This window comes from Micromonospora sp. NBC_01699 (assembly GCF_036250065.1).
In the GTDB taxonomy this organism is placed as follows: Bacteria; Actinomycetota; Actinomycetes; order Mycobacteriales; family Micromonosporaceae; genus Micromonospora_G.
This window is the reverse complement of record NZ_CP109199.1, coordinates 3,734,263-3,790,515: the sequence shown is the minus strand read 5'-3', so window position 1 is coordinate 3,790,515 and position 56,253 is coordinate 3,734,263. Positions and strand designations below refer to the sequence as shown.

Below are 56,253 nucleotides of genomic sequence, written 5' to 3'. Positions count from 1 at the left end.
GCCGCTGCACACCTATTCCGATCTCCAGCCGGTCTAGGTGCCCCGATGACCCAGACCCTCAACGGCACCCATCTTCGGCTGGACGGGCACTCGCTGCGCATCGCCGACGTCGTCCGGATCGCCCGCTCCACGGTGGACGACTCCACGGTGGAGCTGGACCCGGCCGCCGCGGTGGTCATGGACAGCACCGTCCGACGCAAGGACGACCTGGTCGCCCAGGACCTCCCGGTGTACGGCCTGACCACCGGCTTCGGCGACAGCTGCACCCGCCAGGTCGCCGCCACCCGCGCCGTCGCGCTCCAGCGACACCTCATCCTGTACCACCTCAACGGGGTCGGCCCGCAGACCCCGGCGGACGTGGCCCGGGCCACCGTGCTGATCCGCGCCAACTGCCTGTCCCGCGGTCCCTCCGCCGTACGGCCGGAGCTGGTCCGGGCGCTGCTGCACCTGCTGGACCGGCAGATCACCCCGGTCATCCCGGAGCGCGGCTCGCTCGGTGCCAGCGGGGACCTCGTCCCACTGTCGTACCTGGCCGCCGCACTCCTGGGCGAGGGCGAGGTCGAGCACCGAGGGGTGCGCCGACCGGCCCGCGAGGCGCTGGCCCTGGAGGGGCTCACCCCGGTCGAGCTGGCCGCCAAGGAGGGCCTGGCCCTGATCAACGGCACCTCCTTCGGTGCCGCGTTCGCCACGGTCGCCGCCTCGGACGCCGCCGAGCTGGCCTGGGTCGCCGACCTGGCCACCGCGTTGACCTGTGAGGTGCTGCTCGGCAACACCTCACACTTCGCCGAGTTCATCCACGCCAGCAAGGGCCATCCCGGCCAGTGTCGCAGTGCCGCGACCATCCGGGAGCTGCTGGCCGGTTCGGTACTGACCACCACGTACGCGGAGATCCTGGCCCGCCGCGACCGGCTGGACGGCCGCGACCACCTGATCCTGGAGCAGCGCATCCAGGACAAGTACTCGGTCCGGTGCGCCCCACACGTCAACGGTGTCCTGCGGGACACCCTGGACTGGGTCGGGCCGTGGCTGGAACGCGAGATCAACTCCTCCAACGACAACCCGCTGTTCGACCCGGCCACCGGCGAACTGCACCACGGCGGCAACTTCTACGCCGGGCACGTGGGACAGGCCGCCGACGCACTCAAGGTGGCCGTGGCGAACCTGGCCGACCTGCTGGACCGCCAGCTCGCGCTGGTGGTGGACGAGAAGTTCAACGCCGGGCTGCCGGCCAACCTGGTCGACCCCACGCTGGCCGACCGCGGCGAGGCCAACCTGCACCACGGCTTCAAGGGCATGCAGATCGCCTGCTCGTCGGTGACCGCCGAGGCACTCAAGCTGGCCGCGCCGGCCACCGTCTTCTCCCGCTCCACCGAGGCGCACAACCAGGACAAGGTCAGCATGGCCACCACCGCGGCCCGCGAGGCGCGCACGGTGGTGGAACTGACCCAGCAGGTCGCCGCGATCCACCTGCTGGCCCTGGCCCAGGCGCTCGACCTGCGCGGCGCGCACGACGCCGGCCCGGCGGTGCGCCGCGCGCACGCACTGATCCGCGAACGCGTCCCGTTCCTCGACCGGGACCGCCGCATGGACCACGACATCCATGCGGTGGTCGACCTCATCCGCACCGGCGCGCTGCGCGCCGCCGTGACCGGCCACATCGCACCCCCAGAGATCGGCGTACCGGCTTCATACACGCAGACCCGCGAGGAGTGACCATGCTGCTGTTGCGCGACGAAGAGACGCTCGCCGCCTCACTGAGCCAGGTCCGCGAGCACACCGCGTTCACCCGTGACGTGCTCAGCGGCAAGGCCGACCTGCGCCACGAGCACGGACGCAAGCTCGTCCGCACACTGGAGGCCGCGGCCCGCTCGCCCATGTACGAGGGGCGGCTCGGCGCCGACCTGCGTCGGCGCCTGGCGGCCGGCGAGCTGACCTCCGACCGGGCCCTGGACGAGGAACTGCCGGAACTGCCGCTGCTGTCCAAGCGGAACCTCAGCGACTCCGGCGCGGCGGCCTTCACCCGACCGCTGCACAGCTTCCTGCACTACTACGAGTCCTCCGGCACGACCGGCAACCCGGCACCCGCGCCGAAGGCGATCGACGACCTGGTCACCAACACCATCAACATCGGCGAGATGTGGCGGCGCTTCCTCCAACCGTCCGACGTCGCACTCATCCTGATCAACGCACCGTTCGCGCCGGCCGCGTACCAGTTCGAGAAGGTCCTCGAATACCTGGAGATCATGTCGCTGCGGCCGTGGGTGGACAACATCACCGGCGACTACTCCAGGGTCCTGCGGCTGATCAACGAACTCGGCGCGAACGTCTTCGTCGGGCCACCCTCGCGGCTGCTGGAGATGGTGCAGTTCGCGCACCGCAAGGGGCTGGCGCCGCCCCGCTTCGAACGGCTCCTGCTGATGGCCGAGCAGACCGGGGAGGCGTTCCAGCAACACCTGAGCCGGCTCACCGGCGCCACCCCGTACGTGGCCGCGTACGGCTCGTCGGAGACCGGCACGATAGCGGTCACCTGTGAGCGCCGCCAGCTGCACATCCAGGTGCAGAGCTACGTGCTGGAACTGGCCGACGGCGACCGGGTACGCCGGCTCTCCGGGCAGAACGAGCGCGGCGAGCTGATCGTCACCACCCTCGACGTGCCGTCGCGTCCACTGCTGCGGTACCGGATCGGTGACCTGGTCGAGATCGACTACGCCGGCTGCGCCTGCGGGCTCGCCACACCGGTGCTTCGCACCCTCGGCCGGGCCCAGGACGTGCTCACGTTCAGCGGCAGCGGCGTACGCCAGGACGAGTTGGAGGCCGTCCTCTGGGCGGCCGACCTGCCCGCACCGGTGGTCTTCAACTACATGCTCGTGGTCCGTGAACGAGCCGTCGTGTGCCTGGTCACGACCGACGGCGACCCGGACCCGGCGTGGTCGGCCGAGTTGGGTGCCCGGCTCGGCCGGCTCTTCGGCGGGTTCTCCGTGGCGGTGCGTCCGGTGGCGGTGCTGCCGCCGCTCGCCTCGCTCGGGCAGTACCTCGGCTGGAAGCTGTCCCGCGTACTCGACCTCAACGACGCGGCGAACTGGGACCGGCTGCCGGAGCCGATCGGCGGCATTGTCCGCGCCACGCTCGCCACCCTCGACGACTGAGAGGAACCCAGCATGTGCGGCATCGCTGGATGGCTGGACTGGCACCGGGACGTGGCCGCCGAGGCGGCGACGGTGCGGGCCATGACCGAGACGATGGCCTGTCGCGGCCCGGACGGCGACGGGTTGTGGCTCTCGCCCCGGCTCGCGTTCGGGCATCGGCGCCTCGCGGTCATCGACATCGAGGGCGGCGCGCAACCGATGGCCGCCGAGCGGGACGGCGCCGAAGCGGTGCTCACCTTCAGCGGCGAGATCTACAACTTCCGCGAGCTGCGCACCGAGCTGACCGGGTACGGGCACGCGTTCCGTACCCGGTCGGACACCGAGGTGCTGCTGCGGGCGTACCTCCAGTGGGGCGAGGACGTCGTGTCCCGGCTCAACGGCATGTTCGCGTTCGCCATCTGGGACCGGCGTACCGAGACGCTGTTGCTGGCCCGGGACCGGCTCGGCATCAAACCGCTCTACTACCACGAGTACGAGGGCGGGCTGCTCTTCGGCTCCGAACCCAAGGCACTGCTGGCCAACGACCTCTTCGTGCCGGAGGTCGACCCGGACGGGCTGGTCGACGTCTTTTCCGTGGCGGCGAAGCGCCCCGGTGACGCCGTCTTCCGGGGGCTGCGCGAGGTCCGCCCGGGTTGGACGGTCCGGTTGGACCGGTCCGGCACCCACCACCGGCGGTACTGGGCGCTGGAGAGCCGTCCGCACACCGACAGCCCGGAGCAGACGATCGCCACGATCCGGGGACTGCTGGAGGACACGGTCGCCCGCCAGCTCGTCTCCGACGTACCGCTGGGTGCCCTGCTCTCCGGTGGTCTCGACTCCAGCGTGCTCTGTGCCCTGGCCGCCGAGCAGCTCGCCGGCCAGGGCGGCAAGCTCAACACGTACTCGGTCGACTTCGCCGGCGCGGACACCGACTTCAAGGCCGACGCCCTGCACGTGAGCCGGGACGCGCCGTACGTCGCCGCGGTCGTCGACCACCTCGCCACCGATCACACCGACGTGATCCTCGACGCGCCGAGCCTGCTCGGCGAGCTGGCGACCACCGTCGCCGCTCGGGACATCCCCGGCGTCGGCGACCTCGACGTCTCGCTGTACCTGCTCTTCCGTGAGGTCCGCCGGCACACCACCGTGGCACTGTCCGGGGAGGGCGCGGACGACATCTTCGGCGGCTACCCCTGGTTCGCCGCCGAGGCGGCCCGGGACAGCGGCAACTTCCCCTGGTCGGCCGGGATCACCAACCGGGGCGCCATGCTCTCCGCCGACCTGCGTGCCCACCTGGACCTGGACGCGGCCATGGCCGACCGGTACGCCGAGGCGGTGGCCGAGGTGCCCCGGCTGCCCGGCGAGCAGGGCGTCGACCGGCGGATGCGGGAGGTGTTCCACCTACAGATCACCCGCTTCCTGCCGTTCCTGCTGGACCGCAAGGACCGGATGAGCATGCGGCTCGGGCTGGAGGTCAGGGTGCCGTTCTGCGACCACCGCCTGGTCGAGTACCTGTGGAACGTGCCCTGGTCGATCAAGCGCCTCGGCGGCCAGGAGAAGGGTGTGCTCCGCGAGGCGACCGCCGACCTGCTGCCCGAGCAGGTGGTACGGCGACCCAAGAGCGGCTTCCCGTTCGGGCAGAGCCCGGAGTACCTGACGGCGATCCGGGACGCGGTACGCGACCTGCTCGGCGACCCGTCCTCGCCGGCCCGGCCGCTGCTGAACGCGGACGCGCTGCGGCCGCTGCTGGACGGCGACGTGTGGTCCACCGGTACGTACAGCCCGCCGCCGTGGCTGCCCAGGGCGCTGCTGCTCGACGCGTGGCTGCGCCGGTACCGGGTGCGGGTGCGGTGGTGAGCGTGGGCTTCGATGGTTCGAAGGTCGGTAAATGTTGTAATCTTTACGCGGCACACCGGCAACTCACCCGGCGAGGTCGCGATGCGGGATCTGCAACACCCCCTGCTGGACGATGTCTGCCTCAGCGCGGTCTTCAACGCGCTCAGCGACCCGATTCGGCTGAGCGTGGTGCAGCGGTTGTCGGTCGACGGCGAGCTGTGCTGCAACGAGCTCGAAATGCCGGTGAGCAAGTCGAGCATGTCGCACCACTTCCGGGTGCTCCGCGAGGCCGGACTGACCCGCACCCGGATCGTCGGCACCCGGCACTACCTGACGCTGCGCCACGACGAGGTGGGCCGGCGCTTCCCCGGCCTGCTCGACACCGTGCTGTCGCTGGTCGGGGAGCCGGTGCCGGCGTAACAGCCGCCCGAAGGGACACGTCGTGCGTTACGGCGTGACCCTGCCCCTGCCGGGCGTGCCACCGTACGCGCACCGGCGGATCGTCGAGGAACTGCCTGACCTGGGCTACACCGACGTGTGGACCGGCGAGGCGGCCGGCGCGGACGGTTTCGTTCCCCTGGCGTTGGCCGCCGCGTGGGCTCCGGAGCTGCACCTCGGCACCGCGGTCGTACCGGTGCAGACCCGTGGCCCCGCGCTGCTGGCGATGACCGCGGCAACGCTGGCCGGCGCGGCTCCGGGCGGGTTCACCCTCGGCATCGGCTCGTCCGGGCCACCGTTCGTGACCGCCACCAACGGCATCCCGTTCGAGCGCCCGTACCAGCGGGTGCGCGACACGCTCCGGTTCCTGCGCGCCGCGTTCGCCGGGGAGTACGTCGCCGGCGACTTCGGCAGCTTCCGCATCGAGGGGTTCCAACTCGCCGCCCTGCCCCATCCGCCACCGAGGCTGATCGTCGGCGCGCTCCGGCCGGGAATGCTCGGGCTGGCCGGGCGGGAGGCGGACGGCGCGGCCACCAACTTCCTCGCGGTCGAGGACGTGCCCGCGGTGGTGGCCGCGCTGGGCGGGGGAGAGCTGATGGCGCGTCTGTTCGTCTGCCCGACCCGCGACGTGACGTACGCCCGCGCGGTCGGGCGTCGCCTGCTCGCGCCGATCCTGAACGCCCGCACCTACAGCGCGTTCCACGACTGGCTGGGCCGCGGCGAGCGGCTGGCCCCGGTGCGGGCGGCCTGGGCGGTGGGCGACCGGGCCGGGGCGCAGGCCGCTATCCCGGACGACATCGTGGACGCGCTGCTCGTGCACGGCTCACCGCAGGAGTGTGCGGCACACGTGGCCCGGTACGTGGCCGCCGGGATCGACGTACCGGCGCTGGCGCTGGTGCCGGCGCCGGAGTTCGGCGGCGGTCCCGAGGCGGCCCGGGAGATGGTGCGCCGGCTTTCCCCCGCCCGGGTCGGTGTGTCGTGAGGCGGTCACCAACGGTTCAGGTGCAGCACCTCACCCACGTCGACGCGCGGCCCGACCCGGAAGTCGGTGCCGATCGTGTACGCGAGCGGGCTGAGCGCCACCTGCATCACGGTCGCGTACGGGATGCCGAGCAGTTCCGCGGCCTCCCGCTCGTAGTGCAGGTGGGGGGTGGTCCAGGCGGTGCCGAGTCCGTGTGCGCGGGCGGCCAGCATGAAGCTCCACACCGCCGGCAGGATCGAGCCCCAGGTGTTCGCCTGGTGCACGATGGACGGTTCGCGCACGCGCACGACCCGCACCGTCGGTACGACCAGCGCCGGCACCTCGTGCAGGTGCTCGAACAGGTGCTGGGCGCTGCGCGACATCCGCTGCTGCGCGGCCGGGTCGCCGGCCGAACGGTCGACCCCGTCGTAGGGCACCGGCTGGGTCGGCGCCCGAAGGCCGAGGCGGTAGAGGTCGGCGAGGGCGCGGCGGCGACCGGGGTCGGTGACGACCACGAAGTCCCAGCGCTGCCGGTTGCGCCCGGTCGGCGCCTGGCAGGCCAGTTCGACGCAGCGCTTGATCACCTCCGGCTCGACCGGGCGGGTGAGGTCCAGGCGCAGCCGTACCGCGCGGGTGGTGGAGAGCAGATCCTCCGCGGACAGCGACAACGAAGCGGTCATGGGTCCGATATTAGATTATTCGTCGATCTTCGAACAAGAATTCGAGTTTCCAACGAAAGGGTGTGGCGATGACAGTGCGGGAGCGAAGCGATCTGGCCGGCGCGGTGCGCGCGGGCCTCGACGGTGCCCGGCTCGCCCGGCTCGACCGCTACCTGTCCTCCCTGGTGGACGCCGGCCGGCTGCCCGGCTGGTCGTTCGCGGTCAGTCGGCGGGGCGAGCTGGCGTACGAGTCGTTCGGCGGCCAGCGCGACCGGGAGGCGGGACTGCCGGTCGAACGGGACACCATCTACCGGCTGTGGTCGATGACCAAGCCGATCACGTCGATCGCGGCACTCGCGCTGGTCGAGGAGGGAGCCCTGTCGCTACAGGATCCGATCGAACGGTACATTCCCGAGTTCGCCAACGCCCGGGTGTACCGCCAGGGACCGCCGTCCCGGCCGGTCACCGACCCGCTCAGTGAGCCGATCCGGGTCTGGCACCTGCTCTCGCACACCTCCGGCCTCACCTACGGCTTCCACCGCGCCCACCCGGTGGACGAGATCTACACCGCCGCCGGGTACGAGTGGAGCACGCCGCCGGGCCTGAGCCTGGCCGAGTGCTGCGCCGCCTGGGCCGAGTTCCCGCTGCTGTTCCAGCCCGGTACCGGATGGAACTACGGTGTCTCCAGCGACGTGCTCGGCCGGGTGATCGAGGTCGCGTCCGGGCAGCCGCTGGACAAGTTCTTCGCCGACCGGATTCTCGGCCCGCTGGGCATGCGGGACACCGGCTTCGTGGCGGACGCCGGCCAGCGGGACCGGTTGGCCGCCTTCTACACCGTCGGCCCCAACGGTGGGATCGTGCGCAACGACGGGCTGGGCACGCTCGGCACCGTCGAGCCGGCCTGCCTGTCCGGCAGCGCCGGTCTCGTGTCCACCCTGGATGACTACCTGCGCCTCGGTCGGCTGCTGCTCGGCGGTGGCGAGGTGGACGGCGTCCGTGTCCTCGGCCCGCGCACGGTGTCGTACATGACCCGCAACCACCTGCCCGGGGGCGCCGACCTCCGGACGGTGGGACGGCCGGTCTTCTCGGACATGCCGATGGCCGGCGTCGGTTTCGGGCTCGGCTTCGCGGTGGTGCTGGACAGCGCCGCCACCAAGGTCCCCGGAAGCGACGGCGAGTACGGCTGGCACAGCGCGGCGAGCACGATCTTCTGGGTGGACCCGGCCGAGGAGCTGACCGCCGTCTTCCTCACCCAGCTGATGCCGTCCAGCGCGCTGCCGCTGCACTCGCGGCTGCGTCAGTTCGTCCATCAGGCGATCGTCGAATGAGTGACATCGACCGGGCGTTGGCCGCGCTCGACGACTTCCTCGGTGCGCTCAACAGCCACGACGTGGGCGCGTGGGCGGACACCCTGCACTACCCGCACATTCGCGTCCAGGAGGGTGTCGTCACGGTCTGGCCCGACCGTGACGACTACGTCAAGCGGTCCGAGCCGGAGTTGGCCCTGCTGCTCGCGACGGGCTGGCGGCGCAGCGTCTGGGAGTCGGTCGAGGCGTTGCCCTCGACCCCCGACCAGGTGCACGTGCGGACCCGGTTCGCCCGGCTGGACGAGCGGGGCGGGCGGCTGGCGGCGTTCGAGTCCATCTACGTGCTGACCCGGCAGGTCGACCGCTGGGGCACGGTGGCTCGGCTCGGCTTCGAACTCCCGGCGGCCTGATCGGCGGGGCCCCTGGGTGCCAACCCGGCGGGCCCCGCCACCTCCCGCGCGGCGACAGGCCCACCACCAGCCACGGCCGTGCGGCGGCGCGTCCGTGGGATCGATTTCGTCGGATGAGGGCCTTTGCCGGTAGGTTCTTCGCGTGGAGGAAGTCGACCGTGCCATCATCGCCGCGCTGACCGCCGACGGCCGCTTGTCGTACACCGATCTGGCCGAGAAGGTGGGGCTGTCGGTGTCCGCGGTGCACCAGCGGGTACGCCGGCTGGAACAGCGCGGTGTCATCACCGGTTACACCGCCCGGGTGTCGTTCGACGCGCTGGAGTTGCCGCTGACGGCCTTCGTGGCGGTCCGGCCGTTCGACCCGTCGCAGCCGGACGACGCGCCGGAGCGGCTGGCCCACCTGCCGGAGATCGAGTCCTGCTACTCGGTGGCGGGGGAGGACAATTACCTGCTGCTGGTCCGGGTCGCGAGTCCGGCGGACCTGGAGCGGGTGTTGCAGGAGATCCGTACCTCGGCGAGCGTGACGACCCGGACCACCGTGGTCCTGTCCACCCCCTACGAGAGTCGGCCGCCGCGGATCAGCCGCCCGGCGCGGTGAGGCTGGCCGCGCCGCCGGTGTTCCAGCGTTGGATCACCCGGCGTCCGTGCTCGTGACCGAGGGCGGAGATGGTGGCGGTGTCCAGCCGGAGGAGGCCGCCGCCGCTGGCGGGTAGCCCGATCCAGCGGGCGCCGGCCACCCGGAGGCTGTGCCCGTGGGCGACCAGGGCGACATCCCCGTCGGCGAGCAGGTCGGCGGCCCGGTCCAGGATCCGGTCGAGTCGGGCGCCGACCTGGTCGGGGGACTCGCCCTCCGGGCAGCCGTCGGTCCACAGGTTCCAGTCGGGGCGTTCCCGCTGGATCTGGGCGGTGGTGCGGCCCTCGTAGCTGCCGTAGTTCCACTCGGCGAGGTTGTCGTCGACCGAGGTGACGGTCAGGCCGGCGAGTTCGGCGGTGCGCAGCGCCCGGGTCCGGGGGCTGGCCAGGACGGCGGTGAAGGCCCGGCCGGCGAGCTGGTCGCGGACCGCGCGGGCCTCCCGCTCGCCGTCGGGGCTAAGGCCCAGATCGGTGTACGAGGTGTGCCGGTGCGCGGCACTCCACTCGGTTTCGCCGTGCCGGATGAGAACGATCTCAGTCACCCGGTTAGTTAAGCACGTTCGATGCACCTAGCTTCCTAGGACGAACTACGGGGTGTGCGCCACCCATCCACAGGTTTTCACCGATGCCGGACCGGGGACTCATCGGGTGGCCGAACACCGGACTAGTCACGAGGAGTCGAGATGAGCCTCACCGATAAGGCCAAGCAGAAGGCCGACCAGATGACGGGCGCCGCCAAGGAGAAGTTTGGCGACAAGACCGACAACGAGCAGATGCGCGCCGAGGGCTCTCGTCAGCAGGCCGGCGCCAAGGCCAAGCAGGCCGGCGAGAACGTCAAGGACGCCGGCAAGAACATGAAGGAATCATTCAACAAGTAGGCGCATAGACGACAGTGGGGCCACCGGTATGTACCGGTGGCCCCACTGGTGTTCGTACGAAGATCAGGTCGGGTCGTGCGTGGTCCACCAGGCCCTACCCGATTCGGGCAGGGTGTCGATCGGGTCGTAGTAGGCGTACCGGCGGCCGAGGGCGGTCAGGTCGGCCGACTCGATCGAGGTGCGGTAGTTCTTGGTCCAGTAGGAGATGCCGCGCTCGCGGTCGTACTCGGTGAGCATGTGCACCCAGCGCTTGCCGACGAACGGTACGTCGCAGACGATCCGTGGGGTGGCGTAACCGGGCAGGTAGCCCATCATGTCGTGCTGGAGTTGTTGGGCGTGCCAGACCGGCACCCGCCAGTGTTCGGCGTTCGGGATCATGTCGCACATGTAGAAGTAGTACGGCAGGATTCCGGCCTCGCCCTGGAGTGCGAAGCAGAGGTCGAGCAGGTCGGGTGCGGTGGCGTTCACCCCGCGCATCAGCACGCCCTGGTTGCGTACGTCGCGTACGCCGACCTCAAGTGCGGTCTGGGCGGCGCGGGCGACCAGCGGGGTGAGCGACTGGGCGTGGTTGACGTGGGTGTGGATGGCGAGGTTGACGCCGCGTCGGGCGGCGGTCCGGGCGACCCGTTCCAGGCCCTCGACGACGTCGGGCTGCAACCAGTGCTGGGGGAGTCCCATCAGCGCCTTGGTGGCGAGCCGGATGTCGCGGATGGTTTCGATTTCGAGCAGCCGCATCAGGTAGGACTCAAGGTTGCGCCAGGGGACGTTGGCCACGTCGCCGCCGGAGACGACGATGTCGCGTACGCCGGGGTGGGCGCGCAGGTAGCCGATGTGGGCGTCGTAGCGTTCGACCGGCTTGAGGCTGAGTTTGAGTTTGTCGACGGCCGGGGTGGAGTTGCCGACGAGGTCCATCCGGGTGCAGTGCCCGCAGTACTGGGGGCAGGTGGAGAGCAGTTCGGCGAGGACCTTGGTGGGGTAGCGGTGGGTGAGCCCCTCGGCGACCCACATGTCGTGTTCGTGGAGTGAGTCCCGGGTCGCGTACGGGTGTGATGGCCAGTCGGTGCGGCGGTCGGAGGCGACCGGGATCATGTAGCGCCGGATCGGGTCGGCCAGGAATGCCTCGGTGGTCATCGGGGCGTCCGGCACCATGGTGTTGATCATCTGTGGTGGGACCAGCATCGACATGGTGGCGAGCGCGGCCTGGTCGGCGGCGAGGTCGGTGTAGAAGCTGTCGTCGACGAGGTCGCCGAGTACGGCGCGCAGCTGTTTGGCGTTCTTGACGCAGTTGACGCGTTGCCACTGGGCGGATTCCCACTGTTCGCGGGTGATGTGGCGCCAGCCGGGGAAGCGGGTCCAGTCGGGTTCGACCAGGGGTCGGCGGCGGTATTCGTAGGGCTGGGCGGCCAGTGGTGTCGCGGTGTCGGTCGGTCGGGGCGCTGGGATGGCCTCAACTGGTTGTGTCTGCGTCACGGACCCTCCTCAGGCTGCGCGGTACCGGTGACGATCCGAAGGCTACTGGAAAATATCCTGTAGAGGAATTATTCTGCCGTAAGTTTTCCCGTGCTGCGATCTGTTGGCAGCGTGACTGTGTCTGGAAGGGGCGCTTCGATGACCTCACCCGTGGGGCTGCACCGCGTGCTCGAACCGGCGGGCGTGTTGCCGCAGGCGGCGTGGCGGTTGGATCCGGGTGGTCCGGTGGGCGTGGACGAGGTGCGGATCCGGGTGGAGCGGTTGAACCTGGACGCGGCGAGTTTCCGGCAGTTGTCGGAGAAGCATGGTGGGGACGGGTCGGCGGTCCGGGCCGAGGTGCTGGACATCATCGCCAACCGGGGCAAGATGCACAATCCGGTCACTGGTTCGGGTGGCATGTTGATCGGGGTGGTGGACGAGGTCGGACCGTCCTCGCCGCTGCGGGTGTCCCCCGGTGACCGGGTCGCGACGCTGGTGTCGCTGACGCTGACCCCGCTGGTCGTCACCGACGGGCTGGCCGGCTGGGACGGGCGCGGCGAGCAGGTGCCGTGCACCGGGTACGCGGTGCTGTTCGCCCGGTCGGTGGTCGCGGTGCTGCCGGACGATCTCGATCCGCGGTTGGCGTTGGCCGTACTGGACGTGTGCGGGGCGCCGGCGTTGACCGCGCGGGTGGTGGCGGGTTACCCGTCGCCGTCGGTGGCGGTGCTCGGCGGGGCGGGTAAGAGCGGGGCGTTGGCGCTGGTCGCGGCGCGGCGGGCGGGCGCCGGTCGTACGGTGGGGGTGGTGCCGGTGTCGGCGGAGCGGGACCGGCTGGTCGCGGCCGGGCTGGCGACGGAGGTCGCGTTGGCCGACGCCCGTGATCCGGTGGCGTTGGCGGCGGCGGTGACCGGGGCGCTGGGTGGTCCGGCGGACGTGACGGTGGTGTGCGTGGACGTGCCGGGGTGCGAGCACGGGGCGATCCTGGCGACGGCCGACGGCGGTACGGTGATCTTCTTCTCGATGGCGACGAGTTTCGCGGCGGCGGCGTTGGGCGCGGAGGGGTTGGCCGCCGACGTGACGATGCTGGTCGGGAACGGGTACGTGCCGGGGCACGCCGAGTTGGCGGTGGATCTGGTGCGGTCGGACGCCGGGGTGCGTGGGTTGTTCGAGGCCCGGATCGCGGCAGACTGATCACATGACTTCCCCCTCGACTCTGTACCGCGGCGGCCACCTCTACTGCCCCGGTGACCCTCGGGCGACCGCGTTGTTGATCCGGGACGATCGGATCGCCTGGATCGGTGCCGACGCGGACGCGCCGGTTGCCGACCGGGTGGTGGATCTGGCGGGTGCGTTGGTGACGCCGGCGTTCGTGGACGCGCACGTGCACGCGACGGATACCGGTCTGGCGTTGTCCGGGTTGGATCTGTCGTCGGCGGGGTCGGCGGCGGCGGTGCTGGCGGCGGTGGCCGGGTTCGCGGCGTCGTTGCCGGTGGACGCGGTGGTGTTGGGGCATGGCTGGGACGAGTCGAGTTGGTCGGACCAGTTGCCGCCGTCGGCGGTGGAGTTGGACCGGGCGGCAGGTGGGCGGCCGGTGTATCTGTCGCAGGCGTCGATTCATTCGGCGTTGTGTTCGTCGGCGTTGTTGGCGGCGGCCCCCGAGGTGGTTGCGGCGCCGGGGTACGACGGGTCGGGGTGGTTGCGGCGGGACGCGCACCACGTGGTGCGGGCGCTGGCGTTCGGGTCGGTGACCCGGGCGCAGCGGGCGGCGGCGCAGCGGGTGGCGTTGGCGCGGGCGGCGTCGTTGGGGATCGCGGCGGTGCACGAGTGTGGTGGTCCGGATATTTCCGACGAGGTGGATTTCACCGGGGTGTTGGCGTTGTCCGGGGACGGCTGCCCGGAGGTGTTCGGTTACTGGGGTGAGTTGTCGGGGGCGGCGCGGGCGCGGGAGTTGGGCGCGGTGGGTGCGGGTGGGGATCTGTTCGCCGACGGGGCGTTGGGTTCGCGTACGGCGCATCTGTCGTCGGCGTACTCCGATGGTGACGGCGGTGGGTGCGGGCACGGGTACGTGTCGGCGGAGCAGGTCCGGGACCACCTGTTGGATTGTGCGGCGCATCGGATGCAGGGCGGGTTCCACGCGATCGGGGATGCGGCGATCTCGACGGTGTTGGACGGGTTCGCGTTGGCGGCCCGGTCGTTGGGGGTGGATCGGTTGCGGGCGGCCCGGCACCGGGTGGAGCACGCGGAGATCATGAGTAAGCGGTTGATAGCGGGTTTTGTCGAGTACGGGATCGTGGCGAGCATGCAGCCGGCGTTCGACCGGTTGTGGGGTGGCGAGGATCGGATGTACGCGCAGCGGTTGGGGGTGGCGCGCTCGTTGGAGTCGAATCCGATGGGTGCCATGCACGGGGTGGGTGTGACGTTGGCGTTCGGGTCGGATTCGCCGGTGACGCCGTTGGATCCGTGGGGTTCGGTGCGGGCGGCGATGGCGCATTTCAATCCGGCGCAGCGGATGAGTGGGCGGGCGGCGTTCGCGGCGCACACCCGGGGTGGGTGGCGGGCGGTGTTCCGGGACGACGAGGGGGTGTTGGCGCCGGGTGCGCCGGCGACGTTCGCGGTGTGGTCGGCGCCGGCGGGGGTCGACCGGGGGTTGCCGGTGTTGGTGGCCGAGGAGGCGGAGTTGCGGGGGCCGGCGGATCCGACGCCGTTGCCGGTGTGTCGGCGTACGGTGCTGCGCGGTCAGGTGATCTACGAGGCGCTCGACTGAGCCGCCTCGGCGGGTTTCGAGGAAGGAACGTCGTGACGGACAAGCTCGCGTTGGACGCGGCGGTGGTGGCCCGGGCGCGGGAGTTGGCGCGCCGGGCCGGGCAGCCGGTGGTGGATCTGGCCCGTGGTCATACGACGGTGTCGGTGGAGCGGGCCGTGTTGCGGCTGGCCGGGGTGACGGGGGCGGATCCGGATGGGATTCCGTGGGTGAACCGGTTGGTCGACGCCGTGGTGGCCGAGGTCGGGTTGGGTCACGGGGTGGCGTTGCCGGTGTTCGACGCGTTGGCGCGGGAGGGTCTGGCCGGTGGTGAGGTCGGTGCCGGTCTGACGTTGTTGGCGCAGAAGGCGGCGGCCGGGTCGGTGGGTTTCGTGGTGCCGTCGGGGAAGGCGGCGACGGTGGCCAGGTCGGCGGCGCGGCGGGCGGTGGGTGCGGGGTTGCGGTTGGTCGACCGGCGGCGGGTCGAGCGGGAGCGGCTGGTGCGGCGGTACGGGGATCCGGTGCGGCGGCCGTGGATCTATCTGATCGTGGCGACGGGGGATATCTACGAGGACATTCCGCAGGCGCAGGCGGCGGCGCGGGCGGGTGCGGATGTGATCGCGGTGATCCGGTCGACGGGTCAGTCCCTGTTGGACTACGTGCCGGAGGGGGCGACCCGGGAGGGTTTCGCGGGGACGTACGCGACGCAGGAGAATTTCCGGCTGATGCGGGCGGCGTTGGACGAGTCGTCGCGGGAGTTGGGCCGGTACGTGCGGTTGACGAATTACGCGTCCGGGTTGTGTATGCCGGAGATGGCGGCGTTGGCCGGCCTGGAGCGGCTGGACATGATGTTGAACGATTCGATGTACGGGATTCTGTTCCGGGACATCAACCCGATCCGTACGTTCGTCGACCAGCGGTTTTCCCGGCAGGTCCACGCGCGGGCGGGGATCATCATCAACACCGGTGAGGACAACTACCTGACCACGGCGGACGCGGTGGACGAGGCGCACACGGTGACGGTGTCGCAGTTGCTCAACGAGTTCTTCGCGCATGAGGCGGGGTTGGCGGACTGGCAGTTGGGGTTGGGGCACGCGTTCGAGATCAATCCGGATGTGCCGGAGTCGTTCCGGTTGGAGTTGGCGCACGCGTTGCTGGCCCGGGAGTTGTTCCCGGAGGCGCCGTTGAAGTGGATGCCGCCGACGAAGCACATGACCGGGGACGTGTTCCGGGGGAACCTGTTGGACGGGTTCTTCAACCTGGCGGGGGCGATGACCGGGCAGGGGATCCTGCTGGTCGGGATGATGACCGAGGCGGTGGTGACGCCGTGGTTGTCCGACCGGGACATCGCCCTGCAAAACGTCAGGTACGTGCTGAACGCCGCCGGTGGGTTGCACGAGGATTTCGTGCCGGCGTCGGGTGGGTTCATCCAGCGGCGGGCGGCGCGGGTGTTGGACGATGCGGTGGGGTTGTTGTCCCGGATCGCCGACGACACGTTGTTGAACGCGATCGCCGAGGGCACGTTCGGGATCATGAAGCGGCCGGCGGACCGGGGCAAGGGCCGCAACGGGGTGGCGGTGCACGCGGACGGCTACTACAACCCGGCGACGGAGTTGCTGGAACGGGACCAGGCCGCGGCGGCCGCCCGGGGTGCGGCGGTGGCGGCGTGACCGGGCCGGTGGTGCGGCCGTACGGGGACACGACCGGTGACGGCATGGTGCAGGTGTCGTTCACGTTGCCGATCGCGCACGACAAGCGGGCCGAGGGTGCGGCGTTGCAGTTGGCCGGGAAGATGGGCCTGGAGCCGGCGATGCTGGTGCACGCGAAGCAGATGGGTGACGGGTTCACCTTCTTCGTCGTCTACGGGCGGGTGAATCACCTGGTCGACCTCGATTCCGTACGGGTGGTGGAGCGGGACTTCCCGTTGCTGTCGGCGAAGGAGGTCAACGCGTTGGTGAAGTCCCGGCTGCGGCGCAAGTTGTCGGTGGTGGGGGCGTGTATCGGTTCGGACGCGCACACGGTCGGGATCGACGCGATCCTCAACGTCAAGGGGGTCGCGGGTGAGAAGGGTTTGGAATATTACCGGGAGTTGAAGGTGACGAACCTGGGCGCGCAGGTGAGTGTGCCGGAGCTGGTCGAGGCGGCCCGGGTGGAGAAGGCCGACGCGGTGCTGGTGTCGCAGGTGGTGACGCAGCGCGACGCGCACCTGCACAACACCAGGGAGATGTCGGCGGCGTTCCGGGAGGCGATGCCGGCGGGGCGGCGGCCGTTGCTGATCGTCGGTGGGCCCAGGTTCGACGAGATGATGACCGGTGAGTTGGGGGTGGATCGGATCTTCGGTCGGGGTACGACACCGCGTGAGGTGGCCAGTTACCTGGTGCACGAGTTGGTGGTCAACCGGGAGGTCCGGGTCGGTGCGGTGAAGGGGGCGCGGCGGTGAGCGACGAGCGGGTCGGGTTGACGGTGGTCCACCGGCGGTATGTGTCGTACGGGCACGCGCACTATGCCGGGGCGCTGGTCGACGGGGCGTACGCGTTGGGGTTGTTCGGGGATGTGGCGACGGAGGTGTGTATCCGTACCGACGGGGACGAGGGGTTGTTCGCGTCGTACTCGCAGGTGCAGTTCCGGGCGCCGATGCGGGCCGGTGACGTGCTGGAGGTGGTGGCGACGGTGACCCGGGTCGGCACCCGCAGCCGGGAGATCGACTTCGAGTGTCGGGTGGTGTGTCGGGGGCGGCCGGAGTTGGGGGAGTCGGCGGCGGCGGTGCTGGATCCGCCGGTGGTGGCGGTGACGGCGACCGGGACGGTGGTGGTGCCGGCGCCGCCTCCGGGTGGGGCGCCGGGCGCGGTGGCGCGGTTGCTGTGAGCGGGTACGCGGTCTGCGCCGATGTCGGGTCGACGTTCACGAAGGTCGCGGTGGTGCAGTTGGCCACCGGTGCCCTGGTGGGGGCGGCGGCGCGGCCGACGACGGTCGCCTCGGACGTGCTGCACGGCCTGGACGCGGCGGTGGCGGCGGCGACGGTGGACGTGCCGGCCGCAGCCGGTGCGCCGTGGTACGTGTGTTCGTCGGCCGGTGGCGGGTTGCGTCTGGCGGTCGTCGGTTACGAGGAGTTGGTGACGGCGCGGGCCGGGCAGCAGGTGGGGTTGTCGGCCGGGGCGCGGGTGGTGCACGTCGGCGCGGGCCGGCTGGACCGGGCGGGGCTCGCCGGGTTGCGGGCGGCGCGGCCGGACGTGGTGCTGCTGGTCGGCGGCACCGACGGCGGTGACGGCGAGGTGCTGGTGCACAACGCGACCCGGTTGGCGGCGGCCCGGTGGCGGGTGCCGGTGGTGGTGGCCGGCAACGTGGAGGTCCGGTCGGAGGTCGTCGGGGTGTTGGCCGGTCGGGGGGTGCCGGTGACGGTGGCCGACAACGTGTTGCCGCGGATCGGGGTGTTGGCGCCGTTGTCGGCGCGGGCGGCGATCCGGGACGTGTTCCTGCGGCATGTGATCGGCGGGAAGCGGTTGTCGCGTGGTACGCGGTTCGCCCGGCTGGTCCGGGCGGCGACCCCGGAGGCGGTGCTGACCGGGGTGGAGGTGCTCGCCGACCAGCTTCCCGGTGACCTGGTGGTCGTCGACGTCGGTGGTGCGACCACGGACGTGTATTCGGTGCTGACGCCGGACGAGCGGGCGTCGGGGCCGGCGCGGGCGGCGGCGGGGATGTTGTGGCGGGCCCGGACGGTCGAGGGGGACCTCGGTATGCGGTGGAGCGCCCCGGGGGTGGTGGTGGCGGCGCGGGCGGAGCGGATGCTGGCTCCGGGTGAGCTGGAGGTGTTGACCGTCGCGGCGGCGGAGCGGGCCGCGAATCCGGGGTTTCTGGCCGTTGATCCGGATGCCTGGGTGGTGGATTGGCGGATCGCCGGGTTGGCGGCGACGGTCGCGTTGCGGCGGCACGCGCGGGGCGCGGCGGTCGGCGACGGTGCGGGCCGGGATCTGCGCGACGTCCGGTTGGTGATTGGTTCGGGGGGTGTCCTTCGCCACGCCGGTCCCCGGGAGGCGGTGGCGGTGCTCGATGCGGTGTTGACCGACCACGGCGGTGGTTGGGCGTTGCCGAGGTCGGCGACACCGGTCGTCGATGATCAGTATGTGCTGGCCGCCGCGGGGTTGCTGGCCGCGGAACATCCGGACACGGCGGTCGGGTTGCTGCGGCGGCATTTGCTCGGTGAGCGCTGACCCGGCGACCCGCGGGGTCCGACACGCCGAATTGGTCGGGCTGACTTGGCCGCTGGCAGTTGACACGGCCGGGGGTGCACCACGTACCGTCTTTGAGTCCTACTACGGGAAGCGGCTGTTGTTCGCTTCGTCCCTTCGTCCGCTGGCCGAGTGACTGTTTTCGATGTCGCAGCGGCCAGGTCCAGCGGGCGGGGGTCGGCGGGGCGGCGCGAACCGGCCGCGGTTACCGGTGTAAGGGCAGGATGACGTGCACGGCCAGTAGACAACGGCCTGACGGGGACAGCCAGTCTCCCTCCGGTCGGTCCGAAGGTCGTGACGGGTCATCTCTGCCACACCGGCCGGGAAGGGCCTGGGAGCGTCGGGGCGCGGCCACTGGCCGCGCCCCGATTTTGTCATTCGCGGCGGCCCCGCCGGCCGGTGTCGTCCCGTGGTGTCGGGGGCGGACGTGGTGGCGGGCGCGGGTCGGGCCGGTAGCCTTCGCCGGGGAGATCCACCGCCGTTCGGTTCGGTGGTGGCCGGACGGGCGGTGAGACACAGGTGACGATGGTGGACACGCGGGTCGGTGCGGGTCGGGACCCGGACCCGGTGCGGCCCCGGCCGCTGCCGCTGTGGGTAGCGGTGCTGGCGGCGCTGGCCGGCGGCGGTGCCCTGCTGGCCGCCTTCCCGCCGTACGGGCTGTGGTGGTTGGCGCCGGTCGGGGTGGCGTTGCTCGCGGCCGCGACCCACCGCCGCCGGTTGCGGGCCGGCGCGGGGCTGGGGGCGTTGACCGGCCTGGCCCTGTTCGTGCCGATGCTGAGTTGGACGAACCTGCACACCGGTGACCTGCCGTGGCTGCTGCTGTCCGGTTTGCAGGCCGGCTACCTGGCCCTGCTGGGCCTGGCGACGGCCCTGGTCAGCCCGGTCGTCGACCGGTGGCGCTGGTCGTGGCCGGTGGTGACCGGGCTGCTGTGGGTGGCGCAGGAGGCGCTGCGCGACCGGACCCCGTTCGGCGGGTTCCCGTGGGGGCGGTTGGCGTTCAGCCAGGCCGATGCGCCGCTGGTGCGGTGGGCGGCGGTCGGTGGGGCGCCGCTGGTGACGTTCGGGACGGCGCTCGTCGGCGGGTTCCTGGTCGCGGCCGCCTGGTGGGCGGTCACCGGGCGGCGGCCCACGGGAACGGCCGGGGGCCGGGGCGGCTGGGCGCCGTACGCGGCGCTCGGGGCGGCGGGTGCGGTGGTGCTGGTCGGGTTCCTGGTGCCGCTCGGGGGCGGCTCCGGTGCCGGTAGCGCCACCGTGGCGATCGTGCAGGGCAACGTGCCCCGGCTCGGGTTGGACTTCAACGCCCAGCGGCGGGCGGTGCTGGAGAACCACGCGAACGCCACCATCGACCTGGCCGCCCGGGTCGCCGCCGGGACGGCGCAGCAACCGGACCTGGTGGTGTGGCCGGAGAACGCCAGCGACGTCGACCCGCTGCGGGACAGCACGGCGGCGGCCGAGATCACCGCCGCGGCGGATGCGATCCGGGCACCGATCCTGGTCGGCGCGGTGCTCCTCGGTCCCGGCCCCGGGCAGGTCCGCAACACGGGGCTGCTGTGGCTGCCGGGGACCGGCCCGGATCTGGACCAGATGTACTTCAAGCGGCATCCGGTGCCGTTCGCGGAGTACATCCCGTTGCGCAGCATCGCCCGGAAGGTCAGCTCGCAGGTCGACCGGGTCCGGTCCGACTTCGTCGCCGGCACCCGCCCCGGGGTCGTCACCGCCGGCGGGCTCACCCTCGGCGACGTGATCTGTTTCGAGGTCGCCTACGACGAGGTGGTCCGGGACACCGTCACCGGTGGGGCGCAGCTGCTGGTGGTGCAGACGAACAACGCGACGTTCAACGAGGCCGAGGCCCTCCAGCAGATGGCGATGGTGCGGTTACGGGCGGTCGAGCACGGTCGTGAGGCACTCATGGCCTCCACGGTCGGGGTGTCCGGGTTCGTCGGGGCCGATGGGCGGGTAACCGGTGCAACCGGGTTCAACACCCCAGCGGTGGTGGTCCGGGAAGTGCACCTCGGGGACGCCCGTACGGTCGCCACCCGGGTCGGTTTCTGGCCCGAGGTGGTGCTGGTGGGGTTGGCCGTCGCGGCGCTCGTGGCGGCCGTGGTGGTTCGCCGCCGCCGGGTGGTCCCCGTAGACGGTCCGTCGGTGGCGGGGGGTGAACTCGACCCCGCGGCCGCGGCAGATGCGGAGGATCGGTGAGTGAGCCAACCGGTGCGGTCGAACGCATGCCGGGTTATCCGGGCGTGGGGCGGGTCCTGGTCGTCATTCCCACCTACAACGAGGCGGACAACGTCGTCGTCATCACCGAGCGGCTGCGGCAGTCGGTGCCGACGGTGGAGATCCTGATCGCCGACGACAACAGTCCCGACGGGACCGGGGCGGTCGCCGACCGGCTCGCCGCCGCGGACGAGTTCGTCCACGTGCTGCACCGGTCCGGCAAGCAGGGCCTGGGGGCGGCGTACGTGGCCGGGTTCGGCTGGGCGCGCGAGCACGGGTACGACGCGGTCGCGGAGATGGACGCGGACGGGTCGCACGCCCCGGAGGAACTGCCCCGGTTGCTTGACGCGGCCCGTGACGCCGACGTCGTCATCGGTTCCCGGTGGACCTCCGGCGGTGCGGTGGTCAACTGGCCGTGGCACCGGCAGGTGCTCTCCCGTGGCGGGAACCTGTACACCCGGTTGGCGCTGGGTATGCCGGTTTCCGACGCCACCGGTGGGTTCCGGATCTACCGGGTGCCGGCGTTGGACAAGATGGACTTCGAGTCGGTCGCCTCGCAGGGGTACTCGTTCCAGGTGGAACTGTCCTGGCGGGCGCATCAGGCCGGTTTGCGGACCGTGGAGGTGCCGATCACCTTCGCCGAGCGGAAACACGGGGCCAGCAAGATGAGTCCGCTGATCATCGCCGAGGCGTTGTGGCGGGTGACCCTGTGGTGTCTGCAAGAGCGCCGGGTCGGGTTGGGGCGGCGTCGGGCCCGGTTCGGCGACAGCACGTCGCGGTGGCCGTAGAACCGGCCCGTGTCATGCTTGAGGGGCGGGATTCCGCTGCCGTTCATCATCCGGATGGGGTGACATGCGCCGAGGGCTGAGACTGGTGCCGTTGGCACTTCTGCTCGCCGTGGTCATCGAGATCGTGGTTTTCGTCCTGGTCGGCCACGCGATCGGGTTCGGGTGGACGATCCTGCTCGTGCTCGCCGCGTCGGTCCTGGGTCTGCTGCTGCTGCGCCGCGAGGGCATGCGGGCGTGGCGTGGGTTCCGCAGCGCCGCCGAGGCCGGCGCTCCGCCGGGCAGGCAGGTCGTCGACGGGCTCGTCGGGCTCGGCGCGGGTCTGCTGTTGGCCGTACCGGGGCTGGTCAGCGGGGTCGTCGGCCTGCTGCTCGTGGTTCCGCCGGTGCGCCGGCTCGCCGCCCGTGGGGTGCGGGTGGCGACGGAGCGGCGGGTGTCGGCGATGGTCGCCGGTGACCTGTTCGGGCCGCGCCGGGTCCGGGTGCGCCGCGGGGCGCCGCAACCGCCGACCCCACCCGCCGCCGACAGTCGACCGCCGCCGGCCACCGGGCCGGCGATCGAGGGCGAGATCGTCGACCACCGACCGAACTGACCGTCACCCGTACGCGAAACCGCCCCACGGCCGGTGGCCGTGGGGCGGTTGTGGTTGTCGTTACCGGTGCTCGTTCAGACGCGACCGCGTCGGGTCCGTACCTCTTCGAGTCGTTCGGCGAGGATGTCCTCAAGTTCGGCGATCGAACGGCGCTCCAGCAGCATGTCCCAGTGGGTACGCGGCGGCTTCGCCTTCTTCTGCTCGGGCTCGGTGCCATCCACCAGTCGGGCGACGCTGCCGTCGAACTTGCACTCCCAGGTGATCGGAACCTCGGCGTCGACGGCGAAGGGCACCTCGAACTGGTGACCCTTGGCGCAGAGGTACTCGCGGGTCTGGCGCGGCGCGAGCTCCGTGTTCCGGTCGGACTCGTAGCTGACTGCTCCCAGACGGCTTCCGCGCAGCATGCGCTCGCCCATGTTCGGCATTCCCCTCGGTCGTGGTGCTGGTTCTTATCGGTGTAACGATGGGTACCGGGTCGGCGATTCCCGACACCTTCGGTAAACGTACTTCTGATCAAACATTCCGAGCGTAGCCGGACGGCGCAACCCGAGATCGGGGCCACCACCGTACCCGATGAGGTCTGGGGTTTTTTGGGGTTGTTTCGCCCTTTTTCAGGCGGGTGGGAGTTGACCCGTCGGGGCGGGTGCCGCCGGCAACGCCCGGCTGCTCAGGCTCGCCAGCGCCGCCGCCAGGTCGCTGACCTGCACCGACAGCCGGGCCACCCGGTCGGCCGCAGCGTCCCGGTCGGCCTGCGCGGCCTCCAGCCGGGCGACCAGGTCACCGATCCGGGCCTGCGCCGCCGCCGTCGCCTCCGTCGCGGCCCGCAACTCCCCGGCGACCCGCTCCCGGTCCCGTTGCGCCCGATCCGCCGCCGCCCGCGCCAGCCCCGCCGCCTCGGCGTCGCGTTGCGCCCGCTCGCCGGCGGCGACCGCGTCCCGCGCCGCCGTCGCCGCCTGCGCCTCGGCCCGCTCCGCCCGGCCCTGCGCCTGCTGCGCCACCTCCCGGAACTCCTCCGCCGCCTCGACCGCCCGCGCGGCGGACGCGGTCGCCCGGGACGCGTCGGCGCGGGCGGTGTCCCGTTCCCGGGTCAGGTCGGTCATCGTCCGCCGGTCGGCCTCCGCCTGCGCCCGCAGCGTCCGCAGGTCGTCGCGGGCCACGTCCCGGTCGGCCTCGGCCTGGGTACGCAGCGCCTGCGCGGCGCTCACCGCCCGCCGCGCCTCGTCGCGCTCCGCCAGCGCCTCGACCGCCCGCGTCGACGCCTCGGTGGCCAGCTCCTCGGCCTGCCGGGCCTGCCCGAGCGCGGTGGCCCGGTCGGCGACCGCCCCGGCCGTCGACCGGTGCGCCACCGTCAGCGCCGCCGTGGCCGCCTCGGCCTCCCGGCGGGCCTCGTCCCGTTCGGTCTGCGCGGCGGCGACCTCGGTCGCGGCGTCGGCGCGTGCCTGCGCGAGCTGCCGTTCGACCCCGACCGGCGACAACTCGGCGTGCAGCGCCTCGGTCAGGCTCTCGACCACCTGGTCCAACCGGTCGACCGCCTCCCAGGTCCGGGCCACCTGCCCGGCGAGCCCGGGCGCGTTGCGGTGACGCATCCGAGAGTTGCGGGAGGCCCGCTGGCAGGCGCCGTCGTTGTCCCGGCAGTAGCGGAACGGTCGACCCGCGGCGGTGCGCTGCGGGACCGGCCGGCCACAGTGGGCACAGGGACGGGTGTCGGCCGGGACATCCCCGGCGGTCGCGTTCTCGCTCATCGCCGGGCAGTCTAGGCGGGTCGCCGGCCCCGGAACCCACCCCGGCGGTCGCCGACGAGCCGGAGCCGGGATAGCATCGACGGATGCATCTCCTCCAGCTCTACGGCTGACCCGGCCCGAGGACCTCGTTCGTCCTCGACCCACCCGAGTGCGCGTCCCGCGAACGGTCTCCCCGTCGCGGTGAGACCCGGCGCACCGGCTTTGCCGTGTCCAACTTTGCCGTAGAACTGAAACGAGGAACACCCATGTCACGTCGTCGTGCCCATGTCGCGATGGTCGGCATCCCCGCCATCAGCCACGTCCTGCCCAGCATCGAGGTCATCCGTGAACTGGTCGCCCGCGGCCACCGGGTGACGTACGCCAACGACCCGGCCGTAGCGGACCTGGTCAGCGCCACCGGCGCCGAGTTCGTCCGCTGCGACTCCACCCTCCCGGTCGCCGACCACGACTGGCCCGACGACCCGATCGCCGCGATGGGGGTCTTCCTCGACGACTCCATCCAGGCACTGCCGCAGCTGCGTTCCCGCTACGACGACGACCCGGCCGACCTGTACCTGTACGACATCGGCTCGTTCGCCGCCCGCGCCCTCGCCGAGGCGCATTCGCGCCCCGTCGTGCAGCTCTCCCCGACCTATGTGGCCTGGGACGGCTACGAGGAAGAGGTCGGCGTGCACCTGCGGGCGCTGCCGGGCGCCGACGAGTTCTGGGCGAGGTTCGCCGTCTGGCTCGCTGGCAGCGGCGCCACCACCACCGACGTCGACGCGTTCAGTGGCCGGCCGGACCGGGCGCTGGCCCTGATCCCCCGAGCCATGCAGCCGTACGCCGACCGGGTCGACCCCGACGCGGTCACGTTCGTCGGCCCCTGCTTCGGAAAGCGCACCCACCAGGGCGCCTGGACCCGGCCGGCCGACGCCGGGAAGGTGCTGCTGGTCTCGCTCGGGTCGGCGTACACCCGGCAACCGGAGTTCTACCGGCAGTGCCTGGCCGCGTACGGCGACCTGCCCGGCTGGCACGTCGTACTCCAGGTCGGGAAACACACCGACCCGGCCGAACTCGGCGCCATCCCCGGCAACGTCGAGGTGCACCCGTGGGTATCGCAGCTGGCGATCCTCGAACAGGCCGACGCGTTCGTCACCCACGCCGGTATGGGCGGCAGCAGCGAGGGGCTGTTCACCGGCACCCCGATGATCGCCGTGCCACAGGCCGTCGACCAGTTCACCAACGCCGACCGGCTGGTCGAACTCGGCGTCGCCCGGCGGATCGACACCGCCGACGCCACCGCCGACGCCCTGCGCAGCACCCTGCTCGCCCTCACCGGCGACGAGGACGTCGCCGAGCGCTGCGCCACCCTGCGTGCCGATGCCAGGGCCGAGGGCGGCACCGACCGGGCCGCCGACCTCATCGAGGACCTGCTCGGCTGACCCGCGACGGCGCGACCGGCACCCGTGCCCGGGTCACGGGTGCCGGTCGCGCCACGCCCCACGCAGGGTTCCATTCCGGTACGGGCCCACTTTTCGTCGCCCCGTACCGGTGCTCCGCCGGGCGTCCCGGCCCGCCGTGACAGACTCCGATGATGACTTCGGAGACGACCGGCGCGGCGTCGGCGGGCACCTGGACCCTCGGCGACCGTACGGTCAACCGGCTCGGATTCGGTGCGATGCGGCTGACCTCGAACACCGACGGCACCCCGAGCGATCGGGACCGGGCGATCACCGTTCTGCGGCGGGCGGTCGACCTCGGCGTGAACCACATCGACACCGCGGCGTTCTACTTCTCGCCCCTGCGGTCCGCCAACGAACTGATCAACCGTGCGCTGGCCCCGTACCCGGACGACCTGGTCATCACGACGAAGGTCGGACCCGGCCGGGACCCGTCGGGACAGTGGTCGCCGCAGGCTCGCCCGGAGCAGCTGCGGGGGCAGGTCGAGGAGAACCTGCGTCAGCTCGGCCGGGACCACCTCGACGTGGTCAACCTGCGGGTCAGCGGAACCGAATCGATCGCCGACCGGTTCGGCGCGCTGGCCCTGCTGCGCGACGCCGGCCTGATCCGTCACCTCGGCGTATCCAACGTCGGCCCCGAACAGCTGACGCAGGCCCGGGCCATCGCCCCGGTCGTCTGCGTGCAGAACCGGTACGGGCTCGACGCCCCGCCCGAAGACGACGATCTCCTCCGCTCCTGCGGTGACCAGGGGATCGCGTTCGTACCGTTCTTCGCGATCGCCGGCGCCGGCCGGGAGGCGGGCGCGGGTCACGGCGACCACGACGAGGTGCTGTCCGTCGCGGCCGCCCACGGGGTGTCGGCGGCGCAGGTCCGGCTGGCGTGGACACTGCACCTCGGGCCGCACGTGCTGGCCATCCCCGGAACCGGCGACCCGGACCACCTGGTCGCCAACGTCGCCGCCGGCACGCTGCGCCTGACCCCGGACGAACTCGCCCGCCTCGGCGCCGTACGGCAACACCGGTAGTCGTCGGCCCGCGCCGCAACCGGCCCGGCTCGTGGCCGGATATCGTGCCGGGATGCGGCCGCTGGCACTGTTCGACGCGGTTGCGCGCGGCCGGTGGCGGATCGGGATCGTCACCAACGGCATGACCGACAACCAGCTCGGGAAGATCCGCAACACCGGGCTGGACGGCCTGGTCGACGGATGGTGCATCTCCGACGAGGTCGGCATCCGCAAACCCGATCCCGAGATCTTCCGGCTCGCCGCCCGGCGGTGCGGATCCGGCGACGGTGACGGCGGATGGATGATCGGCGACAGTCTGCACCTCGACGTCGCCGGTGGTCGTGCGGCCGGGCTGCGGACAGTCTGGTTGCGGCCCCGACATCGGCCCGTGTCGTGGTCGTCGGCCGGCCCGGCACCGGACCTCACCGTCGACTCGGTCCCCGAGGCGGTCGAGTCGCTGCTGCGGACATCGGGCCGGTAGGTCCCTGGCACACGTCCCGCTCTTCGAACCGCGACCGCGCGTTCATCCGACAGCGGCACCGAACCACCCGGGTAGCCGGCCGAGCAGATCCTGCTGGTCCTCACCGACCCACGCCACGTGGCCGTCCGGGCGCAGCAGCACCGCCGGCACGTCCACCTCCTCGCTGGTGTCGACGACGTGGTCGACCCGATCTGCCCAACCCGTCACCGAAAGCCGGCCGGTCCGGTCGAGCAGCAGTCCGCGGCCACCGTGCATCAGCCCGTAGAGGCGACCCTGTTTCAGCTGCACGTCCCGCATCCGCCGGCCGAGCAGCTCGTGGCCCTCGCCGAAGTCGTAGCGGATCCCGATCGCGGTGATCATCTCGGTCACGTACCGGTTCACCTCCTCGAAGTCCATCAGCTTCGAGAGCAGCTCCCGCAGCGCGGTCGGACCCGGCTCGGCCCCCAGCAGCGTCACCTGCGCGCGGGTGTTGCTCAGTACACGGGCGCCCACCGGGTGCCGTTCGGTGTGGTAGCTGTCGAGCAGCCCGTCCGGTGCCCAGCCGTTGACCTCGGCGGCCAGTTTCCAGCCGAGGTTGAACGCGTCCTGCACGCCGAGGTTGAGCCCCTGCCCGCCGGTCGGCGGGTGGATGTGTGCCGCGTCGCCGGCCAGCAGCACCCGGCCGACCCGGTAGCGCTCGGCCTGCCGGGTGGCGTCACCGAACCGGGACAGCCAGCGCGGCGAGTGGACGCCGAAGTCGGTGCCCGCGAAGGCCCGCAGCTGCCGCTTGAACTCCTCAAGGGTCGGCCCGGTCGTACGGTCCTCGGCCACACCGTCGGCCGGTACGACGATCCGGTACACCCCCTCGTGCCCGTCCACGTCCGCGATGGCGCCGAACCGCAGTTCGGTCTTGCGGACCTGCGCCACGATCGCGGCGATCGTCGCCGGATCCTGGGTCACCTCCAGGTCACCCAGCAGCGTTTCGACCCTGGCGGGCTCGCCGGGGAAACCGACGCCGAGCAGCTTGCGCACCGCACTGCGGCCACCGTCGCAGCCGACCAGGTAACGCGAGCGCAGCCGCGTGCCGTCGGCCAGTTCGGCGGTCACCCCGTGTTCGTCCTGGCCCAACCCGACCAGTTCGCAGCCGCGCCGGATTTCGGTACCGAGTTCGAGCGCGCGCTCGTCGAGTATCCGCTCGGTGTCCGGCTGCGCGGTGGCGAGCCCGTACGGGTGCGCCGTGTCCAACCGGTCCGGCCACGGCTTGAAGATGCCGCCGAAGAAACCGCCGACCTGGAACTTCTCGCTGACCACGAGGAACCGGTCCAGCAGGCCGCGCTGGTCCATCACCTCGACGCTGCGCGCGTGCAGGCCGCGACCGCGGGACTGCCCGGTCGGCTCGGTCAGCTTCTCCAGCACGACGACACGCACTCCGGCCAGCCGCAACTCGCAAGCCAGCATCAGCCCGGTCGGTCCGCCGCCGACCACGATCACGTCAATCACGAAGACCCCTCACCCACCAAGGTTGCGGTTCGACCGGCTGCTCCGCGCCGTCCGGCGAGACCCGTAGATCGACAGAGGCGCGCGTAGCTGGCGAATCCCCGGTTTCCGCAGGTTCCGGCTTCGATCGGAGATTCTGCGGCACGCCCCGGGTCTTGCCGCAAGACCCACGATGCGATATATCCTGAAGAGGGCAGGAGGTGGAAAACTTCCTTGCCTTTCCTTTTGTCGTCTGCCGTGGACCGACGCCCGCCGCGGTCGCGGTGCCACAGACCGAGTGGCAGGAACAGTCGCGACCTCTTGCCGGTCTACAGCCGCCGGGCGCGCGGCACACAGGTCAGCATCGCCGGGTCAGGCTCGACCGTGCCGACGTCGACACCCGCTGGGCGACAGCGTTCGCCAGGACAGCAGGGCGGCGATGGCCGAGGCCGCGCCGGCCAGGGTGACGACCAGCCCCGGCGCCGCGACTTCGCCCAGCGCGCCTCCGGTCGCGGCGGCCAGGCCCTGTAGCGTCATCGTTCCGGTCAGCAGCAGACCGAACGCCTGACCGCGCTGCGTCTGCGGCACTGCGTCGAGAAACCTGCGGGCGAGTGCGAGCTGGTAGGCGACGCCGAACCCGGACACCGTCATCAGGATGGCGGCGTATCCCGGTCCGGGGTTCAGCGCGAACCCCAGCAGCGGCAATCCGAGCGCCAGCGCGAGGGGCCCGGCCAACCGCTCCCGGCCCGCAGGGCGCACCAGGCGGCCGACGATCAGGTTGCCGGCGAACATCCCGGCGGCGACCGCCGCGAACAGCAGACCGGCCGCGTCGGGCGCGCCCACCTGCGCGGCGTACGGGACCAGCACGCCCTCGGCGCCGACCATCAGCGCCGGTGCCAGCCATTGCGCCAGCAGCAGCGCCCGGACCGTGGGCCGGCCCAGCAGCGCCCGGTTCACCCGCCAGGTCTCACTGATGCCGGCCGAACCGCCGGATCGGCGGGGTGGGTGGTCGGCCAGGCGCAGTTGCAGCAGGCCCGCCGAGGCCAGGCAGGTCGCGGCGGTGATCCAGAGCGCGCCTGGCGCACCGACAGTGGCGATCAGCATGCCGCCGGCGGCGAAGCCGAGCACCTGCGTGCCGCCGGCCGCCATGGAGAACACGGCCCGGCCGAGCACGTAGCGGTCGCCGTCCAGCAGGTCGGGCAGAAGGGCGGCGCGCGAAGCGGAGGCGACGGCGCTGGGTAAACCCGTGACGAACACGAGCGCCAGCATGGCCGGTACCGGCAGTAGACCGGCGGCGAGCACGGCGCTGACCGCGGCGCGCAGCACCTCGTAGCCGACCATGATGGTGCGCGGGGGCCAGCGGTCGGCGAAAGCCAGCAGCAGCGTGCCGCCCAGGGCATAGGGCAGGAAGCCTGCCGCGTACGCCAGCGCCGACATCAGCGGCGACCCGGTTGCCGCGTAGACGGTCACGGACAGTGCGAGCATCCGTACTGTCTCGCCGGTCAGGAAGAGCGTGTAGCTGCCGAACAGCACGCGGAACTGGCCCACAGCGAACACCTGACGGTAGGTGGCCGGGCGTGACACGACGGACGTGGTGGTCATGGCCGACAGCATCACGGCAGCCCGGCCACGGTGACTATGCTTTCGCGTGGAGGCAAAACATGCTGGCCATCGAGGTGGGGCCGGTCGACGTGGCGCGTACCCGTTACGCGATCTCGCCGCTGGGTGAGGCGATGCAGGCGCTGCGCGTCGCAGCCGGGGTGCAGGCCGCCGGCCCGCTCCGGCCGTGGGCCGAGCGCATCGCGCCCCGGTACGAGCGGTTGCGCCGGCAGGTGCCCGCGGTCGGGGCGCTGACGGCGCTGTTCCGCCGTGGTGGCTACAACGCCGACTTCATCCATCCGCCGCCGTCGGGATCCGGTGGCGACTTCGCCGCTGAGCTGGCCGCCGTGCGCGCCACGCCGCTGCGCCGTGCACGCCTGGAACTGGCCCGCAACCTGGCGGGACTGCGGACGCCGCCACGCTACGTGCAGCGCATTCTTGACGCGCCGGACGTGGTCGCCCGGCTCGCCGATGCGCTTGAGGCAAGCTGGCAGGCGCTGGTCGAGCCGGACTGGCCGCGGCTGCGGGCAGTGCTGGAGCGTGACCTGGTCCGCCGCGCCGGTTACCTGGCGATGTACGGCTGGGCGGCAGCCCTGTCCGATCTCGACCCACGGGTGAGCTGGCGGTCCGAGGGGCAGGCCGGGAGCATCGAGGTGCGCACGGGCTCGCGTACCGAGTGGGACCGGCACCGGCTGGCCGGCAAGGGCCTGCTGCTGATGCCGACGGTGTTCGGCACTCTGATCAGCTACGTCGAGCCGCCATGGCCGTACGCCCTGGTCTATCCCGCCCGGGGTATCGCGGACCTGCTCGGCCCCGTGGCGCGTGTACCGGGTGGTGAGGCCCTGGGCCGGCTGGTCGGCCCGCGCCGCGCGGAGGTGTTGCGCGCGCTGGACGTGCCTGCGACGACGACGCAGCTGGTCGCCCAGCTCGGCCTGAGCCTGGGTACCGTCGGCAGCCATCTGGCGGTGCTGCGCGATGCCGGCCTGGTCACCCGCACCCGCGCCGGTCGGGCCGTCCGCTACGAGCACACGCCGCTGGGCGCGGCCCTGACGGACGGCTGAACGCGGACCCGCTTTCCCGTAGCTGCCACGGCCTGCCGGGCGTACGCGAATCCGCCGGCCGTGTTGGGCGGGCCCCGACCCGTTGAGCGGCTAAGCCCCATGCCCCGCTGAAGTCGAGCACAGGCGTGTCACGCAGGCAGTGTTCGCCGGGCGTCGTCCCCTCGCGCGGTGGCACACCATAACTGTCATTATGGTGCACGACTTTTTGTCCCAGTTTGGCCGGACGCTCTCTCGTGGGCCTTTAATGGTTTGCATTAACCGATAATCCAGTAATCAGGCCGACGAGCGGGCCGATACCGTTTCTCCCTGGCGACAGAGGGGTCGGGTGGGCGCCGAATCGTTAGTGACACCAACGAACTTGTTAGGCTGCCCGGATGGATACGCCGTCCGAGGACGTGGCCCCCGCCCGGTTGCGCGCCCTGCCGAGCTGGCTGATGACCCAGACCGCCGCGCACGCCCATCGCCTGGTCGGTGACGGGCTCGCCGCGGTCCACGCCCGTGGCTACCACTACCGGCTGTTGGCAACCCTGGACGAGTACGGGCCGGCGAGCCAGGCCACCCTGGGGCGCCGTAGCGGCATCCATCTCAGCGACATGGTGGCCACGGTCAACGAGCTCGCCGAACGACACCTGGTCGACCGCGCCCCGGACCCGACCGACCGGCGTCGCAACGTCATCACCCTCACCCCCGACGGGCGCCGACAGCTCCGACTGCTGGACAAGCAGTTGACCCGGATCCAGGACGACCTGCTCGCTCCACTCGCGCCGGACGAGCGGGACCAACTGACCCAACTACTGGCCCGGGTCCTCGATCACCACAACGGGCGATCGGACACCTGAGAACCGGCCGTACCGGTATGGAGGCGGCCGATCGGGCGGCCCGGGCGTGTCGGTTGACAGGCAACCACCCCGACCCTATGTTTAACACATCAGTTAATTAGCGGCGAGGTTAAATACCATGGCGACCGACCGGCTCAGCGTGATCTTCGCGGCGTTGGCGGACCCCACCCGGCGGGCGATCCTGACCCGCCTCGCGGAGGGCGACGCGACCGTCTCGGAGCTCGCCGAGCCGTTCTCCATCAGTCTCCCGGCGATCTCGCGACACCTGAAGGTGCTCGAACACGCCGGACTCATCTCCCGCAGCCGTACGGCGCAGTGGCGTTCCAGCAGCCTGAACGCCGAACCGCTACAGGAGGCCACGGCCTGGATGGAGCACTACCGGCAGTTCTGGGACACCAACTTCGAACGACTCGACGCGCACCTGCGCCGCATCCAGCAAGCGCGGTCGGCACAGCGGACCGACCGCGAACCCGAGGAGGAAGCACGATGACGGACACCACCGCAAACAAGGAACTGGTCATCACCCGGATCTTCGACGCGCCCCGGGAGCTGGTGTACCGGGCGTTCACCGACCCCGACCAGATCGCGCAGTGGTTCGGCCCGGTGGGCTTCTCGGTGCCGCGCGACAGCGTCGACATCGACGCCCGCACCGGTGGGCACCAGCGGTTGGTGATGGTCAGCGACGACGACCCGAACATGACCTCGCCGGTCAACGCCAGGTTCACCGAGGTCATCGAGAACGAGCTGCTGGTCGGCGCCGAGGAGTGGGACGGCATGCCGGGGCAGTCGGAGCCGGTCGCCATGTACATGCGGCTGGAGTTCCACGACGAGGGCGGCAAGACCCGGCTGGTGTTGCGGCAGGGCCCGTACACCGAGGAGATCGAGGCGATGGCCCGCGAGGGCTGGAACAGCTCGTTCACCAAGCTCGACACCGTGCTCGGATCCTGACCCGGCCCCGGTGACCCGTGCCGCCCCGTCGAGCGGGGGCGGCACGGGGCCGGACGGCTCATGCGTCGACGGTCGGCGCCACGGTGAAGACCTCGCCGTTGCCCGGTACGCCTGCCCGTGGCCCGGTACGCCTGCCCGTGGCCGGGGACCCTGTTCGCCGGGCCGTCGGGCGCGGACCGGCGTCCGGTCAGCCGCCGTAGGGGGAGTGGACGCGGGCGTCCCGCAGCGCGTTGCCCCACCAGGCGAGCTGGTCGAGCATGGCGGTGGCCGCCGCCGTGCAGGCGTCCGGTTCGCTCGGTTGGCCGTCGGGGCCGAACCGCGCCCACGCGCCGTGGAAGCTGACCGTCTCGCGTACCGTCACCGCGTGCAGTTCGGCGAAGACCTGCCGCAGGTGCTCCACCGCGCGCAGCCCGCCGGACATGCCGCCGTAGGAGACGAACCCGACCGGTTTGGCCTGCCACTGGGTGAAGTGCCAGTCGATCGCGGCCTTGAGCGAGGCCGGATAGCTGTGGTTGTACTCCGGGGTGACCACGACGAAGGCGTCGGCCAGATCGAGGCGCCCGGTCAGCCCGTCGAGCGCCTGGGCCAGTTCGGCCGGCGGTTGCTTGCCGAGCGCGGTCGGCAGTGTGGTGTCCGCCAGGTCGACCAGGTCGACGGTCAGGTCGCCGCGAAGCTCCGCGTGGGAGGCGAACCACCGGGCCGGGGTCGGCCCGAACCGGCCCTCCCGGTTGCTGCCGATGATGACCGCCAGCCGCAGCGGCGGCCGGGGGGTGCTGATTGCCGCGTCGATGTCCATCCGTCTTCGGTCCTCCCGGTCACTGTTCGTCGTCGGGTGACGACAAGAGGACGGTAGAACCTCAACATTCGTTAGGGTCAAGGCTGACCGGACAGAGAGGACACGACCATGGGGGAACCCGCCATCGGCGAACTCACCGTCGGCGAGCTCGCCGCCCGCAGCGGTGTGGCCGTGTCGGCACTGCACTTCTTCGAGCGGCAGAACCTGATCACGAGTCGCCGTACGGCCGGGAACCAGCGGCGGTACCGGCGGGACACGCTGCGCCGGGTGGCGCTGATCCGGATCGCCCAGCGGGTCGGCATCCCACTGGCCAAGGTCGCCGAGGTGTTGGCCGTACTGCCCGATCGCCGTACGCCCAACCGGGAGGACTGGGCGCGGTTGGCGCTGTGCTGGCAGGACGAGTTGGACCGGCGGATGCGACACCTTCAGCAGCTGCGCGACGAGTTCACCGACTGTGTCGGGTGCGGCTGCCTGTCACTGGACCGGTGCCCGCTGGTCAACCCGTACGATCGGCTGGGCGAACAGGGGCCGGGACCCCGGCGACTGCTCGGCGGTGCCCCGGTGGCCGCCGCCGGGTGCGGGTCGCCGGTCGACGGTTCCCCGGCCTGCCGGACACCGGTCGGCGCCGCCGATTCTTCTTGAATCGAGCCGAATCCTCTTTCCCCGCAATGGTAGGGCGCGCCTCGGACGACGACAGCGACCCGGCTGAGAAACTTTTTCACATGCCTCGCACCGCCGCACCCGCTCAACGTTCGTCGGCCCGCGCGGCCCTGACGACCGGCCCGCTCGACTTCACCGAGGCCTGGTTGCGCAACCGCCGGCTCTCCGAACACACCCGGGCGGCGTACCGGCGCGACATCACCGGCTGGCTCGCCTGGTGCACCGCCGGTGACCTCGACCCGCTGCGGGTGACCTTCCTCGACGTCAACTCCTACGGGCGGGACCTGGAGTCGACCGTCGACCCGCGCAGCGGCCGGCCACTCACCCCGGCGACCGTGGCCCGCAAGCTCTCGGCCCTGTCGAGCTGGTACGACTTCCTGGTCCGGCTGCGGGCGGTCGAGGCGAACCCGGTCTCCGGCGCGGACCGCCCCCGGGTCAGCCGCGACCACTCCGCCACCGTCGGCATGACCCCGGACGAGGTCGACGCGCTGCTGGCCGCCGCCGAGGCGGACACCGGTCCGACCGCCGCCCGCAATCGGGTCGCGCTGGCGTTCCTGGCCGACCTCGGGCTCCGGGTCGGGGAACTGGTGTCGCTGGACCTCAGCGACCTCGGCTACGAGCGCGGGCACCGCAGCATCCGGTTCGTCGGCAAGGGCGGCCGGGCCCGACGCCGGGCCCTGACCCCGGGTACGTCGTTCGCCGTGGACGCGTACCTGCGTACCCGGGCGGCGGCCGAGCGGGTGCCGGTCGAGCAGCTCGCCGGGCCGCTGCTGGTGACCGGAACCGGTGGTCGACTCGACCGGCACGCCGTGTTCCGCCTGGTTCGCCGGCTGGCCCGACTCGCGGGCATCCCGGCCTGGGCGAAACTGTCGCCGCACTCGCTACGGCACGCGTTCGCCACCACCGCCCGCTCCGAGGGGGTGCCGCTGGAGGACGTCCAGGACGCGATGGGTCACGCCGATCCCCGTACCACCCGGCGCTACGACCGGGACCGGCACAACCTGGACCGGGACCCGGCGTACGCGATCTGGGCCGCCCGTGCCCGCCGCCGTCCGGCGGACCCGGCCTGAACGGGGGTCACCGGCCGGGTACGGACATCCGCCACAGCCCCAGCCGGACGTCGCCGGTACGGCACACCAGGTCCACGGCGCCGGCCCGGCAGTCCGACACGCGTTGCGGTAGGGCGCCGAGGATGCGCAGGTCAGCACCCTGTTCGACGGCGATCAGCGGCCGGTCGGGCGACGGGCGCAGCAGCACGCGGGTGCCCGTGCCGGTGCCCCACGGCAGCCGTCCCCAGCCCCGGTGGGTGTCGCCGGTCCACAGCTGGGCGCCGGTGGCCGGGTCGAGCGCGACCACCTGCCGCCAGTCCTCCAGGCAGACCAGGCCGCCGCATTCGCGCAGCCCACCGTTGACCCGCCGGACCGGCCGGGTCCACCGCACGGTCAGGTCGACCAGGTCGTACGCGCTGATCGCCGAGTCGCCGTCGCCGGCCGGGTGCCGCAGGATCAGCCGGCCGGCGACCATCACCGGGTTGTCCGGCGCGTAGTCCGCCGGCGGCAGTCGACCCTCGCCGACCGCCGCGCCGGTGCGCAGGTCGTGCAGCCGCACCAGGCCGCTGTCGTGAACCACGAGCAGCCGGCCGGTGCCGTCGGGGACCAGTTCGCCGACGGCCGTCGACGGGATCGGCACCGTCCACCGGACCCGCCCGGTGGCCAGGTCCACCGCCTCGATGGTTCCCTCGATCCGGCGGCCGGCACCGGACGCGCTGCGTACCTCGGAGATCGCCACGCCGGTGTCGGAGTCCGCCCCGACCAGCAGCAGCCCGGGACGTTGCCACCGGACCTGCCCGGTGCGGACCGACCGGGCGGTGGTGGCGATCCGGCGCCCCAGGGTGTCGACCTCGGAGACCAGCAGCAGGTCACCGACGAGGTCCGCGGCGAAGGACGCGGCGGCGGTAGCCGGCACCCGCCAGAGCCGCCGGCCGCCGGGCAGTTCGTGCCCGGACAGGGTCGTCGGGGTGGCGGTCGGGTCCGCGACCAGCAACAGGTTCCCGGCGAGGAAGAAGGTGGCCCGGGCCGGGATCTCCAACTCGCCGGTGCGGCGCAGGTCCCGCCCGAACGGCTCGGCCCCGGTGACCGACAGCAGCACCAGCAGCGCGGTCAGGCAGAGCACCGGCCACCGGACCGCGACCCGGCGGGCGCGTACGGACCTCGGCCGGTCGTCCTGCTCCGGGAGCCCGCGTTCGGTGCCGAGCTCGATCAGCACCGCCGGGTGGCTGTCCATCGCATCTCCCGCTTGCCGGCGTCGCCGCCACTGCCCGGAGGGTCGGTTCCGGTTACCGGTCGAGCGTAGCCACCGCCGGGCGGCCTACCGGCCGGTTCCTAGCAGAGCACGTCCAGGTGGTGGTGGGCGTCGGCGGCGATCTCCTCGCCGCGCAGCCAGCGCCGGGCCCAGAGCCGGGCGGCGACCTCGGCCAGTTCGTCGCCGGCGGCGGCCTGCTCGACCAGCACGGCGGCGGCCAACGCGTACGCCAGGCGCAGGGCGAACTCGCGGGCACCGGCGACGACCGCGACCGCGTCCGGGTCGGCGGTCACCTCCGCGACCGTGGTACGCAGCCGCCGGGCGGCCGTGGCGAGCGCGTCGGCCAGCGCCGGGTTCAGCCGCCGGGCGATGTCGGCGGCCAGGTCGAGCCGGCGCAGCAGCGGCGGGGCGGCGTCCTCGCGTACGGTGGCGCGCAGCACGTCGAGGGAGAGCACGTTGGTGGTGCCCTCCCAGATCGGCAGCACCTGGGCGTCGCGCAGCAGCCGCGGCACCCCGGTGTCCTCGACGTAACCGGCGCCGCCGAAGCTCTCCACGTACTCGGCGGCGGAGGCGACGGCGAGCCGGCCGGTGGCGAGCTTGGCCAGCGGGGCCACGATCCGCAGTTCGGCGGCGGCGGCCGGGTCGGCCCCCACCTCCACCCGACCGAGCAGGAAGAACGCGTGTCCGGCCAGGGCGAACGCGCCGGCCGCATCGACCGCGAGGGTGCCCAGCGTGGCCCGGTGCAGGGGCGAGGTGACCAGCAGCCCGCCGGCGACCTGACGGGTGTCGGCGTACGCGCGGGCGTAGGCCAGGCCACGGCGCATACCGGCGGCGGCCGCGGCGGCGTTGTGCAGCCGGGTCACCACGACCAGGGTCATCGCCCGGGTCAGTCCCGGTTGGTCCGGGTCGCCCAGCGGCAGCGCGTACGCGTCGTTGAGCCCGATCTCGGCCGTGGGCAGCGCGCGGGTGCCGAGCTTGTCCTTGAGCCGGTGCACGGTCACGCCCGGCGCCGGGCCGGTGGGGTCGGCGCCGACCCCGGCCAGCGGTGAGTCGGCCGCGTAGCGGGGCACCAGGAACGGGGCCAGAACCCGGCTGCCCCGCACCTTGCCATCGGGCCGGGCCAGTGCCACCGCGATCGCCGAGTCGGCGGCGGAGCAGAACCACTTCTCGCCGGTCAGCCGCCAGGAGCCGTTGCTGGCGGGGCGGCCGGTGGTGGACGAGCGGGCCAGGTCGGAGCCGCCCTGCGCCTCGGTCATCCACTGCCCGCTGGTGATCGCCGATGCCGGGTCGGTCGAGGTCAGCCGGGGCAGCCAGGCGTCGCGTACGGCCGGGTCGACCTCGGGTCGGGCGAGCAGGGCCGCCGCGCCGTCGCTCATCGCGACCGGGCAGGAGAAGGTGGCCGACTCGGGCCCGTACAGGTGCAGCAGGGCGTGTTGGACCACCCGTGCCGCCGCTCCCCACTCGCCGCGGGCCTGTTCCAGGTACGGCAGGGCGACGACGGCGTGTCGGGCGGCGGCGGCCCGCTGGGTCTGCCAGCCGGCGGAGGTGTCGATCCGGTCGATCCTGGCGCCCCACGGGCCGTACCGCACCAGGGTGGGTGGGTGCGCCTCCGCGTCGGCGTGCGCGGCCCGCAACGGCCTGGTGATCTCGGCGGCGAGCGCGCTCAGCCGCCCCTTCGCGGCGGCGTGTCCGCCGAGGCCGAGTTGCCGGTCCAACCAGGAACGCAGCAGCCGGTCATCGGTGTAGGGGTCGCCCGGTGGGGTCACCGGCTGCACATACCGGGCCATCGTCTGCTCCTGCGCCGGTCGGGGTGGTCGGGGGGATGCGCTGACCGTAGACCACCGGCAACGGCGGCAACAGGCCACCGCACGTCAACAGTCGATTACCACCCGGTGCGACCGGGTCGGCGGCGGGTCCGCCTCGGTGACGGTCGCGGCGGCCGTACGGCAGAATCCCGCCCGCGACCACCCGCCCGGCCCGAAGGAGCCCGATGACCAGCCGACCCACCCTCCTGTACGTCACCGACCTGGGCTACCAGGCACGCGGGCGCAGGTACTGCGACGAGGACATTAACCTGTCGGGGCGGCTGCGCGCGGACTTCACCGTCGCCCTGTGCCACCCGTCGCAGGTCACCGCGCTGATGGACGACTTCGACGCGGTGGTGGTCCGCAACAGCGGCCCGGTGCTGCACTACCGGGACGAGTACGAGGCGTTCCGATCCGCGGCCCGGTCGCGGGGCACCCGGGTCTACAACCCGCTGACCGGGCGGGCCGACATGGTCGGCAAGCGGTACCTGGTCGACCTGACGGTCGACGGTTACCCGGTGATCCCGACCGTGGACCGGCCCGCCGACCTGCACCGGCTGCCGGAGGTGGCGCAGTACGTGGTCAAGCCGGTCGCCGGGGCGGACTCGATCGGGCTGCGGGTCGTCGCGCGCGACGAACTCGACCGGGTCGGGTTCGACCAGTTGCTGGCCCAGCCGAGGATCGACTTCCGGTACGAGGTGTCGTTCTACTTCGTCGACCACGAGTTGCAGTACGCCCTGCACGCCCCCGATCCGGAGCAGCGCTGGTTGTTGCGGCGCTACGACCCGACCCCGGCCGACCGGGACTTCGCCCAACGGTTCGTCGACTGGAACGGGCTGGCGCACGGCATCCAGCGGGTCGACGCGTGCCGTACGGTCGACGGGGAGCTGCTGCTGGTCGAGCTGGAGGACCTCAACCCGTACCTGTCGTTGGATCTGGTCGACGACGACACCCGTGCGGCGTTCGTGGCGAACCTGGGTGCGTCGATCCGTGGGCTGCTCAGTCGTTGACCGGCAGGTCCAGGGCCGCCCGGACCAGGGCCAGCGCCTGCGGGGCCGGTACGCCGAGCCGGCGGCTGGCCTCGGCGTAGCGCTGGGCGAGCAGTTGCGCCTCGACCGGCACCCGGGCCGCCCCGGCGGTGATCACCGTGCCGTGCCGGCCCCGGGTCTCGACCAGCCCGGCCTGTTCCAACTCCCGGTAGGCGCGGGCGACGGTGTTGGCGGCCAGGCCGAGTTCCCCGGCGAGTTGACGTACGGTCGGCAGCCGGGTGCCGGCGGTCAGTTCGCTGCCGCCGGCCAGTGCGGCGATCCGCGCCCGGACCTGCTCGTACGGCGGGACCGGCGAGTCGGGGTCCAGCTCGATGAAGACGATTGACCGAGGGTAGCAACGTGAGTTCCTGCGGCGACCGCCGGAGGGTATCTACCGTTCTGGTCATGGCGTACGAGATGCCCAGGTCCCGGACCAGGCCGCGGCGGGCGCTGCGCCGGGCCCTGGTCGTGGTCGGGCTGACGCTGTTCGTCTGCTGTGTCGGCGCGGCCGGGTTGGCCGCCTGGAACTTCCAGTCCGTCCGGCAGGCGACCGGCCCGGCCAAACGGGCGGCCGGCGCGTTCCTCGACCGGGTGGCCGCCGGTGACCACGCGGGCGCGTACGACCGGCTCTGCGCCGCGACCCGTGGGCGGTGGAGTCTGCCGAGGTTCACCTCACGGGTCGACACCCCGCCCACGATCAGCCGGTACACCGTCGAGGACGTCACGATCGCCAGCCGGGACGGGCGGCGCAGTGCCACCGTCACGGTCGCGTTGACCCGCGTCAACGGGGCCGTCGACGATCACGACCTGCCGGTGGTCGACGGTGACGACGGTTGGCAGGTCTGCGGCGACCCGTTCTGACCGGGCCGCCGGGGGTCGGGTACGGCCGGACGGGCGCGTACCGGTCGACCCGTGCCGGTTGTAAGGGGTCAGCGGCGCGGGCCGAGGTCGCCGGTGCGGTAGTGCCGCCGACAGAGCACCTGGTAGCGCACCTCGGCGCTGACCACCGTGTCGCCGATCACCACCCGCTGGCCCTCGCGGACCACCTCGCCGTCGACGACCCGCGCGTTGAGCAGCCCTTCACGGCCGCACCAGCAGAGCACCTCGACCTGGATGCGGGCCACCTCGTCGGCGAGTTCGAACAGTCGCTGCGCGGCCGGGAACAGGCTGGAGCGGAAGTCGGTGGCCAGACCGAAGGCGAACACGTCGACGTCGTAGTCGTCGACCAGTTCGGCCATCTGTTCGACGTGTTCCACGGTGTAGAAGCACGCCTCGTCGCAGATCAGGTAGTCGACCCGCAGCCCCTCGGCCCGGCGGCCCCGGACCAGGGCGCGCAGGTCCAGGTCCTCGGTGACCTCGATCGCCTCGTGCGCGAGCCCGATCCGGGTGGTGACCTGCGGGCCGAGCGAGCGGTCGATCCGGGTGGTGACCAGGCCGCGGCGGCCCTGCCGGGCGTGGTTGTAGTTCATCTGCAAGGCCATGGTCGACTTGCCACAGTCCATCGGTCCCCAGAAGAACTTCAGCGCGGCGGCGTGCAGCGGCCGGCCGTCGCGGGCCGGCCGCCCGGCGCGGATCTGCGGCGCGTCGGGTACGCCGAACGGGGAGTACAGCAGGAAGGCGGCGGAGGAGGTGGCGTCGTCGGTCACGGTCGGGCAGCCTAACGCATGGTCAACGCCCCGACCCGCCGATCGCAGCCGCGACCCGCGTGCCTCACAACACCCGCGGCGGCGTGTTGCCGGCGGCCACGATGGCCCGCCGGATCGGCACCGCGAGCAGGAGCACGAACCCGACCACAAAGAAGATCAGCAGCGAGACCAGGCCCACCCGGTAGCTGTTGGTGAGTTGGAACACCAACCCGAACGCGAGCGGCCCGAGCCAGCTGGTGCCCTTGTCGCTGATCTCGTAGAAGCCGTAGTACTCGCCCTCCTTGCCGGCCGGGATGAGCTGGCTGAACAGGGAGCGGCTCAGCGCCTGGCTGCCGCCGAGCACCAGGCCGATGCCGGCGCCGAGGATCATGAACGGTACCGGTGCCTCGGCCGGCAGCCGGAACGCCGCCAGGATCACCACCGTCCACAACACCAGGCTGATCAGGACCGTCTTCCAGGCGCCGATCCGTTTGGCCAGGGCACCGAGCAGCAGCGCGCCGCCGAACGCGAGGAACTGCACCAGCAGGATGGTCACGATCAGGGTGGTCTGCTCCAGCCGCAGTTCCTCGGTGCCGTACTGGCTGGCCAGGGCGATCACGGTCTGGATGCCGTCGTTGAAGACCAGGAACGCGAGCAGGAAGAACAACGTCAACGGGTACGCCTTGAGTCCGCGTACGGTGCGGCCGAGTTGCCGGAACCCGTCGGTGAGCAGGTTGGCGCCGACGCTGGCCTCGGCGGCGGGCCGTTCGCGCAGCCACCGCAGCGGGATCAGGGTGAACGCCGCCCACCACACCCCGGCCGAGACGATCGACCAGCGGGCCAGGTCCAGGGTGCGTTGGTGGTCGCCCTCGACGCTGAACAGGGTCACCACGACCAGGTTCACCGCCAGTAGGAGCCCGCCGCCGAGGTAGCCCAGCGCCCAGCCGTGGCTGGAGATCCCGTCCCGGTCGTCGGGGCCACCGAGTTGCGGCAGGAACGAGTTGTAGACGACCACGCTGGCCCCGAAGGCGATGTTGGCGACCAGGAACAGGGCGCCGCCGAGCAGGTACCGGTCGCCGGTGACGAAGACCATCGAGACGGTGGCGGCGGCGCCGACGAACGCCGCCCCGGCCAGCAGCCGCTTCTTGTGCGCCGACCGGTCCGCGACCGCGCCCATCACCGGCAGCACGAACACGGTCAGGAACACCGACAGTGACACCAGGTACGGGAAGTAGGAGCCGGCCGCGACCGTGATCCCGAACGGGTGGACGTCACCGTCGCAGCTGTCCGCGCCGAGTTCGCAGCCGGCGGCCAGTTCGGTGACCGTGGTCAGGAACGGGCCGAGGAACACGGTGATGACCGTGGTCGAGAACGCCGACATCGCCCAGTCGTAGAAGTACCAGCCGGTCCGTTCCCGGCGGGTACTGGGCGGCGGGGTGCCGGTCACGGCGACGGAGACGGTTTCGGCCATCGGTGTGGTCCTTCGACGGGGGCTCGGGCGGGTGGTCCGGTCCGACCTAGGGTGTTCGGTCGGCGGGCCAGTGACCGCGGCTGAGGTACGTGTCGCGCAGCACGTCCACGCGATCGGTCATGATGCCATCCACCCCGAGATCGAGTAACTCGTGCATCTCGGCAGATTCGTCGATCGTCCAGACATGCACCTGGAGCCCCAGCCGGTGGGCGTGCTCGACGAACCGCCGGTCGACCACCCGGATCCGGTTGTAGCGCACCGGTACCTGGGCGGCGGCGACCGACGGCGGCAGCGTCAGCCGTCGACCGGTCAGCGAGGCCAGCCGCAGCCGGGCGACGCCGCGCATGCCGAGCGAGGTCGCCACGGTCGGTCCGGCGAGGGCCCGCAGCCGGGTGAGTCGGGCATCACTGAACGAGGCGAGCAGCACCCGGTCGTGGGCGGCGGTACGCCGCAGCGAGGCGAGTGTCGGTTCGACGCCCCCGTCGGCCTTGACGTCGATATTGAACCGTACCTGCGGCCAGCTGCCGAGGACGTCGTCCAGCCGTGGTACGGCGGCCGCCCCACCGACCCGTACGCGGGTCAGGTCGGCCCAGGTCAGGTCGGAGATCCGGCCGGGTTCGCCGGTGAGCCGCTCCAGGGTCGGGTCGTGGAAGACCACGGCCACCCCGTCGGCGGTGCCGTGCACGTCGGTTTCGACGTACCGGTAGCCGAGTTCGATCGCGCGGCTGAACGCCTCGGCGGTGTTCTCGTCGCCGTCGGCGGCGCCGCCCCGGTGCGCGAAGGCCAGCGGTGTCGGTGCGTCGAGGTAGGCGAAGTGCGGTGTCACGCAGCGCAGTATGCCGGTCGGAGGTGGCCGGCGGGTGTCCGGCGCACGAGGGGAATCTGCACCGCTTCGGGGCGGTCCGTGGTCGACAAGCCCCCGGACGGTAATTAGTCTAACGTCTATGACTCCTTACTCTCTGGACTCGGTGGCGTGGGATTCGGTGGCGTGGCAGGAAAGTTGGGATCGTCAGCAGGAGGCGTACCTGCCCGACCGGGAGGAGAGGTTCGCGGCACTGCTCGACACGGTCGCCGCCACCGCCGACGGGCCGGCACCGGCCGTACTCGACCTGGCCGGCGGCACCGGCAGCATCTCGCTGCGGGTGCTGCGCCGGTTTCCGTACGCGACCACGACGCTGCTCGACGTCGACCCGGTGCTGATGACGATCGCCCGACAGTCGCTGGACCAGCGGTCCACCGTGGTCGCCGCCGACCTGCGCTCCCCGGACTGGGCCGCCGGGCTACCCCGCCAGGACTACGACGCGGTGCTGACCGCGACGGCGCTGCACTGGATCCCCCGGGAACGACTCGGCCCGCTCTACGCCGAGATCCGGCAGGTGCTGCGCCCCGGTGGGGTCTTCGTCAACGTCGACACCATGCCCGACGACGGCCTGCCGGACCTGACCACGAAATTCGGTGACGTGTTCCGGGCCCGCCGCGAGGCGCGTTACGCCGCCGGCGCGGTGCTGTCCTGGCAGGCGTGGTGGGACCACGTCGCCGCCGACCCGGTGTTGGGTCCGCTGCTCGAACAGCGGCGGCAGGTGTTCGCCGACCGGCACGACACGGAGTGGACCCCGCCGGTGTCGTGGCACCTCGACGCGCTGCGCACGGCCGGGTTCGCCGAGACCGGCCTGGTCTGGCGGGGTGCCCGCGACGCCGCCGTGGCCGGCGTCCGCTGACCCCGTACCGGGTCCCGGTGCCGGTCGGGAACCCGGTGCCGGTCGGTGCCGTCGAACGGTTCGTGAGGACCGTTCACCCGCGCAGCGCCGCGGTGGCCGTGCTGCTGGTGGCCGTCGGTGCGCTCACCGGCTGCGGTTCGGGTGGTACGTCGGCGCCGCCGTACCCGACACCGACGGGACCGGTGGTCGTCTCCGCGGACTGTCCGACCCCGGTGGAGGACGCCCTGCCCGGACTGACGTTCCCGGCCGGGCCGGTCGGCAACGTACCGGCCGACTTCGTCGCGGTCGCCGCCCTGCGCTGCACCGTCGTCACACCGGAGCCGCCCGGCCCGACCGTGCTGCGGCAGGAACGGCTCGACGGCGCCGGGCTCGACGGGCTGCTGGCCGCGCTGGCCGCGCTGGCCACACCCCGGGCGACCCCCCGGGCGCCGGTGTGCCCGGTGTCGCCGCTGGTCGCCCCGTACGTGGCCCTGGTCGCCGCCGACGGCACCGCGATCCGCCCCGCCGTGCCGGTCGACGGGTGCGGCCAGCCGCGCTCCGAGGTCCTGGAGACGATCGCCGGGCTGCCGTGGCGCACCGTCCGGGAGAAACAACGGTGAGCAACGCTCAGCTGTCCCGTGTCCCCCAGAAGCGGGCCAGGGCACCGGTCGCCGGGTCGTCGGAGCCGGCGAGCGCGGTCCACGGGTCGACCCCCGGCGGCACCTCCTCGGCGGCGTAACCGGCCAACTCCGCCGGTTCCGGTACGCCATAGGTCGCCGGGTCGGCCGGTGGGGTGTCCGGGTCGCCGAGGGTGTCCGGGTCGGCCCACGGGAAACCGTCGACCGGTTCCGGTACGCCACCGGAGTCGAGCGCGTCCGGGAACGCCGGTGGCGGCCACGAGTCGCCGTACGGGTCGAGGTCGGGGTCGGCACCCACCGGCGCGGCACCGAAGCCGACCTGCGCGTCGACGTCACCCGGCCCGAACCCGGTGTCACCGTCGGCCGCCCCCGGACCGGTGTCGCCGTCGACGGAACCGAAACCGGTGTCGGCGCCGAGGTCGGCGGGGCCGAGACCGGTGTCGTGTTCCGCCGGGCCGAAACCGGTGTCGGCCGGGTACCCGGCGTCGACGGTGAACGGCTCGTCGCCGTACCCGATCGGGGTTGTCTCCGGTCCCGGGCCGTCGAGGTCCTCCTCGCCGGCCCCGCCGCCGCTGTAGGCGTCGTCGCCGTGCTCGTCGGCCGGGCCGAAGCCCTCCACCGGGTAACCGTCGGTGGCGGCGAAGTCCGGGTCGGCGTCGGGTCCGGTCCCGAAATCCGGCCCGTCGTCGATCCACCCTTCCCAGTGGTCGCCCATCTACCGGTCACCCCCGCCCGTCGGTGCCCGGCACCGGAGACAACACCCGGGTCCGGACAAGTACCTCGTCGACCTGCTTGATCCGGGCCCGCAGCGTCTCCCGCTCGGCCTGCAACGCCGCGCGGCGCCGGGCCCGGGTCGACTTGTCCTCGGCCAGCGACTTGTCGATCTCCGCGATGTGCGCGTCGAGTTCCCGCAGCCGTCGCTCGATCGCGTCGTCGAGGGCGAGGGTCAACGCGTACTGCAAATCGGTGAACCGGTGCGTCACCTCGTCGGACAGCGCCGCCCGCGCCTCGGCGAGAACCTCCCGCAGCCAGGTGCGGGCCTGCTGGCGGTCGGACTGCACCCGCCGACGGTAGAGGATGAACGCCCCGGCGGCCAGGCCGAGCCCCAGACCGGCGAACGGGACCAGCAGACCGCCGCCGATGAGCGTGCCGGCACCCAGGGCGGTCGCACCGGCCATCGCCCCCCGCCCGGCCATGAACGCCATCCCACCAGCCGACATCGCGATCATGACGTTGTCGGTGCCGCCGCCGTCCCGCCGGGGCTTGCTGGCCAGGGCGTGGTGCAGGGTGGCGTTGAGCCGGCGCAGCACGAACTGCAACTCGTGCGGGGCGAACACCTGCGCCAGGGCCCGCTCGGCGACCTTCCCGAAACGCGACTCCAGATCCCGCGACAACCGTACGGACACCGCTTGCAGGCACTGGTCGACCTTTGCCGGCAGGTTCCCGATCCCCTCGCCCCGACCGTGGTCGATCGTGGTGAGCAACTCCTCCTGCACCTCGCCCAGGTAACCGCGCAGCAGCCCGGTCACCTCGACCCGGGCCCGCTGCGTCTCGGTGCTCAGCGCCAGCGACCACTGCCGCGACTCGGTACGTTTACGGGCCGCCAACGCCGCCCGCTCGTCCCTGGCCCGGGTCACGTCCGCCGGGTCCGGGTCGGTGGCGGTCAGCCGCGCACCGATGCCCAGGTCCAGCCGCACCAGCTCGCTGCGCACCGTACGCAACACGTTCGCCAGGGCCAGCAGGTGTCCCTTGCCGGCCAGGTCGACCAGCGCGTGTTGCAGTTCACCGATCCGGGACTCGCGCAGCAGTTCGGTGGCCGCCGGGGCCGGCAGCGTCGACGCCAGTTCGGCCAGCCGGGCCGAGACGGGGAACCAGGCGGCGGCCCCGAACCGGGCGGCGTGCGCCTGCAACTGGGCCCGGTTGTCCGCCCAGATCGTCCGCCACCCCGGGTACGCGTCGGTCTTGGTCAACGCGAACACCACCAGGTTGACCCGCTTGCTGGCCTCGACCAGGAAGTCGAGTTCCGGTTTCCCGAACGGGGCGGAGGCGTCGACCACGAACAGCAGCGCGGCGGCCCGCTCGACCGCGTCCAGGGCGATCTCGGCGTGGACCGGGTCCAGGCCGCCGGTGCCCGGGGTGTCGACCAGGGTCAGGTACTCCAGCAGCGGCGCCGGGTGCCGTACCTCGATCCGCCGCGGCGGGCGGACCCCGTCGGGCAACGTCCCGAGTCCGGTGGCCCAGTCCCGCAGGTCGGCCGGGCGCAGGTCGACCGGTTCGTCCCGGCCGGGCACGAACGCGCGGGCACCGACGTCGGGGCCGGGCACGAACTCCAGGTAGGTGCTGGTCGCCACCGCCACGTCGACCGGCGACAACCCCGGCACCCCGATCAACGCGTTGACCAGCGAACTCTTGCCGCGTTTGGTTTCACCGACAACCACAATCGCCGGCCGGGTCACCTCCCGGCGGCGGGCGGCGTCGACCTCGGCCGCCGCGTCCGGGTCGGCCTTGCGCAGGTACGCCAGCACCGTCTGCACCGCCCCGGTCAGCAGTTTGCCGAGCGCTTCCGGTTTCACCTCCGCGGTCGTCGTCACCGCACCTGCCCTCCGTGGCCGACCGTGCCGGGTACGGGCCCTGGTGGCATCCCGGCACGGATGTGTTGCGAGAGTAGATAGAAACCCCGGTGCGCGACCAGCGCCACCCGCGACTGGGCCGGTCCGGAGCCGGCGACCGCGTACACCCGCCACCGGGTCGCCGCCTCCAGAGCCGCCTTCGCCAGCTCCGGAGCCGGTGCACCGGGTCGGCCGAGGATCCACTCCGGATCGGTGGACAGCGCCAACCGGTTCAGCTCCCGCTCCATCGGCTCGGGCAGTTCGACCGCGCCGGTACCGACGAGCTGGGCGACCTCCAACAGCCGCAGCCGGTGGTAGTCCGGCTGTTGCAGCACCCGTTCGATCGCGTCACGCAGCAACTCCCGGTCGGCCGGCGCGGCGGCGTGGCTGGCGATCTTCTCCAGCGCCGACAGCGCCCAGCCGGCCTTGATCGCGTCGGTGCGCCACCGGAACGCCTGGTCGAGGGTGTGCCGCAGGCGCGGCAGCCCGGACGCCCGGAACAGGACCCGGACCAGCTCGCCGCTGGCCAGCTCCGGGGTGGCGTCGAGCTGGGCCAGGGCGAACCCGATGCCGTACAGGTCGAGCAGCCGCAGCAACCGTTCCCGCTGCGCCGGTGGCACCGCGCAGTCGCGGGTGGTGAACAGGTCGACCGAGGCGAGCAGGACGAGGCGTTCGGTGCCGGGCAGCCGCGACAGCGTACGCAGGGCCTCGCAGTCGGCGGCGGTCAGCCGGCCGGCTTCGGTCGTCTCGGCCAGCAGCCCGACGACCGGGACCACGTCGGACACCACCCGGCGCAGCACCCGGGCCTGGTCGGCGGCGAGCGGCCCGGCGACCGGCCACGGGTCACCGCTGCCGCCGACGAGCTTGTCCACCTTGTTGAACAGGCCGAGGGAGTTGATCGGGTTGCTGGCCAGCCGCGCCGACACGGAACGGAACGCGGCCAGTGCCCGCACGTCGTCGTCGCGCACGGCCTGAGTGAACACGTAGACGATCGCCTCGGCGCCGGAGATCGCCCCGGTCGAGTCGTCGTCGATGTCGTCGTCGAACGGGGCGACCTCGTCGGTGTGCAGGAACCGGGCGGCGCCGTCGCTGACCGACGTGTTCGTCGACGCCAACCCGGGGGTGTCGACAACGGTCAGGTCCCGCAGGTGGTCGCTGGTCAACGTCACGTCGACAAAACCGATCTCGGCCCGCGGTACGCCGAGCCGGGACGGGATCATGCCGTCGGTGTCCAACGGCAGGCTGGTCCGGCTGCCGTCGCGGCGGACCACGTCGACCCGGTCGACGGTGCCGTAACGAAACTGGGTGACAACCCTGGTGCACTCACCGACCTCGGTCGGCGCGACCCGCCGACCGATCAACGCGTTGACAAGTGTCGACTTTCCGGCTTTGAGCCGGCCGGCGATCGCCACCCGCAGCGGTTCGTCGAGCCGCCGCCGTACGCCGAACACCTGCCCCTGCAACGAAACGCCGAGCCGGGGCCCCACCTCGTCACAGAGAGCGGCGACGCGGGCACCGAGCGGACCTGATCCCACGACTCGTCAGCCGACGGTACGGTCGGCGACAATGGCATGGTCACGGCGGTCTTGCTCGCTCATCTCGTTGGACGTCCCTCCGACTCGGGCGACAGGGCGGGGCGCTCCTGCCGGACCTCACACTACGAATATCCTGCCGGCGCAGGATCCCATGTTCGTGCCACCGCCTCACCCGGTGGTGGCCGCGAGCCCTCGCGGGAGGACCAGTGCGGCACGCACTCGGCGGCGTACCCGACGGCCGTGTCCCCGGACACGAGCCGCCCGACCCGTCCGCCCACACCGTCGTCGACCGGGCGACGGCGCTGCTGACCGTACCCGGCCTGGTCGTGGTCCACGGTGGTCCCGGCAGCGGCCGCAGCACCGTACTGGCCCGGCTCGGTGCCGCGTTCCACGGGCCGGTGTTCGCCGGCGGCGCGCTGGCCACCCTGCAAACGGTGCCGGCGTTCGCACTCAGCCACGCGGTCCGGGTCCGGCTGCCGACCGGGGACCCGGCCCTGCTCGCCGAGGCGGTCCGGTCCCGGGTCCGGGGCGGGTTGCTGCTCCTCGACGACGTGCAGTGGGCGGACCCGGCGACCCTCGCCGCCCTGGTGCCGTTGGCGGCGCACTGCCGGGTGGTGGTGGCGTTGCGTACCCCGCACCGGCTGCCGGCCGACGCGGTGACCGTACTGCGTGACGCGGCGACCGGTTGGCTGGCCGTACCGCCACTGGACCCGGTCGGGGCGGCGGAACTGGTCCGGGCCACCGCACCCGGCCTGGACCCGGTCACGGTCACCGACGTGGTCCGCCGGGCCGGCGGTGTGCCGCTGGTGGTGACGGTGCTGGCCCGGCAGGCCGCCGGTGGCCGGCCCGGCACCGGCCGCGCCGACGTCGACCAGATCGGGTACGTCGTCGCGACCGCGCTGGCCGACCTGACCCGCCCGGCCCGTACCGCGCTGGCGGCACTCGGCCTGCTCGGCCGTCCGGCGACCGGCGCGCTGCTCGGCCCCGGTGCCGACGAACTCACCGCCGCCGCACTGGTCACCGACCTCGGCGACGGCACCATCGGCCCGGTGTCGGCGTACCTGGCCGAGGTCGCGGCCGGGATGCTCGACCCCGACGGCCGTCGGGCACTGCACCGGCGGCTGGCGCAACTCGTCCCGGTCGCCGAGTCGGCCCGGCACCTGGCGGCGGCCGGCGACGACACCGCCGCGTACGCCGCGGCGGTGACCGCCGCCGGGGCCGCGACCACCGTGGGGGAGCGGGCCGACCTGCTGCTGTTCGCCTGCGCGTTGCCCGGTGCCCACCCCGACCCGGCGGTCCGCGGCGACGCCGCCCGAGCCGCGCTGGCCTGCGGCCGCCCCCGGGCCGCCGTCCGGGTCCTGACCGGCACCGCCCCGCTCGGTGTGGCCGCGTCGGTGCTGCGCGCCGAGGCGCTGGTGCAGGCCGGTGACCTGCCGGCGGCGCGGGCGGCGGCGGCACCGGTGCCCGACTCGGCCGCCCCGGACCTGGTCGCCGCCCGCGACCGGGTGCTGCTGCTGGCCGCGCTCGACGACGACCCCGCCGCCGCGCCCCGGACACTCACCGGTGTCGTCGCCCGGCACGGGCCCCGGCCGGCGCACCCCGGCCTGCGGGCGGCGTACGCGGCGGTGCACGCCGCCTCCCGCACCCCCGGCTGGGAGGAGTCCCTGGCCGACGCCGAGGCCGTGGCGTCGGCCGCCGGTGACCCGCTCGCCGCCCGGTGGAGTGCCTGGCTGCTGGTGCGGACCCTGCTCGCCGACGCCCGCCCGGTCGAAGCCGAACGGGCCGCCGAGTCCGCCGCCCGGTCGTGCGCGACCGACCTGGCCTACAGCTGGCAGACCCGGTTCCTCACGGTGGCCCTGTGGTGCGCGGCGCTGCGCCGCACCGGAACGGACCCGGACGAGGTGCTGCGCCGCGCCGGTGACCTGACCGACCGCACCCTGCCGACCCCGGCCCGCGAGTACGCCGTGGCGGCGGCCAGCCTGGTCGAGGCCGACGGTGGGCTACTCGCCCCGGCCCGGGCCCGGCTGGCCGCCGTACCCGCACCGGCGGGCGGGTTGCTGGACTGGGTCGCCCGCGAGGCCGCCTGGCTCGACGGGCAACCCGAACACGCCGTCACGGCCACTCCCTCGTCCGGTTCACCGCTGGTCGACGGACTGCACCGGATCACCGGCCGGTGGGCCGCCTACGACACCGCGCCCGGCGCACCCCACCCGGTCGTGGCGACGAACGGGACGGCGACGGTGGACCGGACCCTGGCGGCGTGGGACCGGGCAGCCGACGACCCGACCGGTTTCAGCCGGGCCGCCGCCGCCTGGCACGACGTGGCCGTCCGCGAGCAGGTGCGCTGCCTGCTGGCGCACGGGCTGCACGACCCGGATCCGGGGCGGGCGGTGCCGGCACTGCTGGAGGCCGAACGGTTGGCCACCGACGCCGCCCTGGTGGTCCTGCTCGGGCGTACCCGGCGGGCGCTGCGGCGGCACGCGGTGCGCCGCGACAGCCGGGGCCCGCGTGCCGGAAACACCCTCACCGGTCGGGAACTCGACGTGTTGCGCCTGGTAGCGGCGGGTGAACCGACCCGGCGGGTGGCGGGCCGGCTGGGGGTGTCGGCGGAGACGGTGGAGACACACATCCGGGCCGGGATGCGCAAGCTCGGGGCCCGTACCCGTACCGAGGCGGCGGCGTTGGTGCTGGTCGGTGCGGTTGCGGTGCCGGCACCGCGTACCGGTGCCGAGCCCGCCGCCGTCGGACCGGCGGCGGAGGTGGGCCGGTGAACGCCGCCGACTCGCCCCGGTACGTGGTGCCCTCGGCGGCGGACGCCACGGCGGTGCTGCGCCGGCTCGCCCGCGCCGGCTGGTCCACCCGGGAGGGTTTCGCGCTGCCGGAGGGCGGATGGGACCTGACCGCGACCCGGGTGCTGCTGTTCGGCCGGGTGCCGGACCTGGACACGGCACGCCTGGTGGTGCTCGCCGCCGCCCGGGGCGCGGGGGTGGTGGCGATCGTCGACACCGGTGCCGACGTCGGCCGGGCCCTGCTGGCCGACCTCGACCGGCTCGGCCCGGTGAACCGGGACGCCGACGACCCACCCGAGCCGACCGCGGCGCGGCTCGTTCCGGAGCAGCGGGCGCTACTGGAACGCCTGGCGAACGGGGAGACGATCGCCGCCGCGGCGGCGGCGGAGTTCCTGTCGCTGCGTACGGCGAACCGGCGGATCGCCCAGGCCCGGGACGTGTTCGGGGTCCGGACCACCCGTGAGGCGGTCCTGGCCTACCTGCGCCAACGCCAACCGGAATAGCACCGCCCGACGCTTCAGGTCAGGCCGGCGGGCCGGGGTTGCGGCGGTGGACCCGGGTGGTGTCGATCGGCCGGCTCGGGTCCCGGTGGCGGGGCCCGTCGGGTTCGTCCGGGCGCAGCGCCGCCAGGCCCGCGGTGAGCGCGTCGATGATCCGGTCGGTGCCCCGGCGGGCCGCCCCCGGTACGGCGGGGTGGAGCCCGTCCAGGTCGACGGGTTCACCGAAGTGCACCCGGATCACCGGGCGGCGGACCAGTGCCCGGCCGACGGCGGGCAGCAGCCCCCTCGGGGTGCCGTACGGCAGCACCTCGTGGGCGCCCCACTGGGCGACCGGTACGACGGTCGCGCCGCTGGCGTACGCGAGCCGGGCGGCGCCGGTCTTGCCCCGCTCGGGCCACATGCCGGGGTCCAGTCCCATCCGCCCCTCCGGGTACAGCAGCACCACCGCGCCACCGGTGACCGCGTCGGCGGCGGCGGACAGGGCGTGGCCGACCTCGGCGGTGCGCCGGTCGACCCGGAGGTGACCGCTGCGCCGCATGACGGCGCCGACGAACGGGGTCCGGAACAGCCCACCGGTGGCCATGATCCGGGGGGCGATCCCACGGATCTGGCAGGCGGCGGCGAGCACCACCGGGTCGAACGGGCTGATGTGGTTGGCGGCGAGGATCAGCGGCCCGTCACGCAGGTGTTCCGGTACGTCGCCGGTGACCCGCAGCCGGGCCATCAGGGCGACCAGGCCCCGGGCGACGAGTTGCAGGAATCGCCAGAGTCGGGGGGCCCGCCAGGGGGGATCGGTCGGCGTGTCCATCGACCGCCGATCTTCGCACAGTCCCGGCCCGGTCCGCGCCCGCCGCCGGTGGGTGGGCGCGGCGGGGGAGTGTGGCCGAGCGCACGTCCGCACCCCCCACCCCCGTCTACGACGCTCAGTAGTATTTACTACAGGCCGTCGTAGAACCTGGGGGGTTCCCGTGGACGCGTTGGACGTCGCCCGCTGGCAGTTCGGTGTCACCACCGTCTACCACTTCCTGTTCGTACCACTGACCATCGGACTGTCGCTGCTCGTCGCCGTCCTGCAAACCCTCTGGCACCGCACCGACAACGAGCGCTACCTCAAACTCACCAAGTTCTACGGCAAACTCTTCCTGATCAACTTCGCGATGGGAATCGTCACCGGCATCGTCCAGGAATTCCAGTTCGGCATGAACTGGAGCGACTACTCCCGCTTCGTCGGCGACGTCTTCGGCGCCCCCCTGGCCATCGAGGCACTGCTCGCCTTCTTCCTCGAATCCACCTTCCTCGGCCTGTGGATCTTCGGCTGGGACCGGCTACCCCGACGCGTACACCTCGCCACCATCTGGGCCGCCGCCATCGGCTCCACCCTGAGCGCCTACTTCATCCTCGCCGCGAACTCCTGGATGCAACACCCCGTCGGCTACCGGATCAACCCCGACACCGGACGCGCCGAACTCACCGACATCTGGGCCGTACTCACCAACAAGGTCACCCTGGCCACGTTCCCGCACACCCTCGCCGGCTGCTTCCTCGTCGCCGGCTCCCTGATGGTCTCCGTCGCCCTCTGGCACCTCATCCGCCGACCCACCACCCACTCCGCCACCGACACCAGCGCATTCCGGTTCGCCGCCAGGTTCGGCGCCGTCGTCACCCTGACCGCCGCCGCCGGCGTCCTGATCAGCGGCGACTTCCAGGGCAAAATCATGACCGACGTACAACCCATGAAAATGGCCGCCGCCGAAGGGCTCTACCACACCGAACAACCCGCCGCGTTCTCCGTACTCACCATCGGCAGCCTCGACGGCACCCGCGAGCTCTACGCCCTCAAAATCCCGTACCTGCTCAGCTTCCTCGGCACCGGCGACCCCCACGGCCAGGTCCTCGGCATCAACGACCTCCAAGCCCAGTACGTCTCCGAATACGGCCCCGGCAGCTACACCCCGATCATCCCGATCACCTACTGGAGCTTCCGCTTCATGATCGCCCTCGGAATGGCCGCCGCCGCCATCGCCGCCTGGGCCCTCTGGTCCACCCGCCGCGGCCGCACCCCCACCTCACGCTGGCTGCTCCGCGCCGCGATCATCATGCCCATCCTGCCCCTGGCCGCGAACTGCTTCGGCTGGATCTTCACCGAAATGGGCCGCCAACCCTGGGTCGTCTTCGGCGAAATGCTCACCCGCGACGGCGTCTCCCGCAGCGTCTCCCTCACCGAGGTCATCACCTCCTTCACCACCTTCACCCTCATCTACGCCACCCTCGCCACCATCGAGATCCGACTCCTGCTCCGCTACGCCCGCGCCGGACTACCCGACACCACCGCAGCACCCGAACCCGACGACAACACCGCCGACGAAGACCGACCACTCGCCTTCGCCTACTGACCCGTCGCAACCTCCGCGCCCACCGACACCCACGCCCACCGACCCCGGAGTCCACGATGGACCTCACCACCGTCTGGTTTCTGCTCATCGCCGTCCTCTTCACCGGATACTTCATCCTCGAAGGCTTCGACTTCGGCGTCGGCGCACTACTACCCGTACTCGGCCGCGACGACCGCGAACGCCGCGTACTCATCAACACCATCGGCCCCGTCTGGGACGGCAACGAAGTCTGGCTCATCACCGCCGCCGGCGCCCTCTTCGCCGCCTTCCCCGAGTGGTACGCCACCCTCCTGTCCGGCTTCTACCTACCGTTCCTACTCATCCTCGTCGCCCTCATCGGCCGCGGCGTCGCCTTCGAATACCGCCACAAACGCCCCGACGCCCCCTGGAAACACCGCTGGGACGCCGCCATCACCGCCGGCTCCGTCATCCCCGCCATCGGCTGGGGAATCATCCTGGCCAACATCGTCCGAGGCGTACCCCTGGACACCAACCACGACTACACCGGCGGACTCACCGACCTGCTCAACCCCTACGCCCTGCTCGGCGGCGCCACCACCGCGACCCTGTTCCTCACCCACGGCGCCGTCTTCCTCGCCCTCAAAACCAACGGCGACATCCGCACCCGCGCCGGCCACCTCGCCGCCCGCACCACCCCCGCCGCACTCGTCCTCACCACCGCCTTCCTCACCTGGACCCTCACCCAACGCCACAACCCCACCGCCGTCGCCCTCGCCGCCACCGCCACCCTCGCCCTCACCGCCGCCTGGGCCGCCACCCGCGTACGCCGCGAAGGCTGGGCCTTCGCCGGCACCGCCATCGCCATCGGCCTGACCGTCGCCACCCTCTTCGCCGCCCTGCACCCCGACGTCATGCCCTCCACCACCGACCCCACCGGCACCCTCACCACCGCCAACGCCGCCTCCAACCCCTACACCCTGAAAATCATGACCTGGATCGCGGCCATCTTCGCCCCCGTCGTCATCGCCTACCAGGGCTGGACCTACTGGGTCTTCCGTCGCCGCATCGGCGTCGCCAACATCCCGCACTGACCCACAACCCCGCGCCCCACAACGCGACGCGCCTCAACCCAGTGCGCCCCCGGAACCATCGGCTCCGGGGGCGCACACGACTCGCGTCACACTCAGCCGGCGTCGCGCAACTCCGCCAACCGCGCCTCAATCTCGGCCAGCTCCGCCCGCAGCTTCTCCGCCTGCTGCTCAGCCTCACTGCGCTCCACCGACATGATCTGCTCCACCGCCTCGTGAACCCCCGGCACGTCGATCAACGACACCATCTTCAACGCCTCGACCGGCTTGATCACGTACGGCTTCGCCAGCGCCTTCGTACCCTGCGTCGCCGCCAACGTCCACTCCCCGTCGGCGTACGCCAGCGTCACCGTCAAACCCGCCGGCCCCTTCGGCCGCGCCGGCTTCGCCACCGCCCGCCGCGCCGGCTTCGCATCCGCCTCCACCGACTCCGTCACAGAACTGTCCACCGCCGTCACCACAACCTCCTCGCGTGCCGCCGGCACCGGCGACCTGACAACCATGAACTCCGGCTCCGGCACACTCTCCACCGG

55 protein-coding genes (2 of these 55 cut by a window edge) are annotated in these 56,253 nt (G+C 72.3%); 36 read left to right on the top strand and 19 right to left on the bottom strand.

Going from position 1 to position 56,253, the window contains the following annotated elements:
* From aroF to OG792_RS16550, 6 genes are all read left to right on the top strand, one after another.
* Positions 1–37, top strand: partial view of a 3-deoxy-7-phosphoheptulonate synthase gene (gene aroF / locus OG792_RS16575; protein ID WP_329110617.1) — the end only. Its footprint begins 1,016 nt before the window's first position; only the last 37 of its 1,053 coding nucleotides appear in the window; its start codon lies beyond the left edge, outside the window; the stop codon is at positions 35–37.
* A gap of 8 nt (positions 38–45) precedes the next feature.
* The gene (locus OG792_RS16570; protein WP_329110616.1) at positions 46–1,713 is read left to right on the top strand and encodes an aromatic amino acid ammonia-lyase; all 1,668 of its coding nucleotides are present in this window, start codon (positions 46–48) and stop codon (positions 1,711–1,713) included.
* 2 nt (positions 1,714–1,715) lie between these two features.
* On the top strand, positions 1,716–3,146 hold the full coding sequence (locus OG792_RS16565) for a phenylacetate--CoA ligase family protein (protein ID WP_329110615.1): 1,431 nt from the start codon (positions 1,716–1,718) through the stop codon (positions 3,144–3,146).
* 12 nt (positions 3,147–3,158) lie between these two features.
* Entirely contained in the window at positions 3,159–4,982 is a 1,824-nt protein-coding gene (gene asnB / locus OG792_RS16560; RefSeq protein ID WP_329110613.1) for an asparagine synthase (glutamine-hydrolyzing), read from the top strand.
* An 81-nt stretch (positions 4,983–5,063) separates the two neighbouring features.
* Positions 5,064–5,381, top strand: coding sequence for an ArsR/SmtB family transcription factor (locus OG792_RS16555; RefSeq protein ID WP_329110612.1), 318 nt, complete (start codon positions 5,064–5,066; stop codon positions 5,379–5,381).
* 34 nt (positions 5,382–5,415) lie between these two features.
* Positions 5,416–6,381, top strand: coding sequence for an LLM class F420-dependent oxidoreductase (locus OG792_RS16550; RefSeq protein ID WP_442932478.1), 966 nt, complete (start codon positions 5,416–5,418; stop codon positions 6,379–6,381).
* 5 nt (positions 6,382–6,386) lie between these two features.
* Here the strand turns inward: OG792_RS16550 and OG792_RS16545 are convergent, their stop codons facing one another.
* On the bottom strand, positions 6,387–7,040 hold the full coding sequence (locus tag OG792_RS16545; RefSeq protein ID WP_329110610.1) for a nitroreductase family protein: 654 nt from the start codon (positions 7,038–7,040) through the stop codon (positions 6,387–6,389).
* A gap of 68 nt (positions 7,041–7,108) precedes the next feature.
* On the opposite strand from OG792_RS16545, the gene OG792_RS16540 reads away from it, so the two are divergent.
* From OG792_RS16540 to OG792_RS16530, 3 genes are all read left to right on the top strand, one after another.
* Positions 7,109–8,347, top strand: coding sequence for a serine hydrolase domain-containing protein (locus OG792_RS16540; protein ID WP_329110609.1), 1,239 nt, complete (start codon positions 7,109–7,111; stop codon positions 8,345–8,347).
* The gene (locus OG792_RS16535) at positions 8,344–8,736 is read left to right on the top strand and encodes a hypothetical protein (protein WP_329110607.1); all 393 of its coding nucleotides are present in this window, start codon (positions 8,344–8,346) and stop codon (positions 8,734–8,736) included. Before OG792_RS16540 ends, OG792_RS16535 begins: the two co-directional genes overlap by 4 nt.
* A 142-nt stretch (positions 8,737–8,878) precedes the next feature.
* Positions 8,879–9,334 (top strand): Lrp/AsnC family transcriptional regulator, encoded by a 456-nt coding sequence (locus OG792_RS16530; RefSeq protein WP_329110605.1) that lies wholly within the window; start codon positions 8,879–8,881, stop codon positions 9,332–9,334.
* Here the strand turns inward: OG792_RS16530 and OG792_RS16525 are convergent.
* The gene (locus tag OG792_RS16525; protein ID WP_329110603.1) at positions 9,315–9,911 is read right to left on the bottom strand and encodes a histidine phosphatase family protein; all 597 of its coding nucleotides are present in this window, start codon (positions 9,909–9,911) and stop codon (positions 9,315–9,317) included. The two genes, OG792_RS16530 and OG792_RS16525, sit on opposite strands and share 20 nt — an antisense overlap.
* A gap of 141 nt (positions 9,912–10,052) precedes the next feature.
* Between OG792_RS16525 and OG792_RS16520 the strand changes: the two genes are divergently transcribed.
* Positions 10,053–10,247, top strand: a complete 195-nt coding sequence (locus OG792_RS16520) for a CsbD family protein (protein WP_329110602.1) — start codon at positions 10,053–10,055, stop codon at positions 10,245–10,247.
* A gap of 63 nt (positions 10,248–10,310) precedes the next feature.
* On the opposite strand, the gene OG792_RS16515 is transcribed toward OG792_RS16520, so the two are convergent.
* Positions 10,311–11,717, bottom strand: coding sequence for a KamA family radical SAM protein (locus OG792_RS16515; RefSeq protein WP_442932427.1), 1,407 nt, complete (start codon positions 11,715–11,717; stop codon positions 10,311–10,313).
* 138 nt (positions 11,718–11,855) lie between these two features.
* On the opposite strand from OG792_RS16515, the gene OG792_RS16510 reads away from it, so the two are divergent.
* The 9 genes from OG792_RS16510 to OG792_RS16470 all read left to right on the top strand — a co-directional run bounded on the left by OG792_RS16510 (position 11,856) and on the right by OG792_RS16470 (position 22,256).
* Positions 11,856–12,887, top strand: coding sequence for a zinc-binding alcohol dehydrogenase (locus tag OG792_RS16510; protein WP_329110600.1), 1,032 nt, complete (start codon positions 11,856–11,858; stop codon positions 12,885–12,887).
* 4 nt (positions 12,888–12,891) lie between these two features.
* The gene (locus OG792_RS16505; RefSeq protein ID WP_329110599.1) at positions 12,892–14,460 is read left to right on the top strand and encodes an amidohydrolase; all 1,569 of its coding nucleotides are present in this window, start codon (positions 12,892–12,894) and stop codon (positions 14,458–14,460) included.
* A 32-nt stretch (positions 14,461–14,492) separates the two neighbouring features.
* Entirely contained in the window at positions 14,493–16,106 is a 1,614-nt protein-coding gene (locus OG792_RS16500) for a lysine 5,6-aminomutase subunit alpha (RefSeq protein ID WP_329110598.1), read from the top strand.
* Positions 16,103–16,876 (top strand): OAM dimerization domain-containing protein, encoded by a 774-nt coding sequence (locus OG792_RS16495; RefSeq protein ID WP_329110597.1) that lies wholly within the window; start codon positions 16,103–16,105, stop codon positions 16,874–16,876. Before OG792_RS16500 ends, OG792_RS16495 begins: the two co-directional genes overlap by 4 nt.
* Positions 16,873–17,301, top strand: coding sequence for a hotdog domain-containing protein (locus OG792_RS16490; protein WP_329110596.1), 429 nt, complete (start codon positions 16,873–16,875; stop codon positions 17,299–17,301). Before OG792_RS16495 ends, OG792_RS16490 begins: the two co-directional genes overlap by 4 nt.
* Positions 17,298–18,644: a glutamate mutase L gene (locus OG792_RS16485; RefSeq protein WP_329110595.1), complete on the top strand. Its 1,347-nt coding sequence runs from the start codon at positions 17,298–17,300 to the stop codon at positions 18,642–18,644. Before OG792_RS16490 ends, OG792_RS16485 begins: the two co-directional genes overlap by 4 nt.
* Positions 18,645–19,187: 543 nt before the next feature.
* Positions 19,188–20,861 carry an apolipoprotein N-acyltransferase gene (gene lnt, locus OG792_RS16480; protein ID WP_329111297.1) on the top strand — a complete coding sequence of 558 codons (1,674 nt, stop codon included), beginning with the start codon at positions 19,188–19,190 and terminating at the stop codon, positions 20,859–20,861.
* Positions 20,862–20,887: 26 nt separating this feature from the next.
* Positions 20,888–21,667, top strand: a complete 780-nt coding sequence (locus tag OG792_RS16475; protein WP_329111296.1) for a polyprenol monophosphomannose synthase — start codon at positions 20,888–20,890, stop codon at positions 21,665–21,667.
* Positions 21,668–21,731: 64 nt separating this feature from the next.
* Positions 21,732–22,256: an FxsA family protein gene (locus OG792_RS16470; RefSeq protein ID WP_329110594.1), complete on the top strand. Its 525-nt coding sequence runs from the start codon at positions 21,732–21,734 to the stop codon at positions 22,254–22,256.
* A 74-nt stretch (positions 22,257–22,330) separates the two neighbouring features.
* On the opposite strand, the gene OG792_RS16465 is transcribed toward OG792_RS16470, so the two are convergent.
* Together OG792_RS16465 and OG792_RS16460 are read right to left on the bottom strand one after the other, a co-directional pair.
* Complete coding sequence (locus OG792_RS16465; protein ID WP_326558423.1) at positions 22,331–22,672, bottom strand: RNA polymerase-binding protein RbpA; 342 nt, start codon at positions 22,670–22,672, stop codon at positions 22,331–22,333.
* A 195-nt stretch (positions 22,673–22,867) separates the two neighbouring features.
* A complete protein-coding gene (locus OG792_RS16460; protein ID WP_329110591.1) occupies positions 22,868–23,998 on the bottom strand; it encodes a hypothetical protein in 1,131 nt (376 codons plus the stop codon).
* Between the two features lie 245 nt (positions 23,999–24,243).
* On the opposite strand from OG792_RS16460, the gene OG792_RS16455 reads away from it, so the two are divergent.
* From OG792_RS16455 to OG792_RS16445, 3 genes are all read left to right on the top strand, one after another.
* On the top strand, positions 24,244–25,419 hold the full coding sequence (locus tag OG792_RS16455) for a macrolide family glycosyltransferase (RefSeq protein ID WP_329110590.1): 1,176 nt from the start codon (positions 24,244–24,246) through the stop codon (positions 25,417–25,419).
* A gap of 152 nt (positions 25,420–25,571) precedes the next feature.
* Positions 25,572–26,462, top strand: a complete 891-nt coding sequence (locus OG792_RS16450; protein ID WP_329110589.1) for an aldo/keto reductase — start codon at positions 25,572–25,574, stop codon at positions 26,460–26,462.
* Positions 26,463–26,514: 52 nt separating this feature from the next.
* Entirely contained in the window at positions 26,515–26,922 is a 408-nt protein-coding gene (locus OG792_RS16445; protein ID WP_329110587.1) for an HAD family hydrolase, read from the top strand.
* A gap of 42 nt (positions 26,923–26,964) precedes the next feature.
* Here the strand turns inward: OG792_RS16445 and rox are convergent, their stop codons facing one another.
* Both rox and OG792_RS16435 read right to left on the bottom strand, forming a co-directional pair.
* Positions 26,965–28,401 (bottom strand): rifampin monooxygenase, encoded by a 1,437-nt coding sequence (gene rox / locus OG792_RS16440; protein ID WP_329110585.1) that lies wholly within the window; start codon positions 28,399–28,401, stop codon positions 26,965–26,967.
* Positions 28,402–28,749: 348 nt separating this feature from the next.
* Complete coding sequence (locus tag OG792_RS16435; protein ID WP_329110584.1) at positions 28,750–29,979, bottom strand: MFS transporter; 1,230 nt, start codon at positions 29,977–29,979, stop codon at positions 28,750–28,752.
* Between the two features lie 62 nt (positions 29,980–30,041).
* On the opposite strand from OG792_RS16435, the gene OG792_RS16430 reads away from it, so the two are divergent.
* The 4 genes from OG792_RS16430 to OG792_RS16415 all read left to right on the top strand — a co-directional run bounded on the left by OG792_RS16430 (position 30,042) and on the right by OG792_RS16415 (position 32,824).
* A complete protein-coding gene (locus tag OG792_RS16430) occupies positions 30,042–31,037 on the top strand; it encodes an ArsR/SmtB family transcription factor (RefSeq protein ID WP_329111293.1) in 996 nt (331 codons plus the stop codon).
* Between the two features lie 374 nt (positions 31,038–31,411).
* Entirely contained in the window at positions 31,412–31,876 is a 465-nt protein-coding gene (locus OG792_RS16425) for a MarR family winged helix-turn-helix transcriptional regulator (RefSeq protein ID WP_329110582.1), read from the top strand.
* Between the two features lie 118 nt (positions 31,877–31,994).
* Positions 31,995–32,366: an ArsR/SmtB family transcription factor gene (locus OG792_RS16420; RefSeq protein ID WP_329110581.1), complete on the top strand. Its 372-nt coding sequence runs from the start codon at positions 31,995–31,997 to the stop codon at positions 32,364–32,366.
* Positions 32,363–32,824 carry an SRPBCC family protein gene (locus tag OG792_RS16415; protein WP_329110580.1) on the top strand — a complete coding sequence of 154 codons (462 nt, stop codon included), beginning with the start codon at positions 32,363–32,365 and terminating at the stop codon, positions 32,822–32,824. The genes OG792_RS16420 and OG792_RS16415 overlap by 4 nt, the downstream gene beginning before the upstream one ends.
* Positions 32,825–33,011: 187 nt before the next feature.
* Here the strand turns inward: OG792_RS16415 and OG792_RS16410 are convergent, their stop codons facing one another.
* Positions 33,012–33,620: an NADPH-dependent FMN reductase gene (locus OG792_RS16410; RefSeq protein ID WP_329110578.1), complete on the bottom strand. Its 609-nt coding sequence runs from the start codon at positions 33,618–33,620 to the stop codon at positions 33,012–33,014.
* A 108-nt stretch (positions 33,621–33,728) separates the two neighbouring features.
* On the opposite strand from OG792_RS16410, the gene soxR reads away from it, so the two are divergent.
* Positions 33,729–34,262 carry a redox-sensitive transcriptional activator SoxR gene (gene soxR / locus OG792_RS16405; protein ID WP_329110576.1) on the top strand — a complete coding sequence of 178 codons (534 nt, stop codon included), beginning with the start codon at positions 33,729–33,731 and terminating at the stop codon, positions 34,260–34,262.
* 80 nt (positions 34,263–34,342) lie between these two features.
* Positions 34,343–35,350 (top strand): tyrosine-type recombinase/integrase, encoded by a 1,008-nt coding sequence (locus tag OG792_RS16400; protein WP_329110574.1) that lies wholly within the window; start codon positions 34,343–34,345, stop codon positions 35,348–35,350.
* 7 nt (positions 35,351–35,357) lie between these two features.
* On the opposite strand, the gene OG792_RS16395 is transcribed toward OG792_RS16400, so the two are convergent.
* Together OG792_RS16395 and OG792_RS16390 are read right to left on the bottom strand one after the other, a co-directional pair.
* Complete coding sequence (locus tag OG792_RS16395; RefSeq protein ID WP_329110572.1) at positions 35,358–36,563, bottom strand: outer membrane protein assembly factor BamB family protein; 1,206 nt, start codon at positions 36,561–36,563, stop codon at positions 35,358–35,360.
* 98 nt (positions 36,564–36,661) lie between these two features.
* A complete protein-coding gene (locus OG792_RS16390) occupies positions 36,662–38,368 on the bottom strand; it encodes an acyl-CoA dehydrogenase family protein (RefSeq protein WP_329110570.1) in 1,707 nt (568 codons plus the stop codon).
* Between the two features lie 203 nt (positions 38,369–38,571).
* Here OG792_RS16390 and OG792_RS16385 point away from each other — a divergent pair, with 203 nt between their 5' ends.
* Entirely contained in the window at positions 38,572–39,396 is an 825-nt protein-coding gene (locus OG792_RS16385) for a hypothetical protein (protein WP_329110568.1), read from the top strand.
* On the opposite strand, the gene OG792_RS16380 is transcribed toward OG792_RS16385, so the two are convergent.
* Positions 39,386–39,742, bottom strand: a complete 357-nt coding sequence (locus tag OG792_RS16380; protein ID WP_442932477.1) for a GntR family transcriptional regulator — start codon at positions 39,740–39,742, stop codon at positions 39,386–39,388. The two genes, OG792_RS16385 and OG792_RS16380, sit on opposite strands and share 11 nt — an antisense overlap.
* Before the next feature lie 77 nt (positions 39,743–39,819).
* On the opposite strand from OG792_RS16380, the gene OG792_RS16375 reads away from it, so the two are divergent.
* Complete coding sequence (locus OG792_RS16375; RefSeq protein WP_329110566.1) at positions 39,820–40,275, top strand: Rv0361 family membrane protein; 456 nt, start codon at positions 39,820–39,822, stop codon at positions 40,273–40,275.
* Between the two features lie 68 nt (positions 40,276–40,343).
* On the opposite strand, the gene OG792_RS16370 is transcribed toward OG792_RS16375, so the two are convergent.
* The 3 genes from OG792_RS16370 to OG792_RS16360 form a co-directional block, all read right to left on the bottom strand.
* On the bottom strand, positions 40,344–40,988 hold the full coding sequence (locus OG792_RS16370) for a thymidine kinase (RefSeq protein ID WP_329111291.1): 645 nt from the start codon (positions 40,986–40,988) through the stop codon (positions 40,344–40,346).
* 136 nt (positions 40,989–41,124) lie between these two features.
* Complete coding sequence (locus OG792_RS16365) at positions 41,125–42,510, bottom strand: MFS transporter (protein ID WP_329110564.1); 1,386 nt, start codon at positions 42,508–42,510, stop codon at positions 41,125–41,127.
* Positions 42,511–42,556: 46 nt separating this feature from the next.
* Positions 42,557–43,336: a glycerophosphodiester phosphodiesterase gene (locus OG792_RS16360; RefSeq protein ID WP_329110562.1), complete on the bottom strand. Its 780-nt coding sequence runs from the start codon at positions 43,334–43,336 to the stop codon at positions 42,557–42,559.
* A 118-nt stretch (positions 43,337–43,454) separates the two neighbouring features.
* Between OG792_RS16360 and OG792_RS16355 the strand changes: the two genes are divergently transcribed.
* Positions 43,455–44,228, top strand: coding sequence for a class I SAM-dependent methyltransferase (locus OG792_RS16355; RefSeq protein WP_329110561.1), 774 nt, complete (start codon positions 43,455–43,457; stop codon positions 44,226–44,228).
* Between the two features lie 62 nt (positions 44,229–44,290).
* Positions 44,291–44,827 carry a hypothetical protein gene (locus tag OG792_RS16350; protein ID WP_329110559.1) on the top strand — a complete coding sequence of 179 codons (537 nt, stop codon included), beginning with the start codon at positions 44,291–44,293 and terminating at the stop codon, positions 44,825–44,827.
* 7 nt (positions 44,828–44,834) lie between these two features.
* Here OG792_RS16350 and OG792_RS16345 read toward each other — a convergent pair whose 3' ends face one another.
* The 3 genes from OG792_RS16345 to OG792_RS16335 are packed head-to-tail and all read right to left on the bottom strand — an operon-like array spanning position 44,835 to position 48,989.
* A complete protein-coding gene (locus OG792_RS16345) occupies positions 44,835–45,560 on the bottom strand; it encodes a hypothetical protein (protein WP_329110557.1) in 726 nt (241 codons plus the stop codon).
* 7 nt (positions 45,561–45,567) lie between these two features.
* On the bottom strand, positions 45,568–47,436 hold the full coding sequence (locus OG792_RS16340; protein WP_329110556.1) for a dynamin family protein: 1,869 nt from the start codon (positions 47,434–47,436) through the stop codon (positions 45,568–45,570).
* Positions 47,433–48,989, bottom strand: coding sequence for a dynamin family protein (locus OG792_RS16335; protein ID WP_329110555.1), 1,557 nt, complete (start codon positions 48,987–48,989; stop codon positions 47,433–47,435). The genes OG792_RS16340 and OG792_RS16335 overlap by 4 nt, the downstream gene beginning before the upstream one ends.
* A 206-nt stretch (positions 48,990–49,195) precedes the next feature.
* On the opposite strand from OG792_RS16335, the gene OG792_RS16330 reads away from it, so the two are divergent.
* Both OG792_RS16330 and OG792_RS16325 read left to right on the top strand, forming a co-directional pair.
* Positions 49,196–51,760 carry a helix-turn-helix transcriptional regulator gene (locus OG792_RS16330; protein ID WP_329110554.1) on the top strand — a complete coding sequence of 855 codons (2,565 nt, stop codon included), beginning with the start codon at positions 49,196–49,198 and terminating at the stop codon, positions 51,758–51,760.
* On the top strand, positions 51,757–52,281 hold the full coding sequence (locus OG792_RS16325; RefSeq protein WP_329110552.1) for a LuxR family transcriptional regulator: 525 nt from the start codon (positions 51,757–51,759) through the stop codon (positions 52,279–52,281). The genes OG792_RS16330 and OG792_RS16325 overlap by 4 nt, the downstream gene beginning before the upstream one ends.
* A 19-nt stretch (positions 52,282–52,300) precedes the next feature.
* Here the strand turns inward: OG792_RS16325 and OG792_RS16320 are convergent, their stop codons facing one another.
* Positions 52,301–53,086 (bottom strand): lysophospholipid acyltransferase family protein, encoded by a 786-nt coding sequence (locus tag OG792_RS16320; RefSeq protein ID WP_329110550.1) that lies wholly within the window; start codon positions 53,084–53,086, stop codon positions 52,301–52,303.
* Positions 53,087–53,246: 160 nt separating this feature from the next.
* Between OG792_RS16320 and OG792_RS16315 the strand changes: the two genes are divergently transcribed.
* Together OG792_RS16315 and cydB are read left to right on the top strand one after the other, a co-directional pair.
* Positions 53,247–54,671 (top strand): cytochrome ubiquinol oxidase subunit I, encoded by a 1,425-nt coding sequence (locus OG792_RS16315; RefSeq protein WP_329110549.1) that lies wholly within the window; start codon positions 53,247–53,249, stop codon positions 54,669–54,671.
* Positions 54,672–54,727: 56 nt separating this feature from the next.
* Positions 54,728–55,723, top strand: a complete 996-nt coding sequence (gene cydB, locus OG792_RS16310; RefSeq protein ID WP_329110548.1) for a cytochrome d ubiquinol oxidase subunit II — start codon at positions 54,728–54,730, stop codon at positions 55,721–55,723.
* A 92-nt stretch (positions 55,724–55,815) separates the two neighbouring features.
* On the opposite strand, the gene OG792_RS16305 is transcribed toward cydB, so the two are convergent.
* On the bottom strand, positions 55,816–56,253 hold the 3' portion of the coding sequence (locus OG792_RS16305) for a hypothetical protein (RefSeq protein ID WP_329110547.1). The gene runs 288 nt beyond the window's last position; only the last 438 of its 726 coding nucleotides appear in the window; the start codon falls outside the window, past its right edge — the gene reads right to left on this strand; the stop codon is at positions 55,816–55,818.

Excerpts from the sequence above, each read along its gene's own strand:
- cydB (WP_329110548.1), top strand. The coding sequence starts at position 54,728 with ATGGACCTCACCACCGTCTGGTTTCTGCTCATCGCCGTCCTCTTCACC.
- OG792_RS16435 (WP_329110584.1), bottom strand. The coding sequence starts at position 29,979 with ATGACCACCACGTCCGTCGTGTCACGCCCGGCCACCTACCGTCAGGTG.
- OG792_RS16355 (WP_329110561.1), top strand. The coding sequence starts at position 43,455 with ATGACTCCTTACTCTCTGGACTCGGTGGCGTGGGATTCGGTGGCGTGG.
- lnt (WP_329111297.1), top strand. The coding sequence starts at position 19,188 with ATGGTGGACACGCGGGTCGGTGCGGGTCGGGACCCGGACCCGGTGCGG.
- OG792_RS16520 (WP_329110602.1), top strand. The coding sequence starts at position 10,053 with ATGAGCCTCACCGATAAGGCCAAGCAGAAGGCCGACCAGATGACGGGC.
- OG792_RS16545 (WP_329110610.1), bottom strand. The coding sequence starts at position 7,040 with ATGACCGCTTCGTTGTCGCTGTCCGCGGAGGATCTGCTCTCCACCACC.
- soxR (WP_329110576.1), top strand. The coding sequence starts at position 33,729 with ATGGGGGAACCCGCCATCGGCGAACTCACCGTCGGCGAGCTCGCCGCC.
- OG792_RS16415 (WP_329110580.1), top strand. The coding sequence starts at position 32,363 with ATGACGGACACCACCGCAAACAAGGAACTGGTCATCACCCGGATCTTC.
- OG792_RS16460 (WP_329110591.1), bottom strand. The coding sequence starts at position 23,998 with ATGAGCGAGAACGCGACCGCCGGGGATGTCCCGGCCGACACCCGTCCC.
- OG792_RS16565 (WP_329110615.1), top strand. The coding sequence starts at position 1,716 with ATGCTGCTGTTGCGCGACGAAGAGACGCTCGCCGCCTCACTGAGCCAG.
- OG792_RS16445 (WP_329110587.1), top strand. The coding sequence starts at position 26,515 with ATGCGGCCGCTGGCACTGTTCGACGCGGTTGCGCGCGGCCGGTGGCGG.
- OG792_RS16505 (WP_329110599.1), top strand. The coding sequence starts at position 12,892 with ATGACTTCCCCCTCGACTCTGTACCGCGGCGGCCACCTCTACTGCCCC.
- OG792_RS16365 (WP_329110564.1), bottom strand. The coding sequence starts at position 42,510 with ATGGCCGAAACCGTCTCCGTCGCCGTGACCGGCACCCCGCCGCCCAGT.
- OG792_RS16570 (WP_329110616.1), top strand. The coding sequence starts at position 46 with ATGACCCAGACCCTCAACGGCACCCATCTTCGGCTGGACGGGCACTCG.
- OG792_RS16410 (WP_329110578.1), bottom strand. The coding sequence starts at position 33,620 with ATGGACATCGACGCGGCAATCAGCACCCCCCGGCCGCCGCTGCGGCTG.
- OG792_RS16385 (WP_329110568.1), top strand. The coding sequence starts at position 38,572 with ATGACCAGCCGACCCACCCTCCTGTACGTCACCGACCTGGGCTACCAG.
- OG792_RS16400 (WP_329110574.1), top strand. The coding sequence starts at position 34,343 with ATGCCTCGCACCGCCGCACCCGCTCAACGTTCGTCGGCCCGCGCGGCC.
- asnB (WP_329110613.1), top strand. The coding sequence starts at position 3,159 with ATGTGCGGCATCGCTGGATGGCTGGACTGGCACCGGGACGTGGCCGCC.
- OG792_RS16475 (WP_329111296.1), top strand. The coding sequence starts at position 20,888 with ATGCCGGGTTATCCGGGCGTGGGGCGGGTCCTGGTCGTCATTCCCACC.
- OG792_RS16320 (WP_329110550.1), bottom strand. The coding sequence starts at position 53,086 with ATGGACACGCCGACCGATCCCCCCTGGCGGGCCCCCCGACTCTGGCGA.
- OG792_RS16425 (WP_329110582.1), top strand. The coding sequence starts at position 31,412 with ATGGATACGCCGTCCGAGGACGTGGCCCCCGCCCGGTTGCGCGCCCTG.
- OG792_RS16420 (WP_329110581.1), top strand. The coding sequence starts at position 31,995 with ATGGCGACCGACCGGCTCAGCGTGATCTTCGCGGCGTTGGCGGACCCC.
- OG792_RS16510 (WP_329110600.1), top strand. The coding sequence starts at position 11,856 with ATGACCTCACCCGTGGGGCTGCACCGCGTGCTCGAACCGGCGGGCGTG.
- OG792_RS16540 (WP_329110609.1), top strand. The coding sequence starts at position 7,109 with ATGACAGTGCGGGAGCGAAGCGATCTGGCCGGCGCGGTGCGCGCGGGC.
- OG792_RS16535 (WP_329110607.1), top strand. The coding sequence starts at position 8,344 with ATGAGTGACATCGACCGGGCGTTGGCCGCGCTCGACGACTTCCTCGGT.
- OG792_RS16470 (WP_329110594.1), top strand. The coding sequence starts at position 21,732 with ATGCGCCGAGGGCTGAGACTGGTGCCGTTGGCACTTCTGCTCGCCGTG.
- OG792_RS16450 (WP_329110589.1), top strand. The coding sequence starts at position 25,572 with ATGACTTCGGAGACGACCGGCGCGGCGTCGGCGGGCACCTGGACCCTC.
- OG792_RS16390 (WP_329110570.1), bottom strand. The coding sequence starts at position 38,368 with ATGGCCCGGTATGTGCAGCCGGTGACCCCACCGGGCGACCCCTACACC.
- OG792_RS16375 (WP_329110566.1), top strand. The coding sequence starts at position 39,820 with ATGGCGTACGAGATGCCCAGGTCCCGGACCAGGCCGCGGCGGGCGCTG.
- OG792_RS16555 (WP_329110612.1), top strand. The coding sequence starts at position 5,064 with ATGCGGGATCTGCAACACCCCCTGCTGGACGATGTCTGCCTCAGCGCG.
- OG792_RS16465 (WP_326558423.1), bottom strand. The coding sequence starts at position 22,672 with ATGGGCGAGCGCATGCTGCGCGGAAGCCGTCTGGGAGCAGTCAGCTAC.
- OG792_RS16345 (WP_329110557.1), bottom strand. The coding sequence starts at position 45,560 with ATGGGCGACCACTGGGAAGGGTGGATCGACGACGGGCCGGATTTCGGG.
- OG792_RS16455 (WP_329110590.1), top strand. The coding sequence starts at position 24,244 with ATGTCACGTCGTCGTGCCCATGTCGCGATGGTCGGCATCCCCGCCATC.
- OG792_RS16395 (WP_329110572.1), bottom strand. The coding sequence starts at position 36,563 with ATGGACAGCCACCCGGCGGTGCTGATCGAGCTCGGCACCGAACGCGGG.